53 protein-coding genes and 1 pseudogene are annotated in these 56334 nt (G+C 54.6%); 33 read left to right on the top strand and 21 right to left on the bottom strand.

Features of this window, described 5'->3' with window-relative positions; translation table 11 throughout:
* Positions 1–492: 492 nt before the first annotated feature.
* Together NE584_RS10790 and NE584_RS10785 are read right to left on the bottom strand one after the other, a co-directional pair.
* Complete coding sequence (locus NE584_RS10790; protein WP_256182772.1) at positions 493–1566, bottom strand: SPFH domain-containing protein; 1074 nt, start codon at positions 1564–1566, stop codon at positions 493–495.
* Positions 1567–1578: 12 nt separating this feature from the next.
* A complete protein-coding gene (locus NE584_RS10785; protein ID WP_077138665.1) occupies positions 1579–2016 on the bottom strand; it encodes an NfeD family protein in 438 nt (145 codons plus the stop codon).
* Positions 2017–2251: 235 nt separating this feature from the next.
* On the opposite strand from NE584_RS10785, the gene NE584_RS10780 reads away from it, so the two are divergent.
* The 6 genes from NE584_RS10780 (at position 2252) to groL (ending at position 7971) form a co-directional block, all read left to right on the top strand.
* The gene (locus tag NE584_RS10780; protein ID WP_256182771.1) at positions 2252–3091 is read left to right on the top strand and encodes a glycerophosphodiester phosphodiesterase family protein; all 840 of its coding nucleotides are present in this window, start codon (positions 2252–2254) and stop codon (positions 3089–3091) included.
* 11 nt (positions 3092–3102) lie between these two features.
* On the top strand, positions 3103–4224 hold the full coding sequence (locus tag NE584_RS10775; RefSeq protein ID WP_108979645.1) for a class I SAM-dependent RNA methyltransferase: 1122 nt from the start codon (positions 3103–3105) through the stop codon (positions 4222–4224).
* A gap of 10 nt (positions 4225–4234) precedes the next feature.
* Positions 4235–4738 carry a DUF3916 domain-containing protein gene (locus tag NE584_RS10770; protein ID WP_256182770.1) on the top strand — a complete coding sequence of 168 codons (504 nt, stop codon included), beginning with the start codon at positions 4235–4237 and terminating at the stop codon, positions 4736–4738.
* A 16-nt stretch (positions 4739–4754) separates the two neighbouring features.
* A complete protein-coding gene (locus NE584_RS10765; RefSeq protein ID WP_256182769.1) occupies positions 4755–5669 on the top strand; it encodes a YegS/Rv2252/BmrU family lipid kinase in 915 nt (304 codons plus the stop codon).
* A gap of 223 nt (positions 5670–5892) precedes the next feature.
* Complete coding sequence (groES, locus tag NE584_RS10760; protein WP_050622601.1) at positions 5893–6177, top strand: co-chaperone GroES; 285 nt, start codon at positions 5893–5895, stop codon at positions 6175–6177.
* Positions 6178–6342: 165 nt separating this feature from the next.
* A complete protein-coding gene (gene groL / locus NE584_RS10755; protein ID WP_050622602.1) occupies positions 6343–7971 on the top strand; it encodes a chaperonin GroEL in 1629 nt (542 codons plus the stop codon).
* 150 nt (positions 7972–8121) lie between these two features.
* Here the strand turns inward: groL and NE584_RS10750 are convergent, their stop codons facing one another.
* Both NE584_RS10750 and NE584_RS10745 read right to left on the bottom strand, forming a co-directional pair.
* Positions 8122–8970: a helix-turn-helix domain-containing protein gene (locus NE584_RS10750; protein ID WP_256182768.1), complete on the bottom strand. Its 849-nt coding sequence runs from the start codon at positions 8968–8970 to the stop codon at positions 8122–8124.
* 15 nt (positions 8971–8985) lie between these two features.
* On the bottom strand, positions 8986–9522 hold the full coding sequence (locus tag NE584_RS10745) for a hypothetical protein (protein ID WP_256182767.1): 537 nt from the start codon (positions 9520–9522) through the stop codon (positions 8986–8988).
* Positions 9523–9557: 35 nt separating this feature from the next.
* Between NE584_RS10745 and NE584_RS10740 the strand changes: the two genes are divergently transcribed.
* From NE584_RS10740 to cls, 14 genes and pseudogenes are all read left to right on the top strand, one after another.
* Entirely contained in the window at positions 9558–9779 is a 222-nt protein-coding gene (locus tag NE584_RS10740; protein ID WP_216494597.1) for an LLM class flavin-dependent oxidoreductase, read from the top strand.
* A gap of 100 nt (positions 9780–9879) precedes the next feature.
* Complete coding sequence (locus tag NE584_RS10735; RefSeq protein ID WP_256182766.1) at positions 9880–10731, top strand: GIY-YIG nuclease family protein; 852 nt, start codon at positions 9880–9882, stop codon at positions 10729–10731.
* 35 nt (positions 10732–10766) lie between these two features.
* Positions 10767–12137 (top strand): SAP domain-containing protein, encoded by a 1371-nt coding sequence (locus tag NE584_RS10730; protein WP_256182765.1) that lies wholly within the window; start codon positions 10767–10769, stop codon positions 12135–12137.
* A 339-nt stretch (positions 12138–12476) separates the two neighbouring features.
* On the top strand, positions 12477–12776 hold the full coding sequence (locus NE584_RS10725; protein WP_256182764.1) for a DUF3847 domain-containing protein: 300 nt from the start codon (positions 12477–12479) through the stop codon (positions 12774–12776).
* A 2-nt stretch (positions 12777–12778) separates the two neighbouring features.
* The gene (gene mobQ, locus NE584_RS10720) at positions 12779–14254 is read left to right on the top strand and encodes a MobQ family relaxase (protein ID WP_256182776.1); all 1476 of its coding nucleotides are present in this window, start codon (positions 12779–12781) and stop codon (positions 14252–14254) included.
* A gap of 15 nt (positions 14255–14269) precedes the next feature.
* Positions 14270–14905 (top strand): annotated as a pseudogene (locus NE584_RS10715) (CHC2 zinc finger domain-containing protein).
* Positions 14883–16214, top strand: a complete 1332-nt coding sequence (locus NE584_RS10710) for a VapE domain-containing protein (protein WP_368670721.1) — start codon at positions 14883–14885, stop codon at positions 16212–16214. The pseudogene NE584_RS10715 and the gene NE584_RS10710 overlap by 23 nt, the downstream one beginning before the upstream one ends.
* Before the next feature lie 240 nt (positions 16215–16454).
* Positions 16455–16649 (top strand): excisionase, encoded by a 195-nt coding sequence (locus NE584_RS10705; RefSeq protein ID WP_035301233.1) that lies wholly within the window; start codon positions 16455–16457, stop codon positions 16647–16649.
* A gap of 143 nt (positions 16650–16792) precedes the next feature.
* A complete protein-coding gene (locus tag NE584_RS10700) occupies positions 16793–17947 on the top strand; it encodes a site-specific integrase (protein ID WP_256182763.1) in 1155 nt (384 codons plus the stop codon).
* A 504-nt stretch (positions 17948–18451) separates the two neighbouring features.
* A complete protein-coding gene (locus NE584_RS10695) occupies positions 18452–18766 on the top strand; it encodes a PadR family transcriptional regulator (RefSeq protein WP_242850257.1) in 315 nt (104 codons plus the stop codon).
* Positions 18763–19956 (top strand): DUF2812 domain-containing protein, encoded by a 1194-nt coding sequence (locus NE584_RS10690; RefSeq protein WP_050622614.1) that lies wholly within the window; start codon positions 18763–18765, stop codon positions 19954–19956. The genes NE584_RS10695 and NE584_RS10690 overlap by 4 nt, the downstream gene beginning before the upstream one ends.
* A gap of 231 nt (positions 19957–20187) precedes the next feature.
* On the top strand, positions 20188–20748 hold the full coding sequence (locus NE584_RS10685; RefSeq protein ID WP_108979649.1) for a TetR/AcrR family transcriptional regulator: 561 nt from the start codon (positions 20188–20190) through the stop codon (positions 20746–20748).
* Between the two features lie 79 nt (positions 20749–20827).
* Positions 20828–21496, top strand: a complete 669-nt coding sequence (locus NE584_RS10680) for a hypothetical protein (RefSeq protein ID WP_050622615.1) — start codon at positions 20828–20830, stop codon at positions 21494–21496.
* 483 nt (positions 21497–21979) lie between these two features.
* Positions 21980–23554, top strand: coding sequence for a cardiolipin synthase (gene cls, locus NE584_RS10675; RefSeq protein WP_256182762.1), 1575 nt, complete (start codon positions 21980–21982; stop codon positions 23552–23554).
* A gap of 38 nt (positions 23555–23592) precedes the next feature.
* Here cls and NE584_RS10670 read toward each other — a convergent pair whose 3' ends face one another.
* From NE584_RS10670 to NE584_RS10660, 3 genes are all read right to left on the bottom strand, one after another.
* Entirely contained in the window at positions 23593–24768 is a 1176-nt protein-coding gene (locus NE584_RS10670) for a metallophosphoesterase (protein WP_256182761.1), read from the bottom strand.
* Between the two features lie 113 nt (positions 24769–24881).
* Positions 24882–25325 carry a MarR family winged helix-turn-helix transcriptional regulator gene (locus NE584_RS10665; protein WP_050622617.1) on the bottom strand — a complete coding sequence of 148 codons (444 nt, stop codon included), beginning with the start codon at positions 25323–25325 and terminating at the stop codon, positions 24882–24884.
* A gap of 11 nt (positions 25326–25336) precedes the next feature.
* Positions 25337–27955 carry a cation-translocating P-type ATPase gene (locus NE584_RS10660; RefSeq protein ID WP_108979652.1) on the bottom strand — a complete coding sequence of 873 codons (2619 nt, stop codon included), beginning with the start codon at positions 27953–27955 and terminating at the stop codon, positions 25337–25339.
* A gap of 187 nt (positions 27956–28142) precedes the next feature.
* On the opposite strand from NE584_RS10660, the gene NE584_RS10655 reads away from it, so the two are divergent.
* The 5 genes from NE584_RS10655 (at position 28143) to NE584_RS10635 (ending at position 31872) form a co-directional block, all read left to right on the top strand.
* Entirely contained in the window at positions 28143–28454 is a 312-nt protein-coding gene (locus NE584_RS10655) for a hypothetical protein (protein WP_256182760.1), read from the top strand.
* On the top strand, positions 28451–28870 hold the full coding sequence (locus NE584_RS10650) for a DUF2871 domain-containing protein (protein ID WP_256182759.1): 420 nt from the start codon (positions 28451–28453) through the stop codon (positions 28868–28870). The genes NE584_RS10655 and NE584_RS10650 overlap by 4 nt, the downstream gene beginning before the upstream one ends.
* Positions 28871–29311: 441 nt before the next feature.
* A complete protein-coding gene (locus tag NE584_RS10645; protein WP_256182758.1) occupies positions 29312–29944 on the top strand; it encodes a TetR/AcrR family transcriptional regulator in 633 nt (210 codons plus the stop codon).
* The gene (locus NE584_RS10640) at positions 29934–31325 is read left to right on the top strand and encodes an MATE family efflux transporter (RefSeq protein WP_256182757.1); all 1392 of its coding nucleotides are present in this window, start codon (positions 29934–29936) and stop codon (positions 31323–31325) included. The genes NE584_RS10645 and NE584_RS10640 overlap by 11 nt, the downstream gene beginning before the upstream one ends.
* A 94-nt stretch (positions 31326–31419) precedes the next feature.
* Entirely contained in the window at positions 31420–31872 is a 453-nt protein-coding gene (locus NE584_RS10635; protein ID WP_256182774.1) for a cytidylate kinase family protein, read from the top strand.
* 279 nt (positions 31873–32151) lie between these two features.
* Here the strand turns inward: NE584_RS10635 and NE584_RS10630 are convergent, their stop codons facing one another.
* From NE584_RS10630 to NE584_RS10585, 10 genes are all read right to left on the bottom strand, one after another.
* On the bottom strand, positions 32152–32676 hold the full coding sequence (locus NE584_RS10630; protein ID WP_256182756.1) for a hypothetical protein: 525 nt from the start codon (positions 32674–32676) through the stop codon (positions 32152–32154).
* Positions 32677–32691: 15 nt separating this feature from the next.
* Complete coding sequence (locus NE584_RS10625; RefSeq protein WP_157954642.1) at positions 32692–33381, bottom strand: cysteine hydrolase family protein; 690 nt, start codon at positions 33379–33381, stop codon at positions 32692–32694.
* 19 nt (positions 33382–33400) lie between these two features.
* A complete protein-coding gene (locus tag NE584_RS10620; protein WP_108979658.1) occupies positions 33401–33706 on the bottom strand; it encodes a DUF4387 domain-containing protein in 306 nt (101 codons plus the stop codon).
* A 13-nt stretch (positions 33707–33719) separates the two neighbouring features.
* Positions 33720–35072, bottom strand: coding sequence for an acyclic terpene utilization AtuA family protein (locus NE584_RS10615; RefSeq protein ID WP_157954643.1), 1353 nt, complete (start codon positions 35070–35072; stop codon positions 33720–33722).
* A 20-nt stretch (positions 35073–35092) separates the two neighbouring features.
* Entirely contained in the window at positions 35093–36367 is a 1275-nt protein-coding gene (locus tag NE584_RS10610; RefSeq protein ID WP_256182755.1) for a TRAP transporter large permease, read from the bottom strand.
* A gap of 3 nt (positions 36368–36370) precedes the next feature.
* On the bottom strand, positions 36371–36892 hold the full coding sequence (locus tag NE584_RS10605; RefSeq protein ID WP_108979661.1) for a TRAP transporter small permease: 522 nt from the start codon (positions 36890–36892) through the stop codon (positions 36371–36373).
* A gap of 75 nt (positions 36893–36967) precedes the next feature.
* Positions 36968–38032: a TRAP transporter substrate-binding protein gene (locus tag NE584_RS10600; protein WP_108979662.1), complete on the bottom strand. Its 1065-nt coding sequence runs from the start codon at positions 38030–38032 to the stop codon at positions 36968–36970.
* 18 nt (positions 38033–38050) lie between these two features.
* On the bottom strand, positions 38051–39028 hold the full coding sequence (locus NE584_RS10595) for a hypothetical protein (protein WP_256182754.1): 978 nt from the start codon (positions 39026–39028) through the stop codon (positions 38051–38053).
* Between the two features lie 117 nt (positions 39029–39145).
* Entirely contained in the window at positions 39146–40012 is an 867-nt protein-coding gene (locus NE584_RS10590) for an oxaloacetate decarboxylase (protein WP_108979664.1), read from the bottom strand.
* Positions 40013–40042: 30 nt separating this feature from the next.
* Complete coding sequence (locus NE584_RS10585; RefSeq protein ID WP_256182753.1) at positions 40043–40909, bottom strand: oxaloacetate decarboxylase; 867 nt, start codon at positions 40907–40909, stop codon at positions 40043–40045.
* A 175-nt stretch (positions 40910–41084) separates the two neighbouring features.
* Here NE584_RS10585 and NE584_RS10580 point away from each other — a divergent pair, with 175 nt between their 5' ends.
* Together NE584_RS10580 and NE584_RS10575 are read left to right on the top strand one after the other, a co-directional pair.
* Positions 41085–41804, top strand: coding sequence for a GntR family transcriptional regulator (locus NE584_RS10580; protein ID WP_108979666.1), 720 nt, complete (start codon positions 41085–41087; stop codon positions 41802–41804).
* On the top strand, positions 41797–42480 hold the full coding sequence (locus NE584_RS10575; RefSeq protein ID WP_157954644.1) for an AraC family transcriptional regulator: 684 nt from the start codon (positions 41797–41799) through the stop codon (positions 42478–42480). The genes NE584_RS10580 and NE584_RS10575 overlap by 8 nt, the downstream gene beginning before the upstream one ends.
* Before the next feature lie 443 nt (positions 42481–42923).
* On the opposite strand, the gene ppdK is transcribed toward NE584_RS10575, so the two are convergent.
* The 3 genes from ppdK to NE584_RS10560 form a co-directional block, all read right to left on the bottom strand.
* Positions 42924–45551: a pyruvate, phosphate dikinase gene (gene ppdK / locus NE584_RS10570; protein ID WP_050622619.1), complete on the bottom strand. Its 2628-nt coding sequence runs from the start codon at positions 45549–45551 to the stop codon at positions 42924–42926.
* Positions 45552–45769: 218 nt separating this feature from the next.
* Complete coding sequence (locus NE584_RS10565; protein WP_108979668.1) at positions 45770–46279, bottom strand: cob(I)yrinic acid a,c-diamide adenosyltransferase; 510 nt, start codon at positions 46277–46279, stop codon at positions 45770–45772.
* 331 nt (positions 46280–46610) lie between these two features.
* Positions 46611–48905 carry an S-layer homology domain-containing protein gene (locus NE584_RS10560; protein ID WP_256182752.1) on the bottom strand — a complete coding sequence of 765 codons (2295 nt, stop codon included), beginning with the start codon at positions 48903–48905 and terminating at the stop codon, positions 46611–46613.
* Positions 48906–49211: 306 nt separating this feature from the next.
* Between NE584_RS10560 and bilS the strand changes: the two genes are divergently transcribed.
* From bilS to NE584_RS10545, 3 genes are all read left to right on the top strand, one after another.
* Positions 49212–49700 carry a flavodoxin family protein BilS gene (bilS, locus tag NE584_RS10555; RefSeq protein ID WP_157954645.1) on the top strand — a complete coding sequence of 163 codons (489 nt, stop codon included), beginning with the start codon at positions 49212–49214 and terminating at the stop codon, positions 49698–49700.
* Between the two features lie 9 nt (positions 49701–49709).
* Positions 49710–50669: a tRNA-dihydrouridine synthase gene (locus NE584_RS10550; protein WP_256182773.1), complete on the top strand. Its 960-nt coding sequence runs from the start codon at positions 49710–49712 to the stop codon at positions 50667–50669.
* 87 nt (positions 50670–50756) lie between these two features.
* Complete coding sequence (locus NE584_RS10545; protein WP_108979672.1) at positions 50757–51551, top strand: ZIP family metal transporter; 795 nt, start codon at positions 50757–50759, stop codon at positions 51549–51551.
* A gap of 67 nt (positions 51552–51618) precedes the next feature.
* Here NE584_RS10545 and NE584_RS10540 read toward each other — a convergent pair whose 3' ends face one another.
* Entirely contained in the window at positions 51619–52953 is a 1335-nt protein-coding gene (locus NE584_RS10540) for a CCA tRNA nucleotidyltransferase (RefSeq protein ID WP_256182751.1), read from the bottom strand.
* Positions 52954–53179: 226 nt separating this feature from the next.
* On the opposite strand from NE584_RS10540, the gene NE584_RS10535 reads away from it, so the two are divergent.
* The 3 genes from NE584_RS10535 (at position 53180) to NE584_RS10525 (ending at position 56213) form a co-directional block, all read left to right on the top strand.
* Positions 53180–53845, top strand: a complete 666-nt coding sequence (locus NE584_RS10535; RefSeq protein WP_256182750.1) for an SMI1/KNR4 family protein — start codon at positions 53180–53182, stop codon at positions 53843–53845.
* A gap of 111 nt (positions 53846–53956) precedes the next feature.
* Complete coding sequence (locus NE584_RS10530) at positions 53957–54706, top strand: alpha/beta hydrolase (protein ID WP_108979675.1); 750 nt, start codon at positions 53957–53959, stop codon at positions 54704–54706.
* A 184-nt stretch (positions 54707–54890) separates the two neighbouring features.
* Entirely contained in the window at positions 54891–56213 is a 1323-nt protein-coding gene (locus tag NE584_RS10525; RefSeq protein ID WP_256182749.1) for an MATE family efflux transporter, read from the top strand.
* Positions 56214–56334 lie beyond the last annotated feature (121 nt).

Genomic DNA, 56334 nt, shown 5'->3' with positions numbered 1-56334 from the left:
GTCCGGGAGGCCGTCTTCAATGCGGATGCCAGCGCCCATGAGTACACTCCGCCGGTAGGGGATGATCCTGTCCGTGCAGAAGATGGGGGGCGACGCCCTGGTGGAGATCGCCTTTGACAACGTGGGCACCAAGCGGCTGATGCTCAAATCCGCTGCCGCCCACATGGAGAAGATATGAGGAGGAGCGGCTGTGGAGCGAAATAAAAGGACGGCCAGGACGCTGACGGCGGCGCTCTGCCTGGCCCTTCTGGCTGGATGCGGCGCGGAAACGGCCGGGGAGAGCCTGGATGCCGATGAGATGCACCCGGGATGGAGCACCGTGACCACCGATCCCTCCGCCTACGGCATCACCTATCAGGAGCTGGAGGATCTGAGCGGCATGCCCCTGGACCAGCTGACGGCCTACTGCCTGGGGGCGGACGGGGTCTACGGGGAGAACGGCTTTGACCAGCTGTACCACCGGTTCCTGGAGGCCCCGGATACCGTGCTGTCCTACCTAGCCTTGATCGACAGCCGGGAGGAGCGGGAGCTGTTGTGCACACACTTGGCTTCCGCTGATGTGTCCTGGTACGGCGGGACCGAGGCGTTTGGAGCGATTTTGGACCGCCTGGCCGGAGAGAGCGGGACCAGTGGGGAGCTGGCGGAGCTGATCCAGACAGAGTGGAAATCTTTGCAATAAACATGGATCTCGCTGGGTACGATGATCTTGGTGGCCTTGCCGTTGGCGGCGGCGGTGAACGCCTCCAGGGCCTTGATCTTCAGCACGCCGTCGCCGGGGTTGGCCTCGTTGATGAGCTTAATGGCGTCAGCGGTGGCCTGCTGCACCTTCATGATGGCCTGGGCCTGGGCCTCGGCTTCCAGGATCTTAGCCTGCTTGGCGCCCTCAGCCTGAAGGATGGCGGCCTGCTTGGCCGCGTCAGCCCGCAGGATGGCGGACTGCTTCTCGCCCTCAGCCACCAGGATCTGGGACTGCTTCTGTCCCTCGGCCTGGAGGATGGACTCACGGCGCTCGCGCTCGGCCCGCATCTGCTTCTCCATGGACTCCTGAATGTCTCTGGGCGGCATGATGTTCTTCAGCTCCACCCGGTTGACCTTGATGCCCCAGTTGTCGGTGGCCTCGTCCAGAATGGCCCGCATCTGACCGTTGATGTGGTCTCGGCTGGTGAGGGACTGGTCCAGCTCCAAGTCACCGATGATGTTGCGCAGGGTGGTGGCAGTGAGGTTCTCAATGGCGGACATGGGATTCTCCACCCCATAGGTGTACAGCTTAGGGTCGGTGATCTGGAAATAGATCACCGTATCGATCTGCATGGTAACATTGTCCTTGGTGATGACGGGCTGGGGGGGAAAATCCACCACCTGCTCCTTCAGGGAAACATTCTTTGCAACCCGCTCAATGAACGGGATCTTGAAGTGCAGGCCCACGCCCCACACGCCCTGAAAGGCGCCCAGGCGTTCAATGACGAATGCGCGGGACTGCGGGACCACCCGGACGTTGGCGGCCAGCACCAGCAACACCAGCACCACCAGGATAATGGGCACTAAAAACGAAAGAAAACTATCCATGATCTCTCCTCCTTATAACAGCTCTACAAAAACCTTGACTCCCTCGATGCGGAGCACCTTGACCTCCCGCCCAGGCTGTATGACAACGTCATGGGCGGAGCGAGCGGTCCAGACCTGTCCCGAGATATTCACCAGGCCGCTCCCCTTCAGGTTGTCGATCTCCTCTGTGACCAGTGCTGTGGCGCCGATGACCCGGTCCGCGTTGGTGGCCTGGTAGCGGGGCGTCAGGAACTTCTTTGCCAAGGGGCGGACCAGCAGCAGGGTCACCCCGGACAGAGCCAGAAAGACCACCACCTGGAGCCACAGCGCCGCGCCAAAGCCTGCCGCGATCAGCGCACCCAGAGCACCCACCGCGAACCAAACGGAGGTCAGGCCCACAGTGATAGCCTCCCCCACCGCGAACACGATCAGGGCGATCAGCCAGAGCACAGTAAACGGTATGGGTATCATAGCACACTCCTTTCTGTTCCCATCCCGGGGGGCTGGAAAGAAAACTTCTTTCCTTGGATGACAGGATATCATATCTTACAAAAAATTGCTATGGTTTTCTCTCTTTTTTCTGTAAATAATTTCAGGATCGGGGGAGCGCCGCCTTTCCGCTCTATAAAGTATTTGCCTAATGGCGAAAAATCCGATATACTGTTTTTTACCAATCTCTCTCGACGCTTAAAGGAGAATCCCGCCCATGCCCATCGTTTCAGAACTTATCCTCTCCCTCATGCTCACTGCCTCCCTGTCCGCCGGAGCTCCCCTCTCTGCTCCGCCGGGCCTGGCCGTCTCCCTTCCTGCCATCACCGCTCAGGCGCAGCAGCTCCACACCCCCCTGATGATCCTCCACGCCGGCGGCGTCACCCCGGAGGGAGTGACGGGCAGCAACAGTCTGGAGGCGCTGGAACATTCCTACGAAAACGGCTTCCGGCTGCTGGAGCTGGACTTCTCCTGGACCTGCGACGGGGAGCTGGTCTGCGTCCACGACTGGAACGCTTTCTATGGCCGCATCCTGGACACGGACTCCCCCACCCTGGCCCAGTTCGAGGCCGTCCGGGACAGCACCTACGGCTTCACTTCCCTGACCCTGGATCATCTGATCGCCTGGCTGAGGGAACACCCCGGCGTCTCCATCGTCACCGACATCAAGGAGGACTGCGCGGCGGGCGCCGCCCTGATCGCCCAGCGCTGTCCGGATCTGCGCAGCCGCTTCATCATTCAGATCTACCACCCGGAAGAATATGACCAGGTGGCAGATCTGGGCTTTGAGCACATCATCCTCACCGTGTATCAGATGTCCTGGTCCGAAAAGCAGGACACCGCCGCCCTGGTCCGCTTTGCTGCTGAACACCCCCTGGAGGGGATCACCTTCCCGGTGGAGCTGGCGGACACCCCAGGCTATGTGGAGGCGCTCCTGGAGGCCCAGGTCCCCCTCTTCGTCCACACGGTCAATGACCCGGCGGATCAGGCCGCCCTGGTCCGCCAGGGCATCTCGGGCATCTACACTGATCTCGGGGCGCCCGCCCCCCAGGAATAAGGAGAACTGCCATGGAAACTCTGAACTTTGCGATCCCCACCCTCTTCGGCCTGGAGGCCCTGGCTGCGGATGAGCTGCGCCGCCTGGGGCTGGACCAGGTGCGGGCGGAAAATGGCCGCGTCCTCTGCTCCGGCCGGCCCGGCGACATCCCGCGGATGGATCTAAATCTGCGCACCGGGGAGCGGGTGCTGCTGGTGCTGGGCACCTTCCCTGCCGGAGATTTCGACGCCCTGTTTGAGGGGACCCGTGCCCTCGCCTGGGAGCAGTTCATCCCCCGGGAGGGCCGGTTCCCTGTCAAGGGGCACTGCCTTAATTCCGCCCTCCATTCCGTGCCTGCCTGCCAATCCATTGTGAAAAAGGCGGCCGCCGCCCGTCTGGGGGATGCCTACGGCCTGAATACCCTCCCTGAGACCGGAGCGCTCTTCCAGATCCAGTTCTCCATCATGAAAGACACCGCCGTCCTGATGCTGGACACCTCGGGACCAGGGCTTTACAAGCGGGGCTACCGGGCCCACGGGGTGGACGCCCCCCTTCGGGAGACCCTGGCCGCCGCCATGGTGCTCCTCTCCCGCTACCGGGGCCGGGACCCGCTGTGCGACCCCTTCTGCGGTTCGGGCACCATCCCCATCGAGGCCGCCCTCATCGCCAAAAACCGGGCTCCGGGCCTGAACCGCTCCTTCTCCGCCCAGAAGTGGAGCTGGCTCCCCGCTCAGGCCTGGATGGATGCCGCCGATGAGGCCCAGGACCGGGAGTTCCACGGGGACTATGAGATCTGGGGCGGCGATATCGACCCTGCCGCCGTGGAGCTGGCCCGGCACAACGCCCAGCTGGCCGAGGTGGACGACATTGTAAGGTTTGAAGCGGCGGACGCCCGCACCTTCCACTGGGGCGGGATGTACGGCCGGATCGTCACCAATCCTCCCTACGGCGAGCGCATTATGGAGCGCCGGGAGGCAGAGGAGCTGTACCGCGCCTTCGGAAAGGCATGGACCAAGTTCCCGGAGACCTGGAAGCTGTATCTGCTCTCCTCCCATACGGAGTTTGAGCGCACCTTTGGGAAGACGGCGGACAGGAAGCGGAAGTTATATAACGGAATGCTGAAATGTGACCTGTTCCTCTACGGCGTCAAATAGGAGGTGCATCATGGCATATCGTGTCAAAAAATTCCGGGGCTATCGGCGGATGCTCAGGAAGCTGATCCGGGTGGTAGAGGACTACCAGCCCGACTGGCGCCCGGACGAGGCGGATGGTCGGGAAGAATTTCTGGAGCTGGACCTGTACTCTCACCGGTTTTTCCACCCCCGTGGAAAGGGCCGGAAGGCCCTGTTTTCCGCCCTGCTGCGCAAGACGGAGGCCCTCATCGCCGCCAAGCCGGCGGACCTGCCCTTCTGCAAAATATTCCTCTTTATGCCTGGGGGAGACCTGGGCCAGGCGGAGATCGTCCTCATCTATGACCGGGAGCGGTTTGAGACCTTCTGGCTGCGCACTGACCCGGCGGACGGGCTTTGGACCCTCCAAAAGGACCGCTCTCTGCTGACGGAGCTGGGGCTGTCCTCCACGCTCCCGGAGCGGTGCGTGCTGGAGGAGTTCCACTGGGCGGGCTATGTGGAGAGGACGCTGATCTGGGGCTATGGGGAGCTGCCCTGACCCATCGGAGGTATTTATGAGGCACCTGTTCATCATCAACCCGGCGGCGGGCAGGCCGGAGAGCACCGCCCGGCTGGAGACCCTGCTGTCCCGGCTGTCCTTTCCCCACGAGGTGGCCTATACCCGGGAGGCCGGGGACGCCCAACGGCTGGCGGCGACGGCGGTCCGGACGGGGGGGCCGGTGCGCATCTACGCCTGCGGCGGGGACGGCACCCTCAACGAGGTGGTCAACGGGGCGGCGGGCTTTGACAACGCCGCGGTCACCTGCGTGCCCAAGGGGACGGGCAACGACTTTCTCAAGCTGTTCGGCCCCCGCTTCCGGGAGCTGTTCTACGACCTGGAGGCCCTGGCCGCCGGCCCCCAGCGTGCCTTTGACCTGATGGACTGCAACGGCAAGCTGGGCCTGGACGTGGTGTGTGCCGGCGTGGACGCCCGCATCGCCGCGGGGGTGCACCGATATAAGGACCTGCGCTTTGTCTCCGGTATCGGCGCCTATCTTCTATCCCTGACGGAGCAGGTCATCTTCCGGGGCCTCTGCCGTCCCCTGACCATCCGTGCCGAAGGCCTGGACTGGCAGGAGCGGCAGACCGCCATCCTGTGCATCTGCAACGGCAGGCACTACGGCGGCGGCTTCATGCCCGTGCCGGACGCCATGCCGGACGACGGTGTGCTGGATGTCCTGGCCGTGGGGGAGATCAGCCGCCTCACTTTCTTCCGCCTGGTGGGCAAGTACGCCCAGGGGCTCTACCGGCAGTACCCCCAACTTATCACCGACTGGCACGGCCAGTCCCTCTCCTTTTCCTCCCCCCGGGAGATCACCGTGGTGGTGGACGGCGAGGTCATGCGCGGGACCCGCTTCACCGTCCGCCTCTCCCCCTTGAAAATCAACTTTTTCTTCCCTGCGGGTGCCGATTATTCCCCCGAATTTTAGCACTCTTTTCTCCACTTTGTGAACGGACGGTAAACTTTTACGAAATTGCCCGCAATTTTTTGAAATTGGGGGTTGATTTTTTGTTTTAAAACGTTTATTATCATACTCGTGGTTGGCACTCAGTTTTATTGAGTGCTAACATTCCGAGAGTCCTGTCGGTCACAGTGTCGGCGCACTCTCCCCAACTCGTTTAATACCAATATCATATAAGGAGGAACCTGTTATGAAACTCAAGCCCTTAGCTGACCGCGTCATTCTGAAGATGGTGGAGGCCGAGGAGACCACCAAGGGCGGCATCATCCTCACCGGCGCCGCCAAGGAGAAGCCCGAGGTGGCCGAGGTCCTGGCTGTGGGCCCCGGCGGCATGGTGGACGGCAAGGAGGTCACTATGACCGTGAAGGTGGGAGACAAGGTCATCACCAGCAAGTATTCCGGCACCCAGGTAAAGATCGACGGCGAAGAGGTGACCATCGTCCGTCAGAACGATATCCTGGCCATTGTAGAGTGAAATTCAGCGACGGCAACTAGGAATGAGAAACGTCGGATCGATGAATTGCCTGAGGCGGCAGTCGATCCCAATGGCTACGGTAAAGCCGGACCGCCGCAATTCCTAAGTTCTAACTCCTAATTTCTGATTCAAACTAAGTCTTCTCTAAATTGGAGGTAATGTGTTATGGCTAAAATCATTTGCTACGGCGAGGAAGCCCGCAAGGCTCTGGAAAAGGGCGTGGACCAGCTGGCTGACACCGTCAAGATCACTCTGGGCCCCAAAGGCCGCAACGTGGTGCTGGACAAGAAGTTCGGCGCCCCCCTCATCACCAACGACGGCGTGACCATCGCCAAGGAGATCGAGCTGGAGGACCCCTTTGAGAACATGGGCGCCCAGCTGGTGAAGGAGGTCTCCACCAAGACCAATGACGTGGCCGGTGACGGCACCACCACTGCTACCCTGCTGGCCCAGGCTATCGTGAAGGAGGGCCTGAAGAACCTGGCCGCCGGCGCCAACCCCATGGTCATGAAGAAGGGCATCGCCAAGGCCACTGCCGCCGCCATCGAGGCCATGAAGGTCAACAGCCAGAAGGTCAACGGCTCCGCTGACATCGCCCGCGTGGGCGCTGTCTCCTCCGGCGACGAGGCCATCGGCCAGTTGATTGCCGAGGCCATGGAGAAGGTGGGCCACGACGGCGTCATCACCATCGAGGAGTCCAAAACCGCCGAGACCTACTCCGAGGTAGTGGAGGGCATGCAGTTCGACCGCGGCTATGTCACCCCCTACATGGTCACCGACACTGAGAAGATGGAGGCCAACCTGGACGACGCCCTCATCCTCATCACCGACAAGAAGATCTCCAATATCCAGGAGTTGCTGCCCGTTCTGGAGCAGGTGGTCCAGTCCGGCAAGAAGCTGCTGATCATCGCTGAGGATGTGGAGGGCGACGCCCTGTCCACCCTGATCGTCAACCGCCTGCGCGGCACCCTGAACGTGGTGTGCGTCAAGGCCCCCGGCTTCGGCGACCGCCGCAAGGAGATGCTCCAGGATATCGCCATCCTCACCGGCGGCACTGTGATCTCCTCCGACGTGGGCCTGGAGCTGAAGGAGGCCACTCTGGATCAGTTGGGTCAGGCCCGCCAGGTGAAGGTCACCAAGGAGAACACCACCATCGTCAACGGCGCCGGCAGTTCCGAAGAGATCAAGGCCCGCATCGGCCAGATCAAGAGCCAGATCGAAGTCACCACCTCCGACTACGACAAGGAGAAGCTCCAGGAGCGTCTGGCCAAGCTGGCTGGCGGCGTAGCCGTTATCAAGGTGGGCGCTGCCACCGAGGTGGAGATGAAGGAGAAGAAGCTGCGCATCGAGGACGCCCTGAACGCTACCCGCGCTGCTGTGGAGGAAGGCATCGTGGCCGGCGGCGGCACCGCCTATCTGAACGCCATCCCCGCCGTGGAGAAGCTTTACGCTGAGACTGAGGGCGACGAAAAGACCGGTCTGCAGATCGTGGCCCGCGCACTGACCGCCCCCGTGAAGCAGATCGCTGCCAACGCCGGCATTGATGGCTCTGTGGTGCTGGAGAAGATCCGCGAGTCCGGCAAGGTGGGCTACGGTTTCGACGCCTACAACGAGGTCTACTGCGACATGATCCCCACTGGCATTGTTGACCCCACCAAGGTGACCCGCTCCGCTCTGGAGAACGCCGCCTCTATTGCCTCTACTCTCCTGACCACCGAATCCCTGGTGGCCGATAAGCCTCAGCCTCCCGCACCTGCAGCCCCCGCCGCTCCCGACATGGGCGGCATGTACTAAGAGACACCGCAAAGCCTTGAAATTGCTTGATTTTTTGAGTGTGCAAAAGCGGATTTACGCCAAACTTACGCCACTTACGCCAAAAATTCAAGCGCATTATAGGGTAACAGAAATCGGCACCTGCCTTAAAAGCAGGTGCCGATTTTTTCCTTATTTGCGTTTCTTTTTGCCTTTCCCGTGCTGCAACTGTGGTTTTGCTTTCCCTCGCTGGTTGATTGGGCTTTTCAAGTACTTGGACAGCTTGAGTATTTCAATCAGCGAGACGAACTGCTCTTTGGAGAGCTTGTCATAATCAATACCAAAGGTAGCGAGGAATGAACGGACTTGCTTTTCCTCGGAACTGCCCTCAAAATTCATCGCATCCTGCAACTGCCCCTGTACGGTTGCTGCGAGGGAGCTTTCACCCGCAGTCATGGTGTCGGGACGATGCTCATTCCGAATGTCACGGAGAATACCTTTCAGATCATCCGCAATCAGGCTTCCGAAATACTCGTCCTCTCTGATCTGCGCGACTTCCAGTGTCCGCAGGTGCAGATCATTTTCCTCGCCGCCGTTTTTCATCAGTGCCATCTGCCGGACGGCTTCCAAAACGGCGTTCATGTCATTGACCCGCATATCCGCGATCCGGTCAACGTAAATCTCGGCGTCCAGCATGAAACGCTGGAAATCCTTGTGGCAGATCAGCTCCGACAGCAGTTGGTGATTGAACTTGCCCGTTCTCAATACTTCGATTGCATCATCACCCAAATGCAGAGCGTCCAGCTCTGTGTTTGGGTGATTTTTTTGTTCTGTCAGCCCCAGCAGGTAATCGGTGGACACGCTGTAGAACTTTGCCAGCTCCACCATGCTGAACGGGCTGATGTCCTTGAAATCGTCGGCTTCGTATTTTCCCAGCGCAGATTTTGAGATGCCTGTTTCCGCAGATAGCTGTTCCAGCGTCAGACTGCGCTCTACACGCAGATCTTTAAGCCGTTCCTGAATGGTGAGCTTTGGCTGCATAGCGGTGTCCTCCCTTCAAATTTCTGCCCTTTTCCGGTCTTGTCCATAAGCGTGGAAATTTGCATTTTTCGGCGCGTTTTCCGACCTCTTGGATATACGGGAGAGGGCTATATTTTTCGCTAAAATGGTCTTGCAATCGCACCTGAACCTTGAAAATTGCATGACCGTCCGAACGGGATATGTTCTCTGGCGAAGTGCCGCATCCAGCGCACCAAGGAGAACGAAACGCCGGGAGCGATCCTCCGGGCAGGAACGACGTTCGGAAAGAGCGGCAAAATCGAAAGTAAAAATCAAAGCAAGTGAAAACGGCGAAATAGTTTTCTGCTCTGTGCGGTTATCTGCACGGAACAGAGCGCTATCCGGCAGCGAACGATGTTTGCTGTCTGGTTTGACATTTCGCCATTTCACACAAAGACACATCAAACGGCAAAAGCGGAAGGTGTTGCCTGTGACCAACGTATCATCGGCGGCATTTCCAGCGAAAAGTCGTGCATTAAAAATCAGCGCCCTATGGCGAACGGGTGTCACGATTTGACAAACCCATTTTACCATAGAGCGTATCGAAAAAACAGGAGGAACATTTGAATATGAGAAAATCCGAAACCTATCGCAACGAGATCAAGTCCTACATCGTCCGCACCGGCATGACCATGACCGAGGTGGTGGACTACCTCTCCGATGAATACGGCTGGAGCCGCAGCGTTCCCAATCTCTCCGGCAAACTCAAGCGCGGTTCGCTCCGCTATGGCGAGGCGGTAGAGTTGGCGGACGCGCTGGGGTATGACATCGTGTGGGAGAAGAGAAAATGAAAATCTTAGTCTGATTTGCAACACAAATAACAAGTCTTTTATTTCGAGGCTGGAAAAGTTCTGTGCAATATGATAAAATTGAAAATGAGGTGAAAACCGTATGATCAAATTCTCAGACTTTATGCCAGTCGATTTTCCGGATAAGACGAAAGTCAAATTTAACATGAATGCAGGGAATACTGCTTTGCGTGCATGGGACTATCTGTTGGATGATGCTCCTGAATGGGTTGCAATGAACGCGCATAAGCGCAAACAGGCAAATAACAACTTAAATCACGCGGATTATCTTCTGGCTTTTGCTCAGTATTATCCTTACGGTCCCCAATATTATATTTTTGGTGGAATGTACCAGGTTGAAAAAATTCTCCCAGAAGTATTTGATGCTGTGGGGTATAAGCTTACACTTCTCCCTGATTACGCAGACTATCGCAAACGGTTGATTATTAGGCTAAAGAAGCCAATCGGCAGAGATATTTATAACAAGCCATATCAGTCTGTTCAAAGAGATTTTGACCCCGAAGTATACGAACTTGCTCCGGCTACGAAACTTGGCGCATTCCCCGGATACAGCAAAGTACTTTTGAGCCATAAAGATTTGCAGACCATTATCAAGCTGGACGCTCCTGAGTGGAAAAATGCTCTTTCCAGCGTGAAAGGCGTTTACTGTATTACAGACCGTTCAACAGGACAGCTCTATATCGGATCGGCGACGGGGGATATTGCTGGCATCTGGCAGCGTTGGTCATCTTATGCCGATGTAACGAATCTCACAGGCGGCAATAAGGCTTTTGAAGAACTGAAAAACAATGGAGCGGACTACATCGTAGAAAATTTTTCATACTCCATTTTGGAGATCTTTGATATGCGTACAAAGCGTGAGGATATTATTCAACGTGAGTCGTATTGGAAACGGGTTTTTCAAACAATAAAGTACGGCATGAATAACAATTAGAACTGTACTACAACGGAGGGGAGGTTGATGCAAATATGACGAAGCAATATAAGGGACGGACAGCAACTATTGAAATTGATGAGAAGAATGTTATCATCAAATCTTCCGGATTCTTTTCATCATCAAAGAAAACTATTCCACTTAGGGATATAAAGAATGTCGAACTTAGTGCAAGTTCATTTTTCTCAAAGGATACGGTGGAAATATACTATGGCAGCAATGTTGAAAAAGTCCGGTTTTCCAATTCTGCCGATGCGAAGAAAGCAGCGACCGACATCACAGATATTGCAAGGAAAAACAGGCGAACATCTCCACTCGGGGAACTTACGGGACTTGCCACATCGTTATTTGGAATTGGCGTATCTGTTGCCTCCGCCATAAAAGAGGATCAAGAACGACAGCGGGAAAGGGAAATTCAAAAAGCAGAAGCCGAATATAAAAAGGCTGTTGATGACTTTCTTAACTCTGGTAAACTAACGACCACTACTTATGTCAATGGAAGAGAGTTTAACCATCCTACTGCTAAAGACGATGTAGAAGCTGTATTTATTGCAGAGTATGCAAAGTCGCCCCGCACCGCAGAACAGCCGTGGTCACAGAAATGGACGGAGCAATACGGTATTCAAGATGTTCCTGCCTATCTGCAATCTGTGGTTGCAGATGGATATTTGGAAGAAGCCGTTTTGGGGAAAGCGCTTTCGACCCTCACAGGGGAACAGCTTAAAACAATGTTGTCCGATCTTTCTATGAAAACGAGCGGGGCAAAGGACGTTCTTATCCAGCGGCTAGTGGAAGAAGCAGATGAACATAGGGTGCGACAGCTTTTTCCCAATCCTGTGTACGCGCTTACTGAGAAAGGCGCTGAGTTGCTGAGGGCTAATCAGTCTGTACTTGCCGATATGTGGATAGATTGTGAGAAAGCCATTGAGCAGGGCAAAAATGTTGCACCTGAGTTTAAGAGACCTGATGCTAAGAAAGTAAAAAAGAAAAGAACAGCTAAGAAACAACTGACAGATGCAGAGAAACTTCGAGAATACAAAAAATCGCTCAGGACTCTATATGAAGCATTAAAAGGTCCTGAAATTCGAGAGCAAATTTCAACAATCAAAGCTTGTAAACCGACCAGAAAAGAGTTGGAAGAGGATTTGCGGGGAATATGTGCGAATGCCTGTTATTCTCCTATTCCGTACTCCGAAACAATGGGGAATATCTATAAGTACAGAGATTTCTACTCCGAAGAACTTATTGACCAAATATACAAAGGGCAAACAAAGTATATGCTCTTTGATAGAACCGGTTTTGCAGATTTGGTTCATAAGATTTCCGGTGATACCCCATTTGACTTTTTTGCATTTATTGACAAGAAATGGGATATGTTTGTATCGGAATATATGAGAACGCATTGAACGTCACTATTCCGGGATAGGAAGAAATATCCCTTTGGAACAAAGGGCGCACTTCTATACTCTCCTGATGGGAGTATGTGCGCTCTGCGAGGCAGACAGCCCGGACAGTCAAATGTCCGGGCTGTTTTGCGTCACTTTGTTCCGAACAAGGGGCTGCACCCCTTGCGACGCTTGCGCGCCTATCCCAGCGCACTTTGCAGCGGAAACAATCTGCTGGCGCAGACCATTTCCGCCGCAAAGCCTGAAAATCCATATCATTATCAAGACCGTCTACTGAAAACGTAGGCGGTCTTTTTGTATCTATCCACCCCATCATTTATCAGTCAGGAGGTCAAAATCATGCACGAAAAAGAAATTGAGAAACTGCAAGCCGAGAAAGAGAAAGTTGAACGCCAGCTTGCACAGGAGGAGCACAAAATCCAGCGCCTTGAGAACCGCGCCGCCTACTATGAAAAGGGAGAACGGCGCAAGCGGGCGCACCGGCTTATCACCCGTGGTGCTGCCATCGAGAGCGTCGCACCGCAGACGAGGGGTTTGAGCAAGACTGCATTTTACGCTTTTGCAGAACAGGTCTTTGCCCTACCAGATGCGCAAAAGCTTCTCATGGAAGCTGTCGGCCGCCATGCGGGAGGTGATTGAGCATCGCACTGTTTCATTTTCATGTGACGCAGATCAAACGCAGCGCGGGGCAATCTGCCGTGGCTGCTGCCGCCTACCGTGCTGGGGAAAAGCTGCACAGTGAGTATTACGGCGAGGACAGCGACTACACCCGCAAGGGCGGCGTGATCTGTTCTGAAATCCTGCTGCCGTCCCACGCCCCGCCAGAGTACGCAGACCGCGAAACGCTCTGGAACGCCGTGGAGAAAGCCGAGCGCGGCAAGAAAGCACAGCTTGCATATAGCTTTGACATTGCCTTGCAGAACGAGTTTTCCATGCAGGAGAACATCGACCTTGCAAGGCAATTCTTATTGGACAATTTCGTGAACCGGGGCATGGTGGCGGACTTCGCCGTGCATCAGCCGGACAAGGAGGACGGCGGCATTTCCAATCCGCATTTTCATGTCATGTGTCCAATTCGCCCTATGGAACCGAACGGCAAATGGGGAAACAAACAGCGGCGGGAATATGTGCTGGATGAGCACGGCGAGCGCGTTCTGGACGAGGCAGGCAACTATGTGTTCAACGCCGTTCCCACGACGGACTGGGGCAAACCCGAAACGCTGGAAGCGTGGCGGCAGGCATGGGCTGAGATGTGCAATGCCAAGTTTGCTGAAAAAGGCTTGGACTGTCGCATTGACCACCGCAGCTTTGCCCGTCAGGGCGTGGAGCAGATCCCCGCGCAGCATGAAGGTCCCACCGTCCGGGCGATGGAGGCAAAGGGCATCCGTACCAACAAGGGCGATCTCAACCGCCTCATTCGGAAAACCAACGCGCTGATGCGGGAGGCAAAGGAAAAGATCGCCGCGCTGATTGGCTGGCTCAGGGACGTAAAAGCCGAGCTCGCCAAGCCACAGCCGCCCATGCTCAACGATCTGCTGGCGCTGCATTGCGCCAATCGTAACAAAGGCGCGTACAGCAACAAGGCGAAGAACGCCAACTTGCAGCGTTACGCCGAGGCGTTCAGCTTTCTGCAATCCAAGAATCTTTACACCGTGGACGATCTGGATAACTCACTTCACGCCATGCAGGACAAAATCGACACGCTGAAAAAGTCGGCATCGTCAAAGCAAGCCAGTATCAAAGAAGTGGGTGAACTGCTGCGGATGGTGGATTACTACAAAACCGGGAAGCATGTTGCCGACAAGCTGAAAAACATCCGATTTGAGAAATCCCGGCAGAAATACAAATCCGAACACGACGATGAACTGCGGACGTTCTACATGGCAGAGCGCAAATTAAAGTCGTATTTCAAGGATGGCAAGCTGCCCATCACCGCATGGCGTAGGGAGCGCGAGCAGTTGGAGCAGGAATACAAAGACATTCAGACGGAGCTTTCGCCGCTCCATGCCGACGCGAAAAAGCTCTGGGCGATTCACTACAACATCTACGAGGTGCAGCATGAACAGGAGCGCCAGAACATCGAGCTGCGGCAGAAAAAGCAGGAAATCGAACACTAAGGAGGGCGTTGCCTATTGAGTATCTTTGAAGCCGTCAAGCAGTCTGTGACCACCCGGCAGGCTGCGGAGCGGTACGGCATCCGGGTGGAGCGAAACGGAATGTGCCGCTGCCCGTTCCACGATGACAGCACACCCAGCATGAAGCTGGATCGCCGGTATTACTGCTTCGGCTGCGGTGCCACCGGGGATGTGATTGACTTCGTTTCCCGGCTTCGCGGAATCGGCAGCAAGGAAGCCGCAATTCTGCTGGCACAGGATTTTGCTATTCCGTATGAGGATGGCACGGGCAAAATGAGCAAGCCGTGACAACAAAATACCGACGAACAGAATTATCAGCACATGGAACGATACTGCTTCCGTGTGCTGTTGGACTATTACCGGCTGTTATGCCGCTGGAAGGAGGACTATGCCCCGCAAATGCCGGAGGACGGTTATGATCCATGCTTTGTGGAAGCATTACAGAAACTTTCGCTGGTTGAATATCTGCTGGACGAGTTGCTGTGCGGGGATATACAGGCGCGGGCATCCGTTGTGATCGAATATGGAGAGGAAGTGAGAAAAATTGAGCAGCGAATGGCAGAGCTTGCCGCCGCAGATGAAGCAGCAGCTCAAAATGCAGGCAGGCAGCATGGCACAGCCGATGAGCGTTGAAGAAGTCAAAGCCATGCTGGACACCACGGAAAAAGGTGGCGTCCGCAACAGTATCAAGAATTGCCTGACGGTATTTCAGCACGATCCGCTGCTCTCCGGCGCGATCGCCTACAATCTGCTGACCGACCGCACCGACATTGTGAAGCCCATCGGCTACGACCGAAGCCCCGGCATCTCCATGACCGACACGGATATGAAGTACATCCGGCTGTATCTGGAAGAGAATTACGACCTGACAAGTGAGAAGAAAATCATAGATGCCGCCGATCTTGCCGCCCATCAGAACAGCTATCACCCTGTCCGGGACTATCTGAACAGTCTTGCATGGGACGGAACAGAACGTATCCGCTACTGTCTGCACCACTTTCTCGGCGCGGAAGCAGACGAGTACACTTTTCAGGCGCTGCGGCTGTTCCTGCTTGGCGCGATTCATCGGGCATTTCATCCCGGCTGCAAATTTGAAGTCATGCTCTGTCTGGTGGGCGGTCAGGGTGCGGGGAAGTCCACCTTCTTCCGGCTGCTGGCAGGCAAGGACGAGTGGTTTTCTGATGATCTGCGAAAGCTGGACGATGAAAACGTGTACCGCAAGCTGCAAGGTCACTGGATCATCGAAATGTCCGAGATGATTGCCACCGCCAATGCCAAGAGTATTGAGGAAATCAAGTCGTTTCTGAGCCGCCAGAAGGAGGTCTATAAAATCCCGTATGAAACCCATCCAGCAGACCGGCTGCGGCAATGCGTGTTCGGCGGCACATCCAACGCAATGGACTTTCTGCCCCTCGACCGCTCCGGCAACCGGCGCTTTTTGCCGGTGCAGGTCTGCCCGGAACAGGCAGAGGTTCACATTTTGGAGGATGAAGCCGCATCCAGAGCCTACTTGCAGCAGGTGTGGGCAGAAGCTATGACCATCTACCGGGCAGGCGGCTGGAAGCTGACATTCAGCCCGGAAATGGTGCGCTACCTCAAGGAGCATCAGAAGGACTTCATGCCGGAGGACACCAAGGCAGGCATGATTCAGGCGTTTCTGGACAGCTATGCGGGCGATACCGTCTGTTCCAAGCAGCTTTACAAGGAGGCGCTGAACCACGCCTTTGATGAGCCGAAGCAATGGGAGATCCGAGAGATCAATGAGATTATGAACCAGTGCGTGACTGGCTGGACGTATTTCTCCAATCCCCGCAGCTTTGCCGGGTACGGCAGGCAAAGGGGCTGGGAACGTGAAAAGACTGCAACGGGCAGCGGCAACCAAGCCGAAGAAATCCCGGACAGCTTTGTGGAGATCACAGAGCAGATCGAGATGCCGTTCTGAAAAGCACGGCTGGTTGCAAAACCTGTTGTTGCCCCGTTGCCGGGCTGGTTGCCGGGAGAATCCCTGTTTTGTCAGGCCTTTTCTATCTTTGACAACCAAAACAACAGAAAAATCGAAGAAAAGGAAAATCGTAAATCAACCGTCAGATCGGGGATGTTTCGAGGTTTTTGGAAGTCCGTTGCCGGACTTCGTTGCCGCCTTGCCCTGTCTGGCTATTTTTGTGTGGAGGACAAACTGCCTATGAAGGAAATCCCGATTTGGGAAAAGAGCAATCTGAGCTTGGAGGAGGCTGCGGCTTACTCCGGCATTGGTATCAACAAACTGCGCGAGATCACCAACGAGGACCGGTGCAAATTCGTCCTCTGGGTGGGCAACAAGCGCTTGATTAAACGCCGCCTGTTCGATCAGTTCATCGAGCAGGCGTATTCTATTTGAAAAAGTGATGTGAAAACCATGATACAGCGATACTTTGAAAAAGTTGTCTGTTTCCGTTCAAGATCAGTGGAAATCGCATATTCGGTATGATATACTTGTATCAATCCCTATAATCGCGCTTTTCACGGAAAGGAGTTTCTGAATTGTCTGAAAAGCGCAAAGATAGCAAGGGGCGTGTTTTGAAGGACGGCGAGAGCCAGAGAGCAAACGGCACCTATGACTATCGTTATACCGATATACACAAGAAACGGCGTTGTATTTACGCCAAATCCCTGACAGAGCTGCGGAAGAAAGAGGACGAGCTGCGGCGCGACATGGCGGACGGCATCGACTATGCAGCGGGTGATATGACCGTGGCTGAACTGGTTGACCGCTATATGAACCTGAAACGGGGCTTGAAGCAAAACTCCCTGCGGTCTTATGGTTCTGCGGTCAAGCGGATTCATGCTGACCCGTTTGGGCAGAAACCGATCAAGACCGTAAAGCTATCGGACGCAAAGGGCTGGTTTGTGTTCCTGCACGACAGCGGCATCAAGCAAAACACCATCGGGGTACTGCAAAGTGTTGTCAGACCGGCGTTTGAAATGGCGGTGGATGATGACATCATCCGCAAGAATCCGTTCAAGTTCAAGCTGTCCGATGTAATACCAAAGGACGCCTATGTACGCGACGCGCTGACCAAGGAACAGCAAGAGAAGTATCTGCAATTCGTGCAGGACTGCGGCGGGAATTACTATGATGACATTGTGATTCTGCTGGGAACCGGCTTGCGCGTGAGCGAGCTGTACGGTCTGACACGGGCAGATATTGACTTCGACCGACGCTGTATTCACGTTCGGCGGCAGTTATGCCGGACGGCAGAGAAGCCCTATTTTGTCACACCGCCCAAAACCAAAAGCGGCATCCGAAACGTCCCCATGACGGACGCGGTTTACATGGCGCTGATGAGGGTGGTGAAGGGAAGAACGTCTCCGAAGGTGGAATTGCTGGTAGACGGTCACAGCGGATTCCTCTTTCTGGACAAGTCGGGGATGCCGAAGGTTGCGATGCACTTGGAGAACTATATGCGAGGGCTGCAAGCGCGATTTGAACAGGTATACGGCAAGCCTGTTCCTCGAATCACGCCCCATGTGCTGCGGCATACGTTCTGCACCAACGTCCAACAGGCGGGGCTTGATGTGAAAAGCCTGCAATATCTGATGGGACATTCCAACGCCAGCGTGACGCTGGATGTCTACACCCACAGCAGCTTTGATTCTGTCGAGAGAGCCTTTGAACAGATCGCCAGCAGCCTGTAATTTTCATTGTACGAAGTTGGCTGGCTTACGCCACAACTTACGCCAATTCCCTGTCAAGTGGCGTAGATTTGCGTAGAAATGTGTGAATTTCATCAAAATCAAGGAAGCTGCAAAAAGCGGTTCAAAGCCTTGATAACTCTACGAAAATCTACATTTTGCGTTATATGCGTTTTGCTTCAAAAAGTTGCGGTTTTGAAGGGCGGCATGTACTAAGACATGCCTCGACCTCTTGAAAACGCTGAACTTTTGCAACACAGGAGTGCAGCCCTTATGCCAAGCTTACTCCACAAACGCAAAAATAAAAGCGCATAACAGGGTGAACCAAAGCCGACACTTACAGTTTTGTAGGTGTCGGCTTTTTCTTTTGTTCTGCTAAATCTTAAAGACATTAAATTTCACAACTCCATATCCACATATACAAGAGGAGCTGCTTGACAATATCGCGCCGCGATGTTAGAATAGGAAAAGGCAATATCGTGAGACGATATTGCAGAAAGAGGTGCCATGATCGATATGAAAGATAGAGGGGTACTGACAGAGTCAATGTTCTATGTGCTGATGTCTTTCCTGCACCGTGAAATGTGTGGTATTGAGATCACAGAATTTGTAGAACAGAAGACCAATGGACGGGTGCGTCTTGGTCCCGGTACGCTTTATACATTGTTAGGCAAATTTCAAGATGAGCACCTGATCGAAGAAACACAAACCGATGGCCGCAAACGCAGCTATCGGCTGACTGAGAGAGGCAGAGCAGTATTTAAGGACGAGCTGGCACGCCTAAAAGCCTGTGTCCTTGATGGAGAGGAGGAATTTTTATGAGCAAGACTGTGATCCGTATAACACCAGTTGGCGGTTTTGATATTCCAGGGTTAGAAAACTGGTTCGCTGTTATGGCTGGGAAAGGACTGCGCTTTTCCATGACCACTGGTCCCCTCACCATTTTTGAAAAGACAGCGCAACAAACGGTACAAATCCATTTAGAGCCGATTCGCGGAGCAGTAAATGATGATCCAGAGCTAAATGCGCTTTACGAAGATGCAGGCTGGCACTACTGGGGGATCTTCCGCGGAAGTTTCTATGTCTTTGCCTCTGACGACTTGACGGCGCAGGCACATACAGACTCGGAAACACAGGATTATGCGTTAAAGCGCTTTTTCAAAGAGAAAGTGATTGGAGGTGTACTGCTTGCCTTCGGAAATGTGCTTTTGCTCAGCCTTTATCAAAACGGCTCCCCATGGGAAATTGATTGGACATGGCTCAGATATTATCCCGTTGAGACCTTTTCCAACCGACCTGTGCTCCCGTTCCTACTGACAGCGTTTGGGTTGTTGCTGATTGACTTATCGTACTTGTTGGGGCTTTTCCATTTACTGTGCTACCGAAAGGCGATTAAAAGCGGGACAGTTCCAAAGAGACACGAAAGAGTCGGCTGGTTGTTGGCGATAGGATTCGCGTTTTTGCTTCCGGTCTTTATCAATACCATACAGTTGTTTGCGGGAACAGATTACCGCCCCTATGATCTAGCAGGTTCCGGCTTCATCACTCTGACGGACATTGAGGGAGAAGATCTGCCGCTCTCCCGGGATGTGTTTTACAGCATGGACTATATCTCTCATGGTGGAACGCTACTCGACCCGGAATCTTGGTATTTTCATCAGTATGGTGCATTCAACGAGGATGACAGCCCAAATGACGTACCTCATCTGGAGGTCATCATCACTCGTTACCCATTGGATATACTCGCCGAAATGCGGGCAGAGGAATGGAGCAGGCAGAAATTTAACAACTCCGGTGACTATCAGCAGTTTGATGTTCTCGATGAATGCTTGTACGCCAAACGCGAAGGGCGAACTCATGTCAATGAGATAACCGGGGAACCGCGTGTTTTTCTGCCCGGCGGCATCCTCGTGCTGCGTCGCGGAGATACCGTCCTGTTTGCCGATTACTATGGAGAACAGGATCTCTCTGAACATATTGAACATTTTGCGCAAATGTTAATGGACCTGTAATCCCAGCTTATCGGGCTGATAAAAAATCAAACTAATATCTCAGCGGTGGGACAGCCAGCCTGCGGCTGTCCCACCTTGATAACAGACAAAGCACAGCCTGCGGCCCCCGTCAACGGCTGCTTTTGCCGTCCATTTCGACCATTGACAGGGTAGAGACCTGACACAAAAAAGTCTTGACAAATCAAGGGTGGGATGCTATAGTGAACATCGTTCAGAATGGGGCGTGAAAACGTGAACACGGTCATCACTTCCAAAGAGGCCATCTTGGAGACCAGCCGTAAGCTGATCCAGGAGAACGGCTGGGCGGCCGTCAACATCCGCAGCGTGGCGCAGGCCTGCAATATCTCCGTCGGCTCCGTCTATAATTATTTTGACAGCAAATCTGACCTGATCGCCGCAACGGTGGAACGCGTCTGGTGCGATATCTTCCACATCCCTGATGGCCAGACCTCCTTCAAACGGTTTCCAGACTGCATTGAATGGGCCTATGAACGTATGCGGCGTGGGAATGAAATATATCCCGGTTTCTTCTCCATGCACTCCATGAGCTTTGTCGGTGAAGATAAGTCCAGTGGGCAGGAGCTGATGGCAAAATCGTGGAAACACATTCAGGAGGGCTTCCACATGGTCCTGATGCGGGATAAAAATGTAGATCCGGCGGTTTTTGACGACGTCTTTACTCCTCAAAAATTTGTTGAGATCATCTTCTCTCTGATCATCTCCTCTTTGCTGCGGCACGACTATGACTGTGCCGGCATTGTCAGGATGGTGGAACGGATCCTTTACCGTTAAAGAATTCCCGTTCATGCGGGAATTCTTTATCCAGCAAAATGAACAAAGTTCATATCAAGTAGGAAAGCGAGGCCTCTTCATGCAAGCTATTGTTGAAACACTGTTTGATGCAGTCTATCTGACTTCCGTGATCGCCATTGGCGTCACCATGATCGTAAAGAGCAGGGGAAACAAAGAGTACTGGCTGTTCGGCATCATGGCCGTCGTCCTTGGCGCCGGCGACGCCTTCCATCTGGTCCCCCGGGCTCTGGCTCTCTGCACCACTGGTCTGGAAAACTTTATCGTCCCCCTGGGCATAGGCAAATTCATCACCTCCATTACCATGACGATCTTTTACATCATCCTCTACTATGTGTGGCGGGTCCGGTACAAGGTCAATGGTCAAAACGGCATTACCGCCGCCGTGTATCTGCTGTCTGCCCTGCGGATCGCCCTCTGCTTCTTCCCTCAGAATGCATGGCTGAGCGCCAATGCGCCGCTTTCCTGGGGCATTTACCGGAACATTCCCTTTGCGCTTTTGGGCCTGCTGATCATCGTCTTGTTCTACAGGAGCGCCCGGCAAGCAAAGGACCGCGCGTTCCGTAATATGTGGCTGACCATTGTGCTCAGTTTCGGTTTCTACATTCCCGTGGTCCTCTGGGCAGACGTCGTCCCTATGATTGGTATGCTGATGATCCCCAAGACCTGCGCCTATGTCTGGACGGTCCTGATCGGCTTCAAGGCCATGAAGGCCAGCACAGAGATCTGATAAAAGATACCGCTGGCTGTCTTGCTGATAGCCGGCGGTATCTTTTTCACTTTTGGACTGCCGAAGTTAGAATATCCAGAACTGGCCTTCATTCTGTACACTTGCCTATCCAAATTGGTGCTCCTTTATTATAGCTCGTAACACAAAGCAAAGAGCCACCCCTTCTTCAAAAACACCTATACAATGTAGGTTTCAATAATTTCCCCTATGAAATAAAGCCCAGAATGACCGGCCTCCAAAATGAACCGACAGACATGTTTAAACTTCTGAAACAAAATCGTTTTCTTATCTTTGTCCCCGTTTACTAAAGCGTATTTTTCCCACCTATCCAATATAAAATTTTGTACACCCCGCAAGCGCATTTGTTAACTTTTGGTGACTTCCATTTCAAATAGGAGATTTCAATGATATAATAAAAGTCAAGAACTGCTGTTGCATAAGGTTTGCGGAAATTTTTGTAATTTCCAAAAGAGAGGGCTTATTATGAAAGAGAATTCCAAAAAAGCAGGGATACACCTTTTGGAAAAGGGCAAGCGGGGGATTTTCCGGGTGATCTTCAGCCGCTCTGGATTGATCCTCGTCCTGCTGGCCATGCAGGTGCTGTTCCTGTTCAGCATCTTTCACTGGTTCGAGGCCTTCCTGCCCCACATTTACGGCGGCGTTGTAATCTTCACGTTTTTTATGGTACTGTATCTGCTCAACAGCGCTATGGACCCCACCGCCAAGATCACGTGGCTGGTGGTGGTCATGCTCCTGCCGGTGTTCGGCGCCCTGCTGTTTCTTTACACCCAGAAAAACATTGGCCACCGGGCTCTGAAAAAGCGCTATGCGGAATTGAATACGGAAACTGCGGAAACCCTTGTCCAGTCCCCGGAGACAGCTCAGGCCCTGGGGCAGTCCGACCCCGGAGCCGCGGCGCTTGCCCGCTATGTTCAGCGCAGTGGATGCTATCCGGTCTATGACCATACTGCCGTCACCTATTTCCCACTAGGCGAGGACAAGTTCCGGGAGATGCTGATCCAGCTGGAGCAGGCAAAGCGGTTCATCTTCCTGGAGTACTTCATCGTGGATGAGGGGGAAATGTGGGGCAAGATCCTGGAGATCCTGGCGCGGAAGGCCAAAGAGGGCGTGGAGGTCCGTATGCTCTACGACGGCACCTGTGAGCTGTCTACCCTGCCCCATGACTACCCCAGGCGGCTTCGATCTCTTGGCATTCAAAGCAAAATGTTTGCCCCCATCAAGCCCTTTGTCTCCACCCATTATAACTACCGCGATCACCGGAAGATCCTGGTGATCGACGGGGAGACCGCCTTCAACGGCGGCATCAATCTGGCGGATGAATACATCAACGCCTATGAAAAGTACGGTCACTGGAAGGACACCGCCGTGATGGTAAAGGGCGAAGCAGCCCGCAGCTTCACCAGGATGTTCCTGCACATGTGGTACTTGGATGAAAAGGCACCGGATTTTGACACATTTCTGAATGTACCGGCAAAGCAGCAGGCTGCAAACGGTTTTGTCATGCCTTACGGAGACTGCCCCTTGGACAAGGACAAGGTGGGCGAGCAGGTCTACATGGATATGCTGAACCGGGCCCAGAAGTATGTCCATATCATGACGCCATATCTGATTTTGGACGGTGAGCTGGAAAATGCGCTCAAGTATGCCGCCGAGCGCGGTGTTGATGTGCGGATCATCCTGCCTGGTGTTCCAGATAAGTACATCCCCTTTGCCCTTGCGCTGACCCATTACAGATCCCTGCTGGAATCCGGGGTGAAGATCTACGAATACACCCCCGGCTTCGTACATGCCAAGGTCTTTGTTTGTGACGACCGGGAGGCTGTTGTCGGCACCATTAATCTGGACTACCGCAGCCTCTATCATCACTTTGAATGCGCGACCTATCTGTGGGGAACGGACTGTATCCCCCAGATCCAAGACGATTTTGAAAAGACACAGGGTAAATGCAGGGAAGTCACGCTGGATCTGCTCCCAGCAGAGCCACTCAAGCGCCGGCTGCTGGGCTTTATTGCAAAAGCCGCTGCGCCGCTGCTGTGACCGGCCCAGGGAACAGATGTTCAAGCCCCGGTGGATACCTATGAAAGGTGACCCGCGCCGCCCCCTATCCCGCCCCCTTCATCATGCTTGAAGTTTAATATGTAAAACAACGACTTCGCTGTTCGTCCCCAAACGGACTGGCAGCTGAAAATAACCGGTCCCAGATGAAACAACGCTATGGGTCTCTCCAGTCTCTGAAAGTGCCCATAGAATCCGCGTCTGCCGTATGCCCACTTGGTAAACAGTGTGGCGGGGAAAAACTGTCCTTTATGGGTATGCCCACAAAGGATCAAAGCGGCCCCCGCTTTGACGGCATCTTCGATGCCTAAAGGGTTGTGGTCAATTACGATCTTCGGCTTCTCCGTATCCACACCGGCGAACAGTTCAGAAATGCCCTTGCGGGCAGGATTTCCCAAGATATCATCCCGACCGACGATCAAGAAGTCCTCTGTTTCTGCACATTCATCAATCAGCAGATGTATTCCAGCCTCCTCGAAATATTCCTTGACCTCTTTATGGCTCGAATCCGGATCATGATTCCCCAGCACAGCGTAGACGTTTCCCTCTGGCTGGAGCCTCTGTAGTTCTGCTTTGACACCATCCATATCACAATGCCCGAAGGCATCTTGATCAAAGGTGTCACCGGCCATGATGACAAGGTCTGGCTGCAACCGATTGACTGCATCAACTATTTTGTGGAGTTGTTTCCGATCCACATAGCTCCCGGTATGGATATCGCTGAGCAGTACTGCCTTTACCTCAGATCTTTGGTGCTTGCTGCTGGCAGCAATGGGTATCGAATACTTTTTCACAAAGATCTTTCTGGCATGGACAAATCCATAGGCAGACACAACAGCAGCCAACAGCAGTGGAATGAGGTATAGCCGCCCATCGTAGGCTCCGCAAAGGGATCTTATCAGGTCGAACAAGAAAAAACAGATCACTGTGCTTGGAAAAAAAGAAAATATGATTCCACATAGGTTGAATAACTTCTGTGTTTTCTTGTTCTCTCTGTGGATATTCACATAGATGAGCATATAGGTGCAAAACACTGTCAGTATCAAAAAAATTGCCAGTTGGAGGTCAAGGCCGGCAAATCCCTCAATCAGTATGCCCAATCGGCTGGACAGATAAATCGTCAGCCCAAAACCTAATATACAAAAGAGGACAGAGAACACACGCCCTCTAATAAATTTGCTGAACCACACTTGCATTGTGAAACCTCCTCTGTCGCCCGATATTTAGATGCCAAGATATCTGCTTTTGGTTTTGTTTTATACATATAAGAGGAGTGCAAGGAGTTACTCTCCATGCACTCCTCTTGTTTTTAAGTGAGGGGCTCTTTGAGTTTCGGATTCGCATCCAGATTTTCAGCCATCTTCTCTGCAATTTGGCAGACCTGCGCAAAATCCTCTTTTGAAATGCCTTCCGCAATACAAGTAATGAATTTGGTTTGAGCCTGTGTGAGCTTGTCCAAAATCGGGGCCGCTCTCGGCAGCAGACGCAGATGGATATATCGGCTATCCTCTTGGTCACGATATCCTTCAACCAAACCAGACTTACGAAGTGACTCTAAGCTCCTGCTTACCATGCCGGGAGAGAGGCAGGAGTACTCAATGATATCCCGTGCAGTATCTTTAGGCGCACTGTTGTAGAGAGACAATATACAAGCCATCTCACTCATTTTGATCCCGTCTGGTTCTACCGCCTGATAGCAGTATTGATAATACGCCTTCTGTATTTTATGGAATGTTCCTACGACGTTCTTCATCGAATATCAACTCACTTATGATGTTTCACCAGCCCAAACGCCTTGACGATCTCCAGTACGACCACGGGAACGACCGCCAGCCCAAAGCCCAGCATATACAGCTTCATAGGAAGACGGATGAGGCCAAACACGGAGGCGATCGGAGGAACAAAAAGCACCAAGCACATCAAAGCAGTGGAAACAAGGCTGGCTAGATTCAGATATTTGTTAGTAAATAGTCCGGTCTTAAACAGCGATTTATGGGAGCGCATATTGTACGCATGCAGGATCTGCGCAAAGGCCAGCACAAGGAAAGCCATGGTTCGGCCACCTTCAATGGCACCGGTGACCTGACTGCCAACACGGAATCCGATCAGTGACAGGATCGCAAACATGACACCCTGCAAAACAACTTGAATTCCAAGCCCGTTGGCGAAAATCCCTTCCTTTTTGGGCTTTGGCTGACGGTCCATCACATTGGGGTCGATGGCCTCCATTCCCAGGGCAATAGCAGGCAGAGAGTCAGTGACTAGATTGATCCACAGCAGCTGCATGGACAGGAAGGGGGCCTGATTCCAAAGCAGCATGGCAATAAAAGTGACCAGCACCTCGCCAATATTGGTACCCAGAAGGAACGCGACCGCCTTTTTAATATTGTCATAAATACCTCGACCCTCTCGAACAGCAGAAACGATAGTGGCAAAGTTATCGTCCATCAGCGTCATATCAGAGGCGCCCTTGGCAACATCAGTACCAGTGATCCCCATCGCGCAGCCAATATCTGCTGCCTTCAAAGCGGGGGCATCATTGACACCGTCACCCGTCATGGCTACGATCGCGTCTCTGCGTTGCCAGCCCTTGACGATCCTTATTTTATCCTCTGGAGACACACGGGCATAAACTGCGATATCTTCAATCTGCTGATCCAGCTCTTCCTCGCTCAGCTTGGCCAGCTCACTTCCAGTCACAGCCCGGTCACCAGGCTCCATGATGCCGAGCTGCTGGGCAATAGCGGACGCAGTGAGCACATGATCTCCAGTGATCATTATCGGCTTGATACCTGCCTGACGGCAAACAGCCACCGCCTGCTTGGCCTCTTCACGAGGCGGATCGATCATGCCGACCAGTCCGATCAGTGTCAGATCGTGCTCCAAAGTTTCCGAAGTGACTTCTTCCGGCACCTCATCAATGACCTTACAGGCCACCGCCAACACACGTAGAGCCTGCCGACTCATCTCCTCTACCACGTTGGCGGCCTTCTCCGTCAAGCCGTCAGTGCAGCGTGAGGCTAGGGTGTCGAAACCGCCCTTGGTAATGACAACTAATTTGCCACTAATCCGACAGACCACACTCATGAGCTTACGGTCGGAATCGAAGGGGACCTCAGCTACACGGGGGCACGCCTTGTTCAAGTCGTCTTTACAAAAGCCATTTTTCAGAGCGGCAGCAACGATACAGGTTTCCGTTGGGTCGCCGATATCCACTTCTTTCCCATCTTGAATGGTGACTATGCCGTCACAACACAGGGTCCCAAGTTTGAGCAGAGTCTGGATCTCAGGCGTGTTGGCGGAAGAGATATCTTCTCTGAGATCACCTTGGACACAGTAGCCCTGAATGAGGGTCATACGGTTTTGGGTCAGAGTACCTGTTTTATCTGAGCAGATCACCGAAGCACCGCCCAGTGTCTCTACAGCGGGGAGTTTTCGAATGATGGCATTGCGCTTGGCCAGCCGGGTAACACCGATGGACAGCACGATGGTAACGATAGCGGGAAGGCCCTCTGGGATGGCAGAAACCGCCAGAGAGATCGATACCATGAAGATCTCCATCAGCTCCATGCCACTGGCCAGACCGATCGCAAAAATCACTGCGCAGATGATGATCGCCAGAACACCCAGCATCCGCCCAAGCTGGGCCAGCTTTTTCTGCAGAGGTGTCTGAGTCTGTTTCTCGTTGTTCAGGATCCCGGCAATATGGCCCATCTCGGTGTTCATGCCAGTAGCTGTCACAACTGCTTCACCATGGCCGTAGGTCACGCTGCATCCGGAGTAGACCATGTTCAGCCGGTCTCCCAGAGGCGCACTGGAGGCCACCACAGCCTGAGCGTCCTTCTCAACCGGAACGGATTCACCAGTAAGAGCAGACTCCTCCACCTTCAGATTGAAAGCCGAGATCAGGCGCCCATCTGCGGGAATGTAATCGCCCGCTTCGATCAAAACGATATCCCCGGGCACCAGTTTGCTGGCATCAATGATGGATTCCTGTCCATCACGACGCACTCGCGCATGGGGAGCAGACATATTTTGAAGTGCTTCCAGTGATCTTTCTGCCTTGCTCTCCTGAACCGTACCCATGATGGCATTCAAAATGACAATGAGCAGGATCAGAGCCGGCTCAAAAAACTCCGTTGGATCGCTGCCCTGCAATGCTACATAGAAGGAGATAGCCGCTGCAGCCAGCAGGATGAGAATCATGGCATCTTTGAACTGGCTGAAGAATCGTTCAACAACGGTTTGCTTTCTCTTTGCCTTCAAGCGGTTCTCCCCTACTTGGGTCAATATCTCCTCAGCATGGGTGGAGGTCAACCCCGATCGTGGTTCCGTTTTCAATTCACTGCATACATCTTGCGAGGATCGATCATACGCTTCCATAGTGAAATAGTCTCCTCATTTTTATTGCAGACAGTTTATTATTAAACTATCTGTGTAGTAGCATATTGCGAAAACAATGTTCTGTCAATTGGTGTCCAAGCATTTTTACAATCAATTCACAAATATGTTACAGTTCATATATAAATGAAGTAATTTTCCTGGTTCGAGCAAAGAGACGGCCCTTCTTTTGAGTCTGTTTCAAGATATTAATCTAGATGCAGTTTTGACTTTATCCTTACCGGCAGGGAGTCACCAAATTTTCATCGCTTCAAATCAAACAAACCGCAGAGAACTCGAAGCTGTGATGATGACCGGCGGCATTGGCCTACAGGCAAGCGGTCTGGCATCAGAGCGTTTCATCGCAGTCTTTTTATTCCGGACTAGGGGCGTCCCTGCTTCTTGCTGGGTTATTGTTCGGCCAGAACTTTGTAAGGGCACCGTTTTTTCTGCTGCAGTTCAAAATAAAACTGAAAATTCAAATCAGGAGGAATACAAATGAAACGCTATTTGAATGAGGCTCTGCTATATGCCGTCCTCTCACTGGTCGGCGGGGTATTTTATCGGGAATTTACCAAGATCCATGGATTTGTTAAGAAAACCACTCTGGAGGTGGTACATACGCATTATTTCATACTCGGTATGATCGTTCTCTTGCTGCTCCTTCTTCTGGAAAAGAATTTTTCTTTCACCAGTCCGAAGACAGATCGGATCCTGGTGGTTTATCATGCAGGTCTGAATTTGACCGCTGTGATGCTCATGGTGCGTGGAGTGACTCAGGTACTAGGAACCGCTCTTTCTTCCGGCATGGACGCTGCTATCTCCGGTATGGCTGGCATCGGACACATCCTTCTGGGAGTAAGCTTGGTTCTCTTGTTACTTCAGATCCGGCGCAGCATATCTAACGCAAATGCATAATTGCTGTACAATCTTTGATTTGAAAGGACTATCCGTATCCACCGAACCGGTCCAGTAAACCTAGATCGTAACAAAATATCCCTCTGATGCAGGGTGCTTTCCTGTATCAGAGGGACTCTGTTATAAGGAAAGAAAAATATCGAAGTCTATCATCAAAGAAAATCGCGGCAGCTAAAGCATCATCTGCATCAATGCAAAAATTTACTGATCAGAAAACTGAATGCCACCGGCCAATGCGGCATAGATATTCCCTTCCCCTACATCCGTAACTGTGGATGCAGGGTCCTTTTCATGTTTCTTCTTTCAAAACGCAAGCTATCTTTACGTCGGTTCATCTACCAGTCTCACACAAAAGTTTACATGCACAATATTGACCACAAGGTCTATTTATGCTATAATTCAAAAATAGACCTTGTGGTCAATTATTTCGGAGGCAAACCTATGAAACGGGAAGAAAAAAATCAACAGACCCAGCGTAGGATTATGGACAGCGCACTGGCGGAATTTGCGGAAAAGGGTCACGGCGGCAGTTCGGTAAACACCATCTGTGCCGCCCAAGGAATTTCCAAAGGGATCATCTACCACTATTTTGAGAACAAGGACGAATTATATCTGGCCTGTGTGGAGGAGTGCTTTCAGCGCCTCACCGCCCATCTCAGCGCTGCTCTGCCGGAGGAGGACGACGGCTCTGTGGAGGACCAGCTGGGGCGGTATTTTACTGCCCGCATGACCTTTTTTCAGGAGAATCCGGTCTATCAACCCATCTTCTGCGAAGCAGTCATCTCTCCTCCCGCCCGGCTGTTCGAACAGATCCAAGCACGTCGGAAGGCGTTTGACGCCTTGACCATATCCACTTTGAAGCACCTACTGCGCCAGCTTCCGCTGCGTACGGACATTACCATGGAGGAAGTGGTGGACCTATTCCGGCAGTTTCAGGACTTTATCAATGCGCAGGCGCAAGCATCTTCCATGCCTGCCAGGAAGTGCTTTGCTCTTCGGGATGCCCAGTGCCGCCGGCTGTTGACTGTCCTGCTCTACGGCGTCACCGAAAGGGGGGATAGATATGGCTACTAAACAAAATTCAACTTCTATTTTGGGAGATATAAATCCCCCGAAAGCCATCATCAAGCTCGCCCTTCCCGCTACACTGGCCTTGCTGGCGAAGGCAGTCTACAACATCGTGGACACTGCCTACATCGGGATGCTGGATTCTGATATTGCTTTGACAGCGGTGGGCGTCACCGTGCCGCTGCTTCTCATTATGGTGTCCATCGAAAACATCTTCGCCGCCGGAGCCGCTGTACTGGCGGGGCGGCATCTGGGGGCTAAGGACGAGGAGGGTGCCAGCCGCACTGTCACCACCATCATCGGCCTGTCCATCGTCATCGGCGTGGTGCTGTGCGTGGGCGGCATTGCATTTATCGAGCCGCTGATGCGGGTGTTCGGCGCCTCTGACGCCTCCCTCCCTCTGGCCAAGGACTACGCCTTCTGGATGTTTGTGGCGGCCCTGGCCAATCTGCCTGCCCAGAGCATGAACTGCGCGGCACGGGCAGAGTCCTCCGTGAAGATCTCTTCCATCGCCGTCATCACCGGGGCCCTTTTGAATGTGGTGCTGGACCCTGTATTCATGTTTGACTGGGGCCTGGGCATGGGGGTGGAGGGGGCCTCCCTGGCCACCACCATCTCTCAGTTCGTCACCTTCTTTATCCTGGCCTGGTTCTATCTCAGTGGGCGCTCCGTCATCAAGCTGCGCCTGCGCTCCTTCCACCCCAGTTGGAAACTCATCAAGACCGTCACCGTCATCGGCATCCCCACAGCTGTCATCCAAATCTGCCTGTCGGTGGCCTCCTCCCTCACCAACATCGCCGCAGTCCCTCTGCCGGACGCGGACAACATCATTGCCGCCTACGGTGTGGTCCAACGGCTGGTCCTCATCGGCTGCTATGTGGTCATGGGCTTCATGCAAGGCTATCAGCCAGTGGCCTCCTTTGCTTTTGGCGCCAGAGACGAGGATCGGTTTCATCAGTCGGTTCGTTTCGCCCTAAAAGCCTCTTTGCTGCTAACCGTGCTGGTGGCGGTGGTCTATATCCTGCTGTCCCGGCCGCTGATTCTGCTGTTCAATCAAAACCCGGTCATCGTGGACTACGGCAGATGGCTGCTGGTCTCCCAAGTGGCGCTCTATCCCGCTTTTGGACTGTGCTACATGATGACCATTACTTATCAGACCATCGGAGCCTCCGGATATGGCCTGTTCCTGTCTACGATTCGTCAGGGACTATTCTATGTGCCCTTTATTTTGACCCTGCCAAAATTGTTTGGGGTCACAGGGATCTACTTTTCCCAACCAGCAGCCGACATTTTGACTATCTTAGTCTGTATGCTTTCGATCGGATCTATGAAACGGATCTCATCGGCAAGTATGCGCGGCACGCCGAAAGGAGCGGACGAGCTGTGAGCCCCTCTATCATCACAATCAGCCGTCAATTTGGGAGCGGTGTCCGACAAATCGGTGCGGAATCAGTGGATAGGCTCAACATTCCTTTTTCGGCATCCCCCCGGATCTCTTTGAACGGGCGGAGAACCGGAAGGATTGGCTTCTCTCCACTCTGTATCAAACAAGCGCCGGGAGCTGGGTTATGCCATTGGATGACCAAATCTATCCGGCTCAGGTCTGGACGATCCAAGAGCTGGAGGGCTCGTACACCATCGTGGGCCGGGGCGCGAACCGTGTTTTGGAGGGATACGAAGATCTGCTGAATCTCTTCATTTGCACAGCCCCGAACATCCGACTGAAGCGGGTGGAGGAGGGCTACGGTGTCCCTGCGGCACAGGCGGAAAAGCTGCTGGATTCCGCAGATAAAAACTGCGCCCCTTACCTGAAGCATGATACCGGTCAGGCATTTGGAGTCGCAGAAAATTATTACCTCTGCATCGACAGCGGAAAACCGGGAATTGAAAACGCAGTGAAAATTATAGAAGCGTCCTATCACACACTGAGCTGAGAACTTTGGACGCGGAAGGGATCAGACCGCAGATCAGTGGCCGCTTCGCCCGAGTACCGCTGTTCCCCAACGCCATCTTCAGCCAGGAAGGAGACATCCAACTGAGTACTCACGAGCCAGTGCTGGAACCATTTGGCCCGTTTCTGCCGATGCAGCCCGGACAGCTTGGTACTATGACACTGTGATCTAGACAGCAGAAAATAGTCTAATGACCGGTGTTTCCTCTGACTTGCTTGCTCCGGACGCGGTCTTCACCTGGGCTCAGGCAGTTCAAAGCACTTACGCTTTGGAGGGCTGTCCTACTTTATCCTCTTCTGTTAAATTTGCGGATGCAGCTCCAGCAGATTGGTTTGCCTCCGCAGTAAACTGTGCGGCGGCAAATGGCGTGGTCTCTGAGTGGATAATGCCCATTTGGCTCCCTACAGCCCGCTCATTTGTGCGCAGCTGGCCTTGCGCTGCCCCCATAACAAGGGGTATGATACTCGTCCAGCACGGATCTATCCAGTTGCACCACGCCCTCCCCTCTTCGCAATGGACCGATGCCAAAGCTCTGATCAATGGCACCAGCATCACTTTCTTGACGCCTGCCAGTTCCACCACCAGCGTCCAGATGCCCGTGATCCTGATGCGCTTTTGTGAAGGTATAGCTGGATAACTTGGGCATTTCTCTCTGTTCCTCCAAACGCTATACTTAGCCCCTTTTGTGCTAAGTGATCCACATAAGCCGAAGCGGCGCAGCAAAAGCTGCACCGCTTCAATTTTCAACAAGCATTTTTCAAGAAATGCTCTTACTTCCTGGGGCATCCAGCTGGTCTTCTGTCACGCCTGCCAGCAGCTCAAGATTTTTTCAACGGTCCGAACCAGATAGCGTTTTTTCATCAACCAAATTGCCCGCTCATGAGCCCCATCCACAGATGTGGCTACCGCATCCTCCGCGACGCAGGTATAGTAGTTATGGAACGCAGCCCCCATGACGGTGGCCAAAACGCAGCCCTCTGTGGTACAGCCGCAACACACTACGCTCTTTATATGATTGGCCCGCAAAATCAAATCGAGACTTGTATTCAAAAATGCATCTGGCCGATATTTTGTGATAATTGGTTCATAGCAGCTGCCATTTTCTCCGTCACAATAGGGCGCCAGTTCCTCAATATGCTGCCATCCCCATGTATTTACCGTTGCATAGGTGGGCGCTTTCCCATCTCTCGTCTTAAATGCTATCCAGCCTCCGTTATCACTCTGCTCCCCCGGCAGCGTACTTTGCTGAATGTGAACGACGAATACATTGGCCTGTCTGGCGGCTTCCAGAAGCTTCCTGCAAGCTGGAACAATTTCAATGATGCTGTCTGCAGCCCGCCCCGCCTGTGCAAATTTTCCTTTTGGGGAACAAAAATCATTTTGCATGTCTATCATCAGCAGCGCAGTATGTTTTGGGTCAACAATTTTTGTGAAATCAGCATCTTCCGCATCATTATATCTGTAACATTTTTCAGGCTCCTTCATATACATGACAAGCACTCCTCCCTGCTTAAAATTCGATCTCATACAGGGGAACATGCTGTTGAGATCCGTAGATATCATTATCTCCAAAAGCGCCCGAAGACACAGGCCGCTGATAGGTAAATTTGAAGGCCATGGCCGGTTCGTAGCACAGGCACTCATCGACCTCTGAGTCTGGGATACGGCACAGTTTACAAAGATACTCTCTATTCCATATTCCGGAATCTTTCATTGCCTCAAATTGATTCCGATCATTGAAAATGACATCCAATGTAAATCGGAAAGGGCCCGCATCCTTGCTGCGGACAATTGCATCGGCATTGAATAGCTTCATGATATCTCCTCACCTATTTCTGAATCCAAGTGATCGGAAATGGTTTTACCAGATCCTCTACCACCATCAAATGGTAGAGGGCGAACTCGTAACATGGCGGAGCGGGAAATTCGGCCGGTGTGTACAAAAATGCCAGGTTTCCGCTGTTTGCTCGGCGGCCCACAAATCCCATATGCAGAATGGCTGATCGGGCAAGTGCGCAGACAGTGTCGGCAGTTTCCTGTTCCTGAGAGAGCACCTCAATCACCAATCCGATCTCCTTCGGCGTCCAAGTCTCTGGGTCGCGTTCCTTCATAATCTCCCCTGCCCCATAATGCCGGAACAGAATCTTGTACGCTTTTTCCGCCTCAAATTGCGGCAGGTCCCGTTTTATTTTGGCCCGTACCTTTTCCTCCACCTCAGAAAGATGCTCGATCACAAAAGGGTCCCGAATCCCCGCAAGGCAGATTGTTCGATATCCAGTCCGCCGCACACCTTCCAGCTTCAGCGTGAGCCGAGCGGGTTCCACAAATTTTGTCCCTCTTATCCGAACACTTCGCCCTCCATTTTCACCTATAAAGCTGCTTTGGCTCATATCCAGGCCTCCCCCTGGAAACTCGGTGGTAATGGGCGTGCTTCTTTCATAAAGTGTATGGGCTGCTACCGTATCGGGCTTGCAAATCTTTTCGGGATCAGCAGGCGTCACGATAAACGAATCTCCATCGATGACCCCCAGCATACCATCTGATTCCCGAGGCAGTGCCACCGCTGTGCCGCACTCGATGATCTTCCCCATATGGTAGCTCAGGCCGGGGTCCTCGCCCTTCCAAATGGGATAGGCCGCAATTACAGCTGCGTCATAGGCTCGTCCGCCTACAATAATGTCCGCTCCCCCTTCCAGCGCTTTCATATAAGGTTGTATCCCCATCTGGGCTACGATATGAATGCAGTCGTCAATATCTTGTTCCGAAAGTCGATCTCTTGTTTCGAAATTTTCTATTTTCCCGTTGCGAAACGCCTGAATGACTTCCTGCTTGTCCAGCTCTGCGTCGATCCGCGCTACCTTAGGGTGGATATCCAGCTCCTCTACGATTTCATCCAGTATCCGCATGGCCCAATCCAGATGAGGTGTGGCTCCCGAACCGCACGCCGTCCCAATCAAAATCGGAACATGTGCCGTTTGTCCTGCCTCGACGATCAGTTTCAGATCCCGTTTGACCATCGTCCGCGATGTAAAGCTTTTCCCCGTCCCCAGATAATAAGGCCCCGGGTCTACCGACCCCGCATCCAGCGCAATGACATCGAATCCATGTTCCAGCGCCGCTTTTAAAGAACGCATCGGAAATCCATACCCTAACATCCCCAGCGGAGCATATACCGTGATCAAAGTGATACTCCTTTCTCCTCTTATGTGAATAGAGTCGTAGCTACTGCCGTGAGCCCAGGACAGAAAATGACCAGCACCCATACCGCCATCAGCAGCAGAAGGAACGGGACAGCTCCCCGGATCACGGACGCAACAGATTCCTTCTGCATTCCTGCCACCTGAAACAGATTGATCCCTACGGGAGGCGTCAACTGTCCGACCTGGATTCCTATGGTCATAACAATTCCGAACTGGATCAAATCATACCCGAGCCCGCCCACAACCGGAACCATCAGCGGAGCTGCAATCAGCATAATGGAGACGCCATCCATAAAGCAGCCAAGAAAAATCAAGATTAGGGCGCATATGACTACCATTTGGATCGCCGAGAAGTTGGAGGCCGCTACAATCTCCAGTATCTGATGCGGCACTCTTGTGGCAGTCAAAAACATGGAGAACATCGAACACGCAGTAACGATCCACAAAATTGTAGCGGTCGATTTCGTAGCCTCCTTGATCGTCTCAATGAACTGTCCCCATGTATATTCCCGGTAAATCAGCGTGGATACCAAAACCGCATAGACACAAGCAAACGCAGATGCCTCTGTAGCCGTCATAATTCCGGAATAAATGGAACCTAAAATGGCAACCGGTAGAAGGATCGCCGGCAAAGCTTTCAGCGTCTTTTTCCAGCGGTCGGTATGCTCTGTTTCTCCGCCTCTCTGCTTATGAATAATACTAAAGATAACAATATAGATTGAGAACACACCTACCACGATCAGCCCGGGAAGCATGCCAGCAGCGAACAATTTTGATACCGATACTCCTGCTATCGTCGTATAGAGAATCATTGGGATGCTTGGGGGGATCAGGATTCCCAAAGATCCCGCACTGGCTACCAGCCCCATAGAAAACGACTTCTGATAATTGGAGTCTATCATTGCAGGGATCATCAGCCCGCCGACCGCTGCGATGGTTGCGGAAGCAGAGCCTGTGATCGCTGCAAACATGGCACAGGCAAGAACGGTCGCAATGGCCACGCCCCCCGGAACATGTCCAATCCAAGCATTCAGAGCATTCAGCAGATGTCTCGAAATCCCGCCTTTCGCCATAATCGCCCCCGCAAAAATATACCCTGGTATGGTGATCATAGAGGTACTGGCTACCGCAGTATATAGAAGTGAACCAACTGTTGTAAGATTGTAGCCGATCATCATAAATCCGATCAGACTGGACAAACCCATGGCAACAGCAATGGGAACATGCATCATCATGAGTACTACAAATATCGCCAGAAGAATCCATACATTTTCCATCTTTTATTCCCCCGAACTTTCGCCTCTCTGTTCCACAACATCGTCAGTTGCTTTGTTTCTGAACAGAGCAATCATCAATCCGATATACCGTACGATTAGGACCGCGCCGCTGAATGGAATAATCAGATAGGAAATCCAAACGGGGAATTCCAAAATCTGCGTCACACGGCCCATCTCATACTGCATCATCATGGCAAGATATCCGTATCGCATCATAAAGAAAGAGAAAACAGCCCCACAGAGATAACCAAAAAACTCTATCCCGCGTTTCCATGTTTCATTCCGAATCGCGGCATACAGGATATCCATCTTTATGTGCTCATCTTTCCGTAATGCGATGGAATATCCGATCAGGGTACTCCAAACGATAAAAATCGGGCCTATTTCATCCACAAATGTCAGGGGATGATGGAAGATATAGCGAGCCACAACGCCGACAAACATAATCCCTACACCACAGACAAGTCCAATCCCGGCAATGATATCCTCTATTTTTTCGTAGACAGCAAGAAATCTCTTCCACATAACTTCACGCCCTCCGTATTTTTTGGAGATATCTGCCGGGAGGCCCACATTCTCCCGGCAGATATCCAATCCATTTTATTGGTTTGCTTCCCTAAATTCGGCAATGGCATCAATCCATTTGCTGGAGACATACTCTTCCACGATCGGCTGCCACAATGCCTTCAGTTCTGCGATCTCCTCATCAGACGCTTCGTAAAAATCACAGCTGCTCTTAACCAGTTCAATGGCGGCAGCACAGGTCTCGTCTGTGTATTCCAGCTGCTTCTCCCTTGCCATTTCCAGTCCTTCCTCGATTACATTCTGCAACGCCTCAGGATAGGAGTCCCAGACAGCTTGATTGAACATAATGAGGTACGGAGCGTATTGGATCTTGTAAGCAGAAACGCTCTCGAGCACTTCCTGTAGCTGGATATTTACAGCGGAGTCAATAGAGGTCACTGCAATATCCACCAATTTTGTCTGCATAGCCGTGTAAAGCTCATTAAAGGAGACCGTAGTCACCGAGGCACCCAGCGCATCATAGAGCGCCTGTGTCATCGCTCCACCGCCTTCCCGCACCTTTTTCCCCTGGAATCCATCAATATTTCGGATGGAATCCCCATTGCTCATAAAGTACTGTTCCCCTCCGAACATCACATCGACTACTTTCAGTCCCAATGCATTGATTTTTTCATAGAGGGGCTGTGCATACTCAGAAGTATAGAACGATTCCATCTCATACACATCATTGAACAGATAAGGAGCCAAACAATACTGTGTGTCAGTATCCACACTGGTCAGTTTGCTCATATAGGTAGATACCATATCAATATTTCCGCCCACCACTGCATCGATCTCAGTGGCGTCATTATACAGTTGTCCAGCCGGGAAGATTTCTAAGGTAACCCAGCCGTTGGACTGCTGCTCCAGGTATTTTCCAAAGTCCTCCATCGCAAGATGAGTTGGAGACGACGTAGACTGCACATGAGAATAGCTGATGGTGATCTTTTCATCCAGCCCCAACGGATTGCTGTCATCTGTAACTGCCGATGTTCCGGTGGAGCTCACTCCAGAAGTCCCTGGCGACGTATTCCCACTACAGCCCGCCAACATAATCATCAGCATTGCAAGGGCAAGAATGAATGTGAATTGCTTTTTCATTTGTCTTTCCTCCTCATTTTATTGTTTGCTTTGCTTTTGTGGGCCTAGAGAGGTATTCCCGGTAAAAAACCGTTTTGCGTTTTCAGTTACGAGATTCCGAATATCCTGTTTTGTTGCTCCCCGTTTTTCAAGCTCAGGGATAATAGTGTCAAATAAGCGCACCGGGTCCCAATGTTCAAAGTTCCGATTTCCCGGAAGTTCTTTTAACAAAAACGCCACAGAGTCCGTGCCAATAAAAAGGTGATCTGAATATCCCATATGAATTAACGCAGTCAATGTAGCCATTCGGAAGTAATCATCGCCGTGCCACTCGTTTCCAAAGCGGTCAAATCCGACATATACGCCTTCATCCAATATAGATTTCTGGTACCGAAGATCCGGATTTGCACAGCAGTGGCCGATCAAGCACCGGTCAGCCGCAACTCCATACCGCTTGAAAGCACGAGCCTGTTCGGGCCCCATCATCCCCTTCTCTGTATGGGTAATAATTGGAAGCCCAGACTGAATACTCGCCATACAGGCCGCATGGATGCACCGATCCTCATAATCTGTAATCTGTCCGTATCCGGTCGCAACTTTAATGATCCCTGGCTTTATCCGCTCCGGGCCAATTCCATTTTCAATCTCATAGAGGTAGATATCTCGAATCTCTTCCGCCGTCGCGGTCCGGAATGCCGACAAATATCCGCGGGCCTCTAAATCAAACCCTGTCGAACACATGATTTGGACTCCACTCTTGACTGACATTTCCTGCATAAACACTGGATTTCTTCCCAGCTCGATTGGACAGGGATCCACCACCAAATTTACACCGTAGTCTCGCAGGCGCTTCAGCCTGTCCAGCGTCTTTTCCTCTGCCTTCGCATGGTCAAATTCTGCACAGCGCGGATCATAAAACCACCCTGCATAGCCCAATACGATATGCTCGTGCATCAGTACCTTTTCCAGCTTTTGAATGGAAAATTGTCCTGTTGTAGTCTGGATCGTTTTATACACCTCATATCCTCCTTATCCAACCTGACCGTGTTATCAGCACGCTGTCTGAACGGGACATCTGTCCTCAATATTGCGCTTTCTTTTCTATAATAAGATGTTTTCTTTCGGGCATATCGTTTAATCCGGCATATACTTTTTCTCGATTGCTACCCACTTCTCGCTGTTAAACATGCTCCACAATTCTCTGTGGGAAAGCATCTCATTTTCCATCCCTGCTGTTGTCCCGGTCTGTTGAAGCGTATTGAGAAGCTCCATGCATTTTTTTGCGACCACCCTAGTCTGGGCATTGGGATAGATCGTCATCTTGACCCCCGCCTCTTCCAGCTCCTGTCTGGATAGGAATGGGCTGCGCCCTCCCTCTACGTTGTTGAAGAGCACAGGGCCTTTAATCTCGGATGCAATCTTTTTGACCTCTTCATAGCTTTCTGGGCTCTCTACAAAAATTACATCTGCACCTGCGTCCAAATACAGTCTGCCCCGGCGAATCGCCTCATCCAGCCCTACGACTGTACGGGCATCTGTGCGGGCAACAATAACGAGACCGTTTTCCAGCCGGTTCTCATGGATGGTACGAATCCGCTTTACCATTTCTTCGTCCCGAACAAGTCTTCTCCCCAGCTCATGCCCGCATTTTTTGGGAACCTTTTGATCCTCAATCTGGACTGCCGCGATATCCAGCTGTTCAAATTCTTTGGTAAGTCGGTAGAGGTTAAGAGGTGCACCAAATCCAGTATCAATATCGACCAGCATAGGGATTTGGATCGCACTGCGTATGTTTTGTACCACTTGCCGAAGTTCTAGATAACTGATCGTATTGAGATCAGGAATACCAGAGAGCGTCAAGGAAATACCAGATCCGGTCAAATATGCGGCTGGAAATCCTGCTCTTTCCACAATCGTGGCTGTAATACAGTCATAGCAGCCCGGGATCTGAATGACCCCTGATGCCTTTATCATATTTCGAAATTGTTCTGAAGTACGCATATTCTTTCCTTCTATTCATTTATTGTTGATTCAATCTTTCGGAATGTACCTTTCTTCCATCGCGCGGACAGAGGGAGTATCTGTAAATACTTTGAACGCCTCAAATGACATGTGTTCCTCGAAGCCGGAACTGGTCCCGTGTTCCATCAGATAACTCAAGCCCTTCTGCAACGCATATGCAGCTATCAGCGAGGTAAACATGGGGCAGCTGACCCTTGCAGCGCCAAGCTGTCTCAGCTCTTCAAAAGTCAACATCGGTGTACGGCCTCCTTCCAGCATGTTGATGCTGACCGGCCCCTTGATCTGTTCAATAGCCCGCTTTACTTCTTCTGCACTAGCAGGGGATTCTACAAAAACCATGTCAGCGCCAGCTTCCAAATATGCATTTCCGCGGCGGATTGCTTCCTCAATTCCGCATACGTAAGCTGCATCAGTACGGGCATTGATCACAAAATCCGGGTCTCTTTTGGCATCTACTGCCGCTCTTATCTTGCCCACCATCTCTTCCAAAGAGATAAGCTGTTTCCCAGCCATATGGCCGCAGCGTTTAGGGAAACATTGATCTTCTAAGTTCATACCGGCTGCGCCGGTCTCCTCCAGCCGTTTTGTCGTCCACCAGACATTGACTGCATTCCCATAGCCGGTATCAGCATCCGTCATGACAGGAATATCTACTGCCCGCACAATATTGGATGTGATCCGGACGATTTCCTCCAAAGAGGTAAAGCTGGCATCTGTCATCCCCAACGAAGATGCCGAAACTCCAAACCCGGAAATCTGACATGCTTGAAATCCGCAGTATTCCACCATCCGCGCGCTTAATGCATCATATACTCCGGGACAGGGCAATGCTTTTCGCTGCAGCAATAGTTTTTTCAACTGCGTAGTTTTGTTCATATACTCGGCCCCCCTCCTTCTGATGGGGCCATCATAACACAGAAAAAAGCATCCGTCTTTTTACTTTCTTTACAATATGTCTATTTTTTTACATAAAAAATACTTGTAAACAGAAATATCTTCTGATACAATATAGCCAAGCTCTGGGGCATCTTAACAAAAAGAGGTGGATTTTATGAAACCAGAAGCGCAGTATTCAGGTTTTATAGAGCGATTTCAGTCATATTCTAAGGAGTATTCTACACTGAAGGACGCTACATATGCGGCCCTCAAAGATGCCATCCTACTTAACATGTTTCCCAGTGAGATCACAGAGACCGAGATCTCCGCACTCCTTCACATCAGCCGGACCCCTATACGGGAGGCTATGCTACAGCTAAGCAATGATGGCCTTTTGGAAATCAACCATGGACGAAAAGCAAAGATCCGTTCTCTGACAGAAAAAGATATTACCGATTTAGCCATCGTTTTGGACAGCATCCACCATCTCGCCCTAATGCTCTGCATTGATCATGCCAGCAAAGAGGACCTCAACGATATGGAGGAAACCATTGCTCTCATCAGTTTTTATACAAAGCGCAAAGACTTCCACCATCTTCACAAATACAACTCTCGTTTCCATTCCCAAATTGCCCGTGCAAGCGGGAATATCTGGCTCTTAGACATCATGGATCGCCTTCTGTCGTACACCTCTGTTTTTCGAGAATATGCTATTTCCCGTCCAAATCGCATGGATGTTGCCTGCGAAGAGCATGCCGCCATTTTCCAGGCAATCTGCAACCGTGACAAGGAAGAAGGTACCCGGTTGATCTCTCTCCATGTCCAAAACGCCTTCAGTCTGCACCCAATCACTTCTCAGTCTGAACCGCCTCACAGCGAGGAAGAACATGAATGACAACTTTTTTTATGATATTGATGAAATACTGCGTGCATTGGACCATTATCAGGGAGACCCGTTTTTTTCTCAGCAATATGCCGCCCTGCTTCAAGAACAGATCTCAAAAGGGCTGGATCTGCTTCTGAAGAAGGACATTCCCAGCAAATCCATGTTGTTCCGCTATTTGATCCTGCTTTATATAAAAAAGCAATACCGGGCGCGTATCTTCCACCTGGGCCAAGCCGCTCATCTCTTGATCTGGATGAATGATCACTACACCAAAGCGCAGCTCCATCATTGTGAAAAACTGGTTCAGGATACCTGCCATATGATCGAATCAACCCATGAATCCTTGGATCGCTGGAAAAATCCTGCCCTGTGCTCCTATGCCATCCGGCAAATTGAACAGCATTACCAGAAAATTTGTCTTCACGATTTGTCCTCCGCCCTTAAAATCAACCCGTCTTATCTCTCCCGTGTTCTCTCCCAAAATCTTCACGTTACTTTTTTAGATTTGCTTCATACAAAACGCATTTTTGTTGCGCTGGAATATTTCTCTAACTCTAAAAAATTGCCTCAACTGGAATATCTGGCCACAGATCTTGGATACTCTTCTGCTCACTATTTTTACTGTGTTTTTAAGAGATACGTGGGCCTTACTCCTTCCGAGGTCTGGCATCTGATGTCAGCATAACCTTTTTTCAAGATCAAAGTGGTTTTGTGCCGCTCTTCTTTGCTCTATTCTCTGCATTTTTTGCAAAATTCCCTTTGCAGTTTTAGATAATATGGATACAACGTACAGCGTCTTACCGCGTAATTCCGGTTGAAACGCTGCGCGTCTTTTTTGTTCTTAAAGCGTTCCCAGTGTCCCTTTTCAGCCCTTGGGGACGCGGACTTTTCGAGGAGTCCAACTCCACATAGTCAGCAGATCCAGCACATTGCTGTGCGAGCTGGGATGGGGCGCATCAGAAAACTACCACATCGCTCTCGGGTGCGGGATGCTGGACCTGAAGCGGTACACCATCCTGATCCTCAGCCTGTTCTGAGGCACTCCTTGTGCTCTCTCCCGCCTTTGAGCTAAAAAAAGCGCCCCGCTCATATGAGCGGGGCGCTTTTTTCACAGAGGATTGCTTGGGATCAGCCCTCTTTGATGGCAGCCTGCGCGGCGGCCAGACGGGCGATGGGTACACGGAAGGGGGAGCAGGAAACATAGTCCAGGCCCACACGGTGGCAGAACTCCACAGAGGAGGGATCGCCGCCGTGCTCACCGCAGATGCCCAGATGCAGGTCGGGGTTAGCGGTACGGCCCAGCTTGGCAGCCATCTCGATCAGACGGCCCACGCCCTTCTGGTCCAGCTTGGCAAAGGGATCGTTCTCATAGATCTTCCTATCGTAGTAGGCATCCAGGAACTTGCCCGCGTCGTCACGGCTGAAGCCGAAGGTCATCTGAGTCAGGTCGTTGGTGCCAAAGGAGAAGAAGTCGGCCTGCTTGGCGATCTCGTCAGCGGTGATAGCGGCACGGGGGATCTCGATCATGGTGCCCACCTTATACTTCATGTCGGACTTGACAGAAGCGATGATGGCGTCGGCGGTCTCGGTGACCACCTTCTTCACATAGGCCAGCTCCTTGACCTCGCCCACCAGGGGGATCATGATCTCGGGGACCATGTTCCACTCAGGGTGCTTGGCCTGGATATTCAGCGCTGCCTTGATGACGGCGCGGGTCTGCATGGCGGCGATCTCGGGGTAGGTCACGGCCAGACGGCAGCCCCGGTGGCCCATCATGGGGTTGAACTCGTGCAGGCCGGCGATGATAGCCTTGATGTCAGCGACAGTCTTGCCCATGTCGTTGGCCAGCTTCTCGATGTCAGCCTCCTCGGTGGGCACGAACTCGTGGAGCGGGGGGTCCAGGAAGCGGATGGTGACGGGGCAGCCCTCCATAGCCTCATAGATGCCCTCGAAGTCGCTCTGCTGCATGGGCTCCAGCTTGGCCAGAGCCTTCTCGCGCTGCTCCACGGTGTCGGAGCAGATCATCTCCCGGATGGCGGGGATGCGGTCCTCGTCGAAGAACATGTGCTCGGTGCGGCACAGGCCGATGCCCTGGGCGCCGAACTTGCGGGCCTGGGCGGCGTCGTGGGGGGTGTCGGCGTTGGTGCGGACCTGGAGGCGGCGGTACTTGTCGCACCAGGCCATGACCCGGCCGAACTCGCCGCCGATGGAGGCATCCACAGTGGGGATGGCGCCGTCATAGATCTTGCCGGTAGAGCCGTCCAAGCTCAGCCAGTCGCCCTCGTGGAAGGTCTTGCCGGCGAGCTGGAACTGCTTGTTCTCCTCATCCATAACGATGGCGGAGCAGCCGGACACGCAGCAGGTGCCCATGCCGCGGGCCACGACGGCGGCGTGAGAGGTCATGCCGCCGCGGACAGTGAGGATGCCCTGGGCGGCCTTCATGCCCTCGATATCCTCGGGAGAGGTCTCCAGGCGGACCAGGACCACCTTCTCGCCCCGGGCGGCCCACTCCTTGGCGTCCTCAGCGGTGAAGACGATCTTGCCGGAGGCGGCGCCGGGGGAGGCGGCCAGAGCAGAGCCGATGACAGGAGTCTTCTTCAGGACCTCGGCGTCAAACTGGGGGTGGAGCAGGGTGTCCAGAGAGCGGGGCTCGATCATGGCCACGGCCTTCTTCTCGTCGATCATGCCCTCGTCCACCAGGTCGCAGGCGATCTTCAGGGCGGCGGCGGGGGTGCGCTTGCCGTTGCGGGTCTGGAGCATGAAGAGCTTGCCGTGCTCCACGGTGAACTCCATGTCCTGCATATCCCGATAGTGGTCCTCCAGGGTCTTGCAGACGCCCTCGAACTGGGCAAAGGCCTCGGGGAACTTCTCGGCCATCTCCGCGATGGGCATGGGGGTCCGGACACCGGCCACCACGTCCTCGCCCTGGGCGTTGGTCAGGAACTCACCGAACAGCTTCTTCTCGCCGGTGGCGGGGTTGCGGGTGAAAGCCACGCCGGTGCCGCAGTCGTCACCCATGTTGCCGAAAGCCATGGACTGCACGTTGACGGCGGTGCCCCAGGAGTAGGGGATGTCGTTGTCCCGGCGGTAGACGTTGGCGCGGGGGTTGTCCCAGGAGCGGAACACGGCCTTGATGGCGCCCATCAGCTGCTCCTTGGGGTCGGTGGGGAAGTCCACGCCGATCTTGGCCTTGTACTCGGCCTTGAACTGGCCGGCCAGCTCCTTCAGGTCATCAGCGGTGAGCTCCACGTCCTGGGTGACGCCGCGCTCCTCCTTCATCTTGTCGATGAGCTGCTCAAAGTACTTCTTGCCCACCTCCATGACCACGTCGGAGTACATCTGGATAAAGCGGCGGTAGCAGTCCCAGGCCCAGCGGGGGTTGTTGGACTTCTGGGCCATGACCTCCACCACCTGCTCGTTCAGGCCCAGGTTGAGGATGGTGTCCATCATGCCGGGCATGGAGGCCCGGGCGCCGGAACGGACAGAGACCAGCAGGGGGTTGTCCAGATCGCCGAACTTCTTGCCGGTGATCTCCTCCATCTTGACGATATACTCCATGATCTGCGCCTGGATCTCGTCGTTGATCTTCTGGCCGTCCTCATAGTACTGAGTGCACGCCTCGGTGGTGATGGTGAAGCCCTGGGGCACGGGCAGGCCGATATTGGTCATCTCGGCCAGGTTGGCGCCCTTGCCTCCCAGCAGCTCACGCATGTTGGCGTTGCCCTCAGAGAAGAGGTACACATACTTTGTTGCCATTTACTTCATTCCTTTCTTCAATCCTGGGGCTTGTCTGAAACACGGCGGCACCGGACGTACCGGCATGTCTCAAACAAGCCCAAGTCGCCGCCGCCCTCCGGGGGCCCCCACAGGCCTCCTTTGACAGTCGCGGAAATATTATACCTATTTGCACGAAATATTGCAACTGTCCGGCGGGAGTTTTTCACGATTTTTTCACATTTATGGCGATGTTGCCCTCAGTACTCCACCCCAGGCCGGGCCGCCGTCCCCAGGTCAAAGGGATGGCGCAGCTTGCCCATCTCAGTGATGTAGTCCGCCCGTCCCACCAGGGCCGGGTCGGGGTCCCGCCCGGTGAGGACCACCTCCCCCGCCGCACGGTCCAGGCAGGAGATCACCTCTTCCAGTGGGAGCAGGCCGGTGTTCACCGCAGCACAGACCTCGTCCAGCACCAGCAGTCCGCAGTCCGGCTGTGCCCCCAGTGTCCGGGCCTGCTCCGCCAAGGCCAGATAGCGGGCCTGCTCCGCCTCCCGCTCCTCCGGGGTGAGCTGAAAGGAGAATTTCACCCGCTCCGGCAGGGGGAGCAGGGTGACCTGAGGCAGCATGGCCAGGGCATAACGCTCGCCGCTGTCCGCCCCCTTTAGGAACTGGGCCACCACCACCCGCTTTCCCCGGCCCGCCATCCGCAGGGCCAGCCCCATGGCGGCAGTGGTCTTACCCTTGCCCTCTCCGCAGTAAAGATGGACCATAAGCTCACTCCTTGTGTATGTTTTCGGTTTATTCTACCAGCTTTTTGGGAAAAAATATACCTCTTTTTTGAGGAAAGCTGGTGACAGGGCGGGATACCTTTGGGGCCGGCGGGGCCAGCCCGCCCCTACATCGGGATCAGGGCATGCGCGCCATGCGGGGTATATTTGTTCCCAGCTTCCATGCAGGGGCAGGTCCCAGGCTCGCCCGGCCTATTGGCCCGTGTGGAGGGACGCCCCTGAGATGGGGCGTGAAGATGGACGGGAAGGAGATGAAACAGGCGCGCGGCTTTTTGAGCCGCGCGCCTGTGAGGTCAGATCTGTCGTTCGCGTATCAGTCGGGGTAGCGGGTGTAGGCAGTATCATCACTGTCCAAGTCATCTACATCGATCCATCCGCTCCAACTGATCTTTTCACTACTTTTCACATAAGCGTAATAGATATCGTCACCATCGATCTCGACGATCACTCCATACTCGTCTTCGTCCCAGAGTTCAATCAGATCACCGACCTGCAGGTCATCAAAGTCCTTTACCTCGCGGGCCTCCAGATTCCCAAACACCTCATCACTCAGCTTATAAGCAAACCCTTGGGGACCAGTGCCCTTTCCAAATTCATCGGAGGTATAGCTCTTGCTATCCGACCATTTTGTTCCAGAATAATCGTTCTCCAGATCATCCAGCAAGGCTGTTACATTCTTTGTCGTGGCTGTCTTGCCGTTTGCCAGTGTATCGTCAGAGGAAGTGCTGTCGGGATAGCGGGTATAAATCGTAGTGATATCGTCAAAATAGGTCCAGAAATTCCAGTCGATTTCGCCGTCAGAGTACACGCTCACATAGTAGGCCCGTTCACGGTCTTCATCGATATCTATGACCACGCCATACAGTCCTTCGTCGTCATCATAGATGATATCGCCAATCTTCAGCTTACTGGTCTTGCTGTGCTTCGTATAGTCCACATCACCGAAGATCTCGTCGCTCAGGCTCCAGGCAAAGTCTTCATCATCGTCATCCCACTCTTTGCCATCGCCGTAATCCCTATCGTCCTCGAACTCGCTCAGATATTTTTCAACATTGCTCTCCGTGATGCTCTTGCCGTTGGTCAGTTCATCGTCAGAGGATGAAGAAGAGCTGCTGGGATAGCGGGTGTACATCTCGTCCAGGTCATCGAAATCAGCCTCGAAATCCCATGCGATCCTGTCCTTGGAATCAATGCTGCCGTAGGTGCAGACTTCGTTCTTGGTGTCCACATCCACCACGACACCCCACAGCTCATTCCAGCTGTCATAGATCACGTCGCCTGCTCGCAGGTCCTCGGCATATTTCACGCTCTTGTAATCCAGCTCGTCAAAGATCTCGTCGCTGATGGTGTAAGCAAAGGCCTCGTCGCCCTTGGCGGAGCCGAACACGTTGGAGGTGTAGCGGTCGCTCATATCCCAGTCGTCGCCGTCTTCATAGTCGTCCATCAGGTCGTCCAGAAGGTCCTCCACGTTGGACTCAGTGGCCTTTTCTCCGTTGCTCAGGGTGTCGTCGCCGGAGGCCTTGGTGAGATAGCGGGTGTAGACAGTATCCCTGCTGTCCAGGTCGTCCAGGTCCGCGGTCTCCTTCCAGGTGATCCAGCCGCTGTTGTCACAGGTGACATAGGTGAAGTCATTCCGGTCCACAGAGACCACCACGCCGAAGTCGCTGCCGGAGTCGAAGCTGACCACGTCGCCCACCCGCAGGTCCGCGGGGTCCTTCAGCTTGCTGGCGGCCATGGCGCCGAACACCTTGTCGCTGAGCATGTAGGCAAAGGCCTCCACGCCGGTGGCGGTGCCCAGTTCCTTGGAGGTGTAGCTGCGGGTCATATCCCACAGGTAGTTCTCGGGATAGTCGCTCTTCAGGGCCACCAAGTCGTCATACACGTTGGACTCGGAGGGGGTCTTGCCGCTCACCAGCCGGTTGGAGTTGACGTAGGTGGGCACCTGGATGGTGGTGGAGGCGTCATACAGGGAGCAGAGCACCACAGCTGCCTGGGCACGGGTGGTGCTGGCGGCGCCGTTGAAGTTACCGTTCTCATCGCCGCTGAGCAGCTTCCTGGCATAAGCCCCGGCCACAGCATTCTGGTAATTGCTGGGGATGGTGCTCCAGTCCTTGATGCTGATCCGGGCGGCCATCAGATCCAGTGCGCTGGGGTTCTCCCACCCCTTGGAGCCGGCCACGTTGACCATGATCTGGGCCATGTCATAGCGGCTGATCTCCGCGTTCACCATGGCCTCGGTCCAGCCGCCGGCGGCGGCGCGGCGCTGGGCAACAGTGGTGTTGCTCAGGATGCCCGCCGAGTAGGCTGCGGCCATGTAGGGATACCACCACTGGCCGGAGCTGTTCTGGTTGGCGGCCACCGCCGTCTTATAGAACATGTTGCAGATCATGGTGACGAACTGGGCGTTGGACAGGGTCTGCTCCGGTCCATACTGGTTGTCTCCGATGCCGGACACCAGCCCCTCTGTGGCGGCCCGGTCAATGTAATAATAGCCCCAGTAGGTGGCGGGCACATCGGTGAATGTAGTGGCGGCCGCGTAGGTGTTCGCGGTCAGCAGCCCCGCTCCCAGGGCCAGCGCCAACAGGCGCCGCAAACCTGTCTTCATCATTCTATTCTCCTTTTCCTGCGTTTTGTCATCCTAAAATTCTGGGGGCGGCCATCCCGTGCCGCGGAAAATCGGGCAGAAGCCCCCTTTTTATTTTACTGTGTTTTTGTCCAAAAGTCAAAACATACCTTGCATATTTATGAAATTTTAATTTTTGGCCTCCTTCATTTTGTGAAGATTTTACCATGAACATTTTCCCTCCCTACCGCTATGATTTTCCTTCTCTTGCTGTCGACAAGAGCCCCGCCGGGATGCTATAATCACCATGAGGATCAGTCCCTATTGCTTAGAATAAAAAGGAGCCCGATGATGAAGCAGATCATTTTATATGACAGCGCCACAGGAAACACAGAATATCTGGCCAAAGCCCTCTCCCATGCCCTGCCCAACGTCCCATGCGGTCCAGTCGGGTCCCTGGACTGCTCGAAAGCCGAGCTGGTCTATCTGGGTTTCTGGACGGACAAGGGCACCTGCTCCGACCGTCTGCGGGCTGTTCTCCCCTCACTGGCAGGCAAGCAGATCTTTCTCTTCGGCACCGCCGGCTTTGGTGCGGATCAGGCGTATTTTTCTCAGATCATCCGCCGCCTTGAGGGTGAACTCCCCCAGAACTGCACCGTGATTGGCTGGTACATGTGTCCTGGGCGCATGGGAGAGGGAGTGCGCCGCCGCTATGAGGCCATGCTTCAGGACCCCGTCTCCGCCGGACAGGCAGAGCTTCTGCTGAAGAACTTCGACGCGGTCCGCACCCGCCCTGATGAGAGAGATGCTCAGGCCCTGCTGGCTGCGGCGGGTCTGTAATTGCAGGCTATGCGCTGCTTTTTCGCCCCCATGGAGGGGATCACAGGAGCCCTGTTCCGCCGGACCCACCGCCGGTTCTTCCCGGGGGTGGACCGGTATTTCATGCCCTTTCTCTCCCCCAGCCAGCACCACGTGTTCACCCGCCGGGAGCTGCGGGACATCCTGCCGGAGCAAGACGGGGACCTGGATGCGGTGCCCCAGCTGCTCACCCGGAGCGGGGCGGACTTTCTCTGGGCGGCAGGTGAGCTGGCCCGGATGGGCTACCGGGAGGTCAACCTGAACCTGGGCTGCCCCTCCGGCACCGTCACCGCCAAGGGGAAGGGGGCCGGGATGCTGGGGCGGCCGGAGGAACTGGACCACCTGCTGGAGGACATCTTCTCCGCCTCCCCCACTGCCGTCTCTGTCAAGACCCGTCTGGGTATCCAGGACCCGGAGGAGTTCTGGCCCATCCTGGACATCTACAACAAGTATCCCATCGCCCAGCTCATTGTCCATACCCGGGTGCGGGAGGACCTGTACCGCCGCCCCGCCCGGCCGGAGCTGTTCCCCGCCATCCTGGCCGCCAGCCGCACCCCCCTGTGCTACAACGGAGACCTGGTGACAGCGGCGGACTGCCGAGCTTTCTCTGTCCGCTTCCCCGGCGCAGGTCTGATGATGGGCAGGGGGCTGGTGGCCGACCCGGCGCTGGCCTCCAAGGCCAAGGGCGGGCCCGGCGCGGACCGGGACACCCTCCGCGCGTTCCACGACGCCCTCTATGAGGGCTATGCCCGTGACTTCGGCAGCCGGCGCAACGCCATGCTGCGGATGAAGGAGCTCTGGTCCTATCTCATCCACCTCTTCCGGGACCCGGAAAGCTATGCCAAAAAGCTGCGCAAGGCGGCGGACCCGGCGGAGTTTGAGGCCCTCACTGCCGGGATGTTCCGAGAGCTGGAGCTCCTGCCCGGCCTGGAGCCCGGGTTTCTGTTCTGACCCGCCCCAGGAGCGGGGACGCCCAAATAGAATGGCCCCGCTCTACATAAACTGAACGTGCCCCAGTCCCTGGGGCAGGAGGTCGCTATGCTGATCCGAGAACTTACCTTTGCCGCCATCGGCACCGGCTTTACCTGTCTGGCCACCGTGCTGGGAGCCGCCATGGTGTTTTTCTTCCGGGAGGACCTGAAACCCGCCACCCAGAAGATCTTTCTGGGCTTCGCAGCTGGCGTGATGGTGGCTGCCTCTGTCTGGTCCCTGCTCATCCCCTCTATGGAAATGGCGGAGGAGATGGGGCAGTCCCCCGCCCTTCCGGTGGGCGGCGGGTTCCTGCTGGGCGGGGCTTTCCTCATGGTCCTGGACCGGCTCACCCCCCATCTCCACATCGGCAGCAGCGATCCGGAAGGGCTGCCCGCCCATCTGAGCCGCACCACCATGATCGTACTGGCCGTCACCCTGCACAACATCCCGGAGGGGATGGCGGTGGGGCTGGCCTTCTCCATGGCCGCCCAGGACACCGGCAGCGGCGCCCTGGCCGGGGCGGTGGCCCTGGCCATCGGGATGGGGCTCCAGAACTTCCCGGAGGGGGCCGCCATCTCCCTCCCCCTCCGGTCCGACGGCGTGGGCACCGGCAGGGCCTTCGCTGCGGGCGCCCTGTCCGGCGTGGTAGAGCCCATCTTCGGCCTGCTCACTGTACTGGTGGCGGGCAGCGTCTCCCTGGTGATGCCCTGGGTCCTTTCCTTCGCCGCGGGGGCCATGATCTATGTGGTGGTGGAGGAACTGATCCCGGAGGCCCACCTGGGGGAGCACTCCCATGTGGGCACCGCCAGCGTCATGTGCGGGTTCCTGGTGATGATGCTGCTGGATGTGATGCTGGGATAAATGCCCCGGGGGACAGCCCGCGCTGTCCCCCGGTCCTGTTTTGTGCCCCCAGCGGGCGGCGGAGCGCTCAGCGCTCCCTCCCCGCCAAACGGTCCAGCTCGGCCATCAGCTCGGCCCGGTGGTTGGGAAGACGGCCCTCCATCACCTCTTCCAGCAGGGCGGCCAGCGCCCGGCCCACCGCGGGCCCCCGCAGGCCCCGGGCCAGGGCGTCGTTTCCGTCCGCCTCCAGGTCCCGCAGGGTGAGGCAGGGCCTCTCGGCCAGGATCTGTCTTGCCAATGCCTCCACCTGCTCCCAGCGGGCTGCCCCCGGAGCCCGGTCCGGAAATTTGGCCCCGGCGTCCGCTTTGGCCAGGGCGGTCCACTGGAAGAAGAGCTCCGGCCCCAGCCGCCCCAGCCACCGCTTCACCAGCCGGGGCTCCGGCTCCAGCTGGAGGTCGTGGCGCCGGATCAGGGTGACCACCCGCTCCCGCAGGGCATTGTCCAGCCGCAGGCGGCGCAGGCAGGCATCCGCCAGCTCCGCCCCGGCGGCGGCGTGTCCGTAAAAGTGGCCCACCCCCTCCCGGTCCACGGTACAGCACCCCGGCTTCCCCACGTCGTGGAGCAGGGCCGCCAGCCGCAGTCCCGGCTCCGCCGGGACCCGCTCCAGAGCCCGGACACAGTGGGTGTAGACGTCATAGCTGTGGTGGGGATTGCGCTGGTCAAAGCCTACGGCGGGAGCCAGCTCGGGCAGCACCTGCCCGGTGAGGACCTCTGGGCAGTCCAGCAGCACCCGGCCCGCCGCCGGGCCGCAGACCAGCCGCTTCAGCTCCTCCGCCACCCGCTCCCGGGAGACGCAGGCCAGCTGGGGGGCGCAGGCTCGCACGCCGGCGGCCGTCCCCTCCTCCAGCCGGAAGTCCAGCTGGGCAGCGAACCGCAGGGCACGCAGCAGACGCAGGGCGTCCTCACCGAAGCGGCGCTCCGGCTCCCTCACGCAGCGGATGACCCCCGCCGCCAGGTCGGCCCGGCCTCCGAAGGGGTCAGTCAGGCCGGAGGGCTCCCAGGCCATAGCGTTTATGGTGAAGTCCCGGCGGGCCAGATCCTCCCCCAGATCCCCCGTGAACTCCACCCGGTCCGGGCGGCGGTGATCGGTGTACCGCCCCTCCCGGCGGAAGGTGGTCACCTCCACCGGCAGGCCGCCGGACAGAACGGTGACCGTCCCGTGCCGCACGCCGGTCTCCACCACCCGCATGGGGGCACAGGCCTCCCGGATCTGCTCCGGCCGGGCGGAGGTGGCCGCGTCATAGTCGTGGGGCGTCCGGCCCATCAGCCTGTCCCGGACGCAGCCTCCCACCAGGACGGCCCGGTGTCCCGCAGCGTTCAGCCGCTCCAGCACCGCCAGCGCCCGCAGGTCCCATCCCTCCATCTCCATTCCTCCTCTCCAGAGAGCCCCGGTCGGTCTCTCTCCTATTCTAGCAGAGTCTGTCCTGGCTGACAACGGCGGGTCCCGCCTCTCCATTTTTATCTTTGACTGATTGGTTCCAACTCTGGCCATTTCACTACACATTGATTAAGACATAAAAATATGGTAAAGTAAGTAAAAAGACAAATTGGAGGTTGTTTGGACTCCCAAGGAAGGAGCAAGGGACACCATGATACCTTTGGAAGAAAGAAATTTTGTGATAAGCGCATGTCAAAAATTACAAGAGCGGGGTTGGTTCCCTGGCAAGGAATTTGTGTCATCTTCCATTACTGAACAGGACATTGCTACATTTGAGCAAGCGCATCAGGTCAAGCTGCCCTCTCTCTACAGGGCTTTTCTGACTTCATTCCGGCTTCCTCAAAACATTCGCAATGACAATTTTCTATGCTCTATTATTGAAGACAAAGGAGACCTTGGCCCACTCTGGTTGGCAATCGACTGCCCACAATCTATGAACGAAGTGTCAAAAAACATAGAAATTTTGCAAGAGATCCGTGATTTTTGTGAACTACCGGAGGACTGCTTTCGAAATTTGATTCCCATTGGCGATTGGGGAGGTGGTTGGGGGCCGCTGTGCATTGATTTGTCCATACCAGAGGAGGAGATTGATGAAAACGACCCACTCACCTGGTCTTTAGTCTGGTTTGACCACGAGGAATTTGATTGGAATGAAGAATACCTGAGTGAAGATGGACTGCTTCACGGAAGTAAGGCTCTGCCGGATTTGAAGAAATTACTGGAGTTATATTTTTACGGAGCATTGGAAGAACGCTTTGAGCAAGAGGAGGGTATCAAACCCACTTACGAATGGTATCAGGATACCTTGAAACGATAACTGCCAGTTTGACCGCCGGTTGCCCGCCTGGTCATTTTGCTGTGGTATTTTCAAATCAGCTTTTGGCAGTGCAGCAGAAAAAGGGGCCCTCGCCCTTTGAAAGGAGCGCTTATGACACAGGAACTTCTCTCCGGACTCAACGGATATAACATCCCCTGCCGGCACACCATCCAGGGCGGCGAGTCCATGGTCTGCCTCATCACCCACGGCTTCGGCAGCAGCAAGGACAGCCCCACCGCCCAGCTGCTGGCCGGGGAGCTCCCCCGGCACGGCATCGGCACCCTGGCACTGGACCTCCCCGCTCACGGGGACAGCCCGGTGGATGGGGACGCTCTGAGCATCCGCCACTGCCTGGACGACCTGGCCCGGGCAGAGGCCCGGGCCCTGGAGCTGGCCCCCGGGGCCCGGGTGGTCTATTTCTCCTCCAGCTTCGGGGCCTACCTGAATCTGATCTACCTGTCCACCCGCCCCCACCGGGGGACGCGGTCCTTCCTGCGCAGCGCGGCGGTGGAGATGCCCCTGCTTTTCCATACCCCCACGCCGGAGCAGGCGGAGGAGCTGGCGCGGCAGGGCTTCCTCATGCTGGACCAGGGCTACGTCCGCCCCCTGAAGCTGACCCCTGCCTTCCTGGCGGATCTGGATGCCCACGACCTCTTTCAACTGTACCGCTCCGGGGAGGAGCGGGTCTGTATGATCCACGGGGATGAGGACCAGACCGCCTCGCCGGAGGCGGCCCGGCGCTTTGCCCAGACCTTCGGCGCCCGTCTCATCCAAGTGCCCGGCGGGGACCACAGCCTGTCCGGCCCCGGCATGCCCCAGCTGGTGGTCCGGGAGGCCCTGGAGTTCTACCTGGCCCCCTGAGCCCTCAGCACAGCTCGATGCCCTCGACCTGGACCAGCTCCGCCCGCAGGGTGTCCAGCTCTGTCACCTGTCTCACCCCAAAATACAACTTTTTTATATATTATAGGGAGAAAACAATTATTTTACAACTGTTTCTCCCTGTGCTATCCTGATCTCACCTGATGAAACTGTGAGGTGACACGCTGTGGAGACCGCCGCCCTGACCCGGGGCTCCATCCCGCCCCAGCTGGTGTCGCTGGCCCTCCCCCTGATTTTTGGGAACATCCTCCAGCAGCTGTACAACACCATAGACGCCATGGTCATCGGCCGCTTCGCCGGGGAGACCGCCTTTGCCGCCATCGGGGTGGCGGGGACGGTGATGAACCTGTTCCTTTTTCTCCTCAGCGGCTGCTGCACAGGCATCTCCGTCCTCTTTGCTCAGCAGTATGGCAGCCGGGATCTGGCCGGCTTCCGGCAGGAGGGGTTTCTGGCCTCTGTCTTCGGCGGCCTGTTCACCCTGGTGCTGAGCCTGGCCGCCCTGCTCCTGCTGCGGCCCCTGCTGACCCTGATGCAGACCCCGGAGGACGTGGCCCGGCTGGCCGCGGAGTATCTGGTGGTCATCTTCGGCGGCCTGCTGGCCACCTTCTTTTACAACCTGTGCGCCGCCGCCCTGCGCTCTGTGGGAGACACCCGCTCCGCCCTGCTGGCCCTGCTGGCGGCTATGGCCGCCAATCTGGCTCTGGATCTGCTGTTCGTGGCCCGGCTGGGCATGGGCATCGCCGGGGCGGCCTGGGCCACGGTGCTGGCCCAGCTGCTCTCCGTGGCGCTGTGCCTGCTCTATCTGGCCCGGCGCTATCCCCAGCTCCTGTTCCGCCGGGAGGACCGGCGGCTGGACCGGGGCCTGCTCCGCCGGACGGTGAGCTATGGGGCGGTGTCCGCCCTGCACCAGTCCAGCCTCTACATCGGCAAGCTGCTGGTCCAGGGGGCGGTGAACTCCATGGGGACCCCCATGATCTCCGCCTACACCGCCACTACCCGCATCGAGGGCTTCGCCAACTCCTTCGGGGACAGCGGGGCCCAGGCCGTCTCTGTCTTCACCGCCCAGAATACCGGGGCCGGGGAGGAGCGGCGGGTGCGGGAGGGGTTCCGTACCAGCTTTCTCATGATGCTGGCCCTGGGCGCAGTGATGTCTGTGCTGCTGTACGCTGCCGCCCCCGCCGCCATCGCCCTGCTGGCGGGGGAGACCTCCTCCTTCACCCAGACCAATGGCGTGGCTTACCTGCGGATGGTGGGGTGCTTTTACATCCTCTGCTTCCTGGGAAACACCTTCGTGGGCTACTTCCGGGGCCGGGGACAGGTGACCGTCCCCGTCTACGGCACTATCATCCAGATCTCCGCCCGGGTCATCCTCTCCTACGCCCTGATACGCCCTATGGGCCTGTCCGGCGTGGCCCTGGCCACCGGCCTTGGCTGGGTGCTGGTGGTGAGCTTCCACTCCCTCATGTATTGGCGCACCCGGAACCGCTGATCCCTCCGGCACAGTACCAAAGGGGGAAGCGGCCTCCTGGACTGTGCCTTTTTCAGGAACGTGGCTTCTCCGCTTTTTGGACAGAAAGGGGGGGCGGGGGGGGGCGGGGGGGGCGGGGGGG

It is taken from the genome of Clostridium sp. DFI.5.61 (assembly GCF_024462915.1).
Taxonomy (GTDB): Bacteria; Bacillota; Clostridia; order Oscillospirales; family Oscillospiraceae; genus Lawsonibacter; species Lawsonibacter asaccharolyticus.
The sequence above is the reverse complement of the archived record's forward strand: the minus strand, read 5'-3'. Positions and strand labels throughout refer to the sequence as shown.

What these genes read in the sequence shown, in the direction of transcription:
- NE584_RS10790 (WP_256182772.1), bottom strand. Translation starts at nt 1,566, where the DNA reads ATGGATAGTTTTCTTTCGTTTTTAGTGCCCATTATCCTGGTGGTGCTG.
- NE584_RS10785 (WP_077138665.1), bottom strand. Translation starts at nt 2,016, where the DNA reads ATGATACCCATACCGTTTACTGTGCTCTGGCTGATCGCCCTGATCGTG.
- NE584_RS10780 (WP_256182771.1), top strand. Translation starts at nt 2,252, where the DNA reads ATGCCCATCGTTTCAGAACTTATCCTCTCCCTCATGCTCACTGCCTCC.
- NE584_RS10775 (WP_108979645.1), top strand. Translation starts at nt 3,103, where the DNA reads ATGGAAACTCTGAACTTTGCGATCCCCACCCTCTTCGGCCTGGAGGCC.
- NE584_RS10770 (WP_256182770.1), top strand. Translation starts at nt 4,235, where the DNA reads ATGGCATATCGTGTCAAAAAATTCCGGGGCTATCGGCGGATGCTCAGG.
- NE584_RS10765 (WP_256182769.1), top strand. Translation starts at nt 4,755, where the DNA reads ATGAGGCACCTGTTCATCATCAACCCGGCGGCGGGCAGGCCGGAGAGC.
- groES (WP_050622601.1), top strand. Translation starts at nt 5,893, where the DNA reads ATGAAACTCAAGCCCTTAGCTGACCGCGTCATTCTGAAGATGGTGGAG.
- groL (WP_050622602.1), top strand. Translation starts at nt 6,343, where the DNA reads ATGGCTAAAATCATTTGCTACGGCGAGGAAGCCCGCAAGGCTCTGGAA.
- NE584_RS10750 (WP_256182768.1), bottom strand. Translation starts at nt 8,970, where the DNA reads ATGCAGCCAAAGCTCACCATTCAGGAACGGCTTAAAGATCTGCGTGTA.
- NE584_RS10745 (WP_256182767.1), bottom strand. Translation starts at nt 9,522, where the DNA reads ATGGTAAAATGGGTTTGTCAAATCGTGACACCCGTTCGCCATAGGGCG.
- NE584_RS10740 (WP_216494597.1), top strand. Translation starts at nt 9,558, where the DNA reads ATGAGAAAATCCGAAACCTATCGCAACGAGATCAAGTCCTACATCGTC.
- NE584_RS10735 (WP_256182766.1), top strand. Translation starts at nt 9,880, where the DNA reads ATGATCAAATTCTCAGACTTTATGCCAGTCGATTTTCCGGATAAGACG.
- NE584_RS10730 (WP_256182765.1), top strand. Translation starts at nt 10,767, where the DNA reads ATGACGAAGCAATATAAGGGACGGACAGCAACTATTGAAATTGATGAG.
- NE584_RS10725 (WP_256182764.1), top strand. Translation starts at nt 12,477, where the DNA reads ATGCACGAAAAAGAAATTGAGAAACTGCAAGCCGAGAAAGAGAAAGTT.
- NE584_RS10710 (WP_368670721.1), top strand. Translation starts at nt 14,883, where the DNA reads ATGGCACAGCCGATGAGCGTTGAAGAAGTCAAAGCCATGCTGGACACC.
- NE584_RS10705 (WP_035301233.1), top strand. Translation starts at nt 16,455, where the DNA reads ATGAAGGAAATCCCGATTTGGGAAAAGAGCAATCTGAGCTTGGAGGAG.
- NE584_RS10695 (WP_242850257.1), top strand. Translation starts at nt 18,452, where the DNA reads ATGATCGATATGAAAGATAGAGGGGTACTGACAGAGTCAATGTTCTAT.
- NE584_RS10690 (WP_050622614.1), top strand. Translation starts at nt 18,763, where the DNA reads ATGAGCAAGACTGTGATCCGTATAACACCAGTTGGCGGTTTTGATATT.
- NE584_RS10680 (WP_050622615.1), top strand. Translation starts at nt 20,828, where the DNA reads ATGCAAGCTATTGTTGAAACACTGTTTGATGCAGTCTATCTGACTTCC.
- cls (WP_256182762.1), top strand. Translation starts at nt 21,980, where the DNA reads ATGAAAGAGAATTCCAAAAAAGCAGGGATACACCTTTTGGAAAAGGGC.
- NE584_RS10670 (WP_256182761.1), bottom strand. Translation starts at nt 24,768, where the DNA reads ATGCAAGTGTGGTTCAGCAAATTTATTAGAGGGCGTGTGTTCTCTGTC.
- NE584_RS10665 (WP_050622617.1), bottom strand. Translation starts at nt 25,325, where the DNA reads ATGAAGAACGTCGTAGGAACATTCCATAAAATACAGAAGGCGTATTAT.
- NE584_RS10660 (WP_108979652.1), bottom strand. Translation starts at nt 27,955, where the DNA reads ATGGAAGCGTATGATCGATCCTCGCAAGATGTATGCAGTGAATTGAAA.
- NE584_RS10650 (WP_256182759.1), top strand. Translation starts at nt 28,451, where the DNA reads ATGAAACGCTATTTGAATGAGGCTCTGCTATATGCCGTCCTCTCACTG.
- NE584_RS10645 (WP_256182758.1), top strand. Translation starts at nt 29,312, where the DNA reads ATGAAACGGGAAGAAAAAAATCAACAGACCCAGCGTAGGATTATGGAC.
- NE584_RS10640 (WP_256182757.1), top strand. Translation starts at nt 29,934, where the DNA reads ATGGCTACTAAACAAAATTCAACTTCTATTTTGGGAGATATAAATCCC.
- NE584_RS10630 (WP_256182756.1), bottom strand. Translation starts at nt 32,676, where the DNA reads ATGCCCCAGGAAGTAAGAGCATTTCTTGAAAAATGCTTGTTGAAAATT.
- NE584_RS10625 (WP_157954642.1), bottom strand. Translation starts at nt 33,381, where the DNA reads ATGTATATGAAGGAGCCTGAAAAATGTTACAGATATAATGATGCGGAA.
- NE584_RS10620 (WP_108979658.1), bottom strand. Translation starts at nt 33,706, where the DNA reads ATGAAGCTATTCAATGCCGATGCAATTGTCCGCAGCAAGGATGCGGGC.
- NE584_RS10610 (WP_256182755.1), bottom strand. Translation starts at nt 36,367, where the DNA reads ATGGAAAATGTATGGATTCTTCTGGCGATATTTGTAGTACTCATGATG.
- NE584_RS10605 (WP_108979661.1), bottom strand. Translation starts at nt 36,892, where the DNA reads ATGTGGAAGAGATTTCTTGCTGTCTACGAAAAAATAGAGGATATCATT.
- NE584_RS10600 (WP_108979662.1), bottom strand. Translation starts at nt 38,032, where the DNA reads ATGAAAAAGCAATTCACATTCATTCTTGCCCTTGCAATGCTGATGATT.
- NE584_RS10590 (WP_108979664.1), bottom strand. Translation starts at nt 40,012, where the DNA reads ATGCGTACTTCAGAACAATTTCGAAATATGATAAAGGCATCAGGGGTC.
- NE584_RS10585 (WP_256182753.1), bottom strand. Translation starts at nt 40,909, where the DNA reads ATGAACAAAACTACGCAGTTGAAAAAACTATTGCTGCAGCGAAAAGCA.
- NE584_RS10580 (WP_108979666.1), top strand. Translation starts at nt 41,085, where the DNA reads ATGAAACCAGAAGCGCAGTATTCAGGTTTTATAGAGCGATTTCAGTCA.
- NE584_RS10575 (WP_157954644.1), top strand. Translation starts at nt 41,797, where the DNA reads ATGAATGACAACTTTTTTTATGATATTGATGAAATACTGCGTGCATTG.
- ppdK (WP_050622619.1), bottom strand. Translation starts at nt 45,551, where the DNA reads ATGGCAACAAAGTATGTGTACCTCTTCTCTGAGGGCAACGCCAACATG.
- NE584_RS10565 (WP_108979668.1), bottom strand. Translation starts at nt 46,279, where the DNA reads ATGGTCCATCTTTACTGCGGAGAGGGCAAGGGTAAGACCACTGCCGCC.
- NE584_RS10560 (WP_256182752.1), bottom strand. Translation starts at nt 48,905, where the DNA reads ATGATGAAGACAGGTTTGCGGCGCCTGTTGGCGCTGGCCCTGGGAGCG.
- bilS (WP_157954645.1), top strand. Translation starts at nt 49,212, where the DNA reads ATGAAGCAGATCATTTTATATGACAGCGCCACAGGAAACACAGAATAT.
- NE584_RS10550 (WP_256182773.1), top strand. Translation starts at nt 49,710, where the DNA reads ATGCGCTGCTTTTTCGCCCCCATGGAGGGGATCACAGGAGCCCTGTTC.
- NE584_RS10545 (WP_108979672.1), top strand. Translation starts at nt 50,757, where the DNA reads ATGCTGATCCGAGAACTTACCTTTGCCGCCATCGGCACCGGCTTTACC.
- NE584_RS10540 (WP_256182751.1), bottom strand. Translation starts at nt 52,953, where the DNA reads ATGGAGGGATGGGACCTGCGGGCGCTGGCGGTGCTGGAGCGGCTGAAC.
- NE584_RS10535 (WP_256182750.1), top strand. Translation starts at nt 53,180, where the DNA reads ATGATACCTTTGGAAGAAAGAAATTTTGTGATAAGCGCATGTCAAAAA.
- NE584_RS10530 (WP_108979675.1), top strand. Translation starts at nt 53,957, where the DNA reads ATGACACAGGAACTTCTCTCCGGACTCAACGGATATAACATCCCCTGC.